59 protein-coding genes and 1 pseudogene (2 of these 60 running past the window's edge) are annotated in these 54,348 nt (G+C 64.5%); 31 read left to right on the top strand and 29 right to left on the bottom strand.

The window, feature by feature from the left end:
- Together ahcY and AC4GYS_RS08650 are read right to left on the bottom strand one after the other, a co-directional pair.
- A protein-coding gene (gene ahcY / locus AC4GYS_RS08655; protein ID WP_491108683.1) for an adenosylhomocysteinase crosses the window boundary here: on the bottom strand, positions 1-326 show its beginning. It extends 1,081 nt beyond the left edge of the window; only the first 326 of its 1,407 coding nucleotides appear in the window; it begins with the start codon at positions 324-326; its stop codon lies beyond the left edge, outside the window.
- 107 nt (positions 327-433) lie between these two features.
- On the bottom strand, positions 434-1,006 hold the full coding sequence (locus AC4GYS_RS08650; protein WP_491108682.1) for a YqgE/AlgH family protein: 573 nt from the start codon (positions 1,004-1,006) through the stop codon (positions 434-436).
- A 116-nt stretch (positions 1,007-1,122) separates the two neighbouring features.
- Between AC4GYS_RS08650 and AC4GYS_RS08645 the strand changes: the two genes are divergently transcribed.
- The 3 genes from AC4GYS_RS08645 to AC4GYS_RS08635 all read left to right on the top strand — a co-directional run bounded on the left by AC4GYS_RS08645 (position 1,123) and on the right by AC4GYS_RS08635 (position 3,405).
- Positions 1,123-1,605, top strand: a complete 483-nt coding sequence (locus tag AC4GYS_RS08645; RefSeq protein WP_491108681.1) for a peroxiredoxin — start codon at positions 1,123-1,125, stop codon at positions 1,603-1,605.
- 121 nt (positions 1,606-1,726) lie between these two features.
- Positions 1,727-2,254, top strand: a complete 528-nt coding sequence (locus tag AC4GYS_RS08640) for a hypothetical protein (RefSeq protein WP_491108680.1) — start codon at positions 1,727-1,729, stop codon at positions 2,252-2,254.
- Between the two features lie 74 nt (positions 2,255-2,328).
- On the top strand, positions 2,329-3,405 hold the full coding sequence (locus tag AC4GYS_RS08635) for an SDR family oxidoreductase (protein WP_491108679.1): 1,077 nt from the start codon (positions 2,329-2,331) through the stop codon (positions 3,403-3,405).
- Between the two features lie 134 nt (positions 3,406-3,539).
- Here the strand turns inward: AC4GYS_RS08635 and AC4GYS_RS08630 are convergent, their stop codons facing one another.
- The 4 genes from AC4GYS_RS08630 to AC4GYS_RS08615 all read right to left on the bottom strand — a co-directional run bounded on the left by AC4GYS_RS08630 (position 3,540) and on the right by AC4GYS_RS08615 (position 7,876).
- The gene (locus AC4GYS_RS08630) at positions 3,540-5,429 is read right to left on the bottom strand and encodes a M2 family metallopeptidase (RefSeq protein ID WP_491108678.1); all 1,890 of its coding nucleotides are present in this window, start codon (positions 5,427-5,429) and stop codon (positions 3,540-3,542) included.
- A 65-nt stretch (positions 5,430-5,494) separates the two neighbouring features.
- Entirely contained in the window at positions 5,495-6,250 is a 756-nt protein-coding gene (locus AC4GYS_RS08625) for an alpha/beta fold hydrolase (protein WP_491108677.1), read from the bottom strand.
- Positions 6,251-6,386: 136 nt separating this feature from the next.
- The gene (locus AC4GYS_RS08620) at positions 6,387-6,848 is read right to left on the bottom strand and encodes a GFA family protein (protein WP_491108676.1); all 462 of its coding nucleotides are present in this window, start codon (positions 6,846-6,848) and stop codon (positions 6,387-6,389) included.
- Positions 6,848-7,876 (bottom strand): aspartate-semialdehyde dehydrogenase, encoded by a 1,029-nt coding sequence (locus tag AC4GYS_RS08615; RefSeq protein WP_491108675.1) that lies wholly within the window; start codon positions 7,874-7,876, stop codon positions 6,848-6,850. The genes AC4GYS_RS08620 and AC4GYS_RS08615 overlap by 1 nt, the downstream gene beginning before the upstream one ends.
- Positions 7,877-7,971: 95 nt before the next feature.
- Between AC4GYS_RS08615 and AC4GYS_RS08610 the strand changes: the two genes are divergently transcribed.
- Entirely contained in the window at positions 7,972-10,197 is a 2,226-nt protein-coding gene (locus tag AC4GYS_RS08610) for a M20/M25/M40 family metallo-hydrolase (protein WP_491108674.1), read from the top strand.
- Positions 10,198-10,261: 64 nt separating this feature from the next.
- Here AC4GYS_RS08610 and rplS read toward each other — a convergent pair whose 3' ends face one another.
- From rplS to AC4GYS_RS08595, 3 genes are read right to left on the bottom strand one after another with little or no spacing between them, the layout of a single operon-like run.
- Entirely contained in the window at positions 10,262-10,687 is a 426-nt protein-coding gene (rplS, locus tag AC4GYS_RS08605) for a 50S ribosomal protein L19 (RefSeq protein WP_491108673.1), read from the bottom strand.
- Positions 10,684-11,421, bottom strand: a complete 738-nt coding sequence (trmD, locus tag AC4GYS_RS08600) for a tRNA (guanosine(37)-N1)-methyltransferase TrmD (RefSeq protein WP_491108672.1) — start codon at positions 11,419-11,421, stop codon at positions 10,684-10,686. The genes rplS and trmD overlap by 4 nt, the downstream gene beginning before the upstream one ends.
- The gene (locus AC4GYS_RS08595; RefSeq protein ID WP_491108671.1) at positions 11,418-11,762 is read right to left on the bottom strand and encodes a hypothetical protein; all 345 of its coding nucleotides are present in this window, start codon (positions 11,760-11,762) and stop codon (positions 11,418-11,420) included. Before AC4GYS_RS08595 ends, trmD begins: the two co-directional genes overlap by 4 nt.
- 58 nt (positions 11,763-11,820) lie before the next feature.
- On the opposite strand from AC4GYS_RS08595, the gene AC4GYS_RS08590 reads away from it, so the two are divergent.
- Positions 11,821-12,795, top strand: coding sequence for an NAD(P)/FAD-dependent oxidoreductase (locus tag AC4GYS_RS08590; RefSeq protein ID WP_491108670.1), 975 nt, complete (start codon positions 11,821-11,823; stop codon positions 12,793-12,795).
- Here the strand turns inward: AC4GYS_RS08590 and AC4GYS_RS08585 are convergent.
- The 4 genes and pseudogenes from AC4GYS_RS08585 to ffh all read right to left on the bottom strand — a co-directional run bounded on the left by AC4GYS_RS08585 (position 12,792) and on the right by ffh (position 16,276).
- Positions 12,792-13,592, bottom strand: a complete 801-nt coding sequence (locus tag AC4GYS_RS08585) for a hypothetical protein (protein ID WP_491108669.1) — start codon at positions 13,590-13,592, stop codon at positions 12,792-12,794. The two genes, AC4GYS_RS08590 and AC4GYS_RS08585, sit on opposite strands and share 4 nt — an antisense overlap.
- A 12-nt stretch (positions 13,593-13,604) precedes the next feature.
- Positions 13,605-14,090 carry a ribosome maturation factor RimM gene (gene rimM, locus AC4GYS_RS08580; RefSeq protein WP_491108668.1) on the bottom strand — a complete coding sequence of 162 codons (486 nt, stop codon included), beginning with the start codon at positions 14,088-14,090 and terminating at the stop codon, positions 13,605-13,607.
- A gap of 230 nt (positions 14,091-14,320) precedes the next feature.
- A pseudogene (gene rpsP, locus AC4GYS_RS08575) lies at positions 14,321-14,773 on the bottom strand (30S ribosomal protein S16); the annotation flags it as partial.
- Between the two features lie 27 nt (positions 14,774-14,800).
- Positions 14,801-16,276 (bottom strand): signal recognition particle protein, encoded by a 1,476-nt coding sequence (gene ffh, locus AC4GYS_RS08570; RefSeq protein ID WP_491108667.1) that lies wholly within the window; start codon positions 16,274-16,276, stop codon positions 14,801-14,803.
- Between the two features lie 182 nt (positions 16,277-16,458).
- Here ffh and AC4GYS_RS08565 point away from each other — a divergent pair, with 182 nt between their 5' ends.
- On the top strand, positions 16,459-17,271 hold the full coding sequence (locus tag AC4GYS_RS08565; protein ID WP_491108666.1) for a universal stress protein: 813 nt from the start codon (positions 16,459-16,461) through the stop codon (positions 17,269-17,271).
- Here the strand turns inward: AC4GYS_RS08565 and AC4GYS_RS08560 are convergent.
- Positions 17,268-19,505 (bottom strand): putative bifunctional diguanylate cyclase/phosphodiesterase, encoded by a 2,238-nt coding sequence (locus AC4GYS_RS08560; protein ID WP_491108665.1) that lies wholly within the window; start codon positions 19,503-19,505, stop codon positions 17,268-17,270. The genes AC4GYS_RS08565 and AC4GYS_RS08560 overlap by 4 nt on opposite strands.
- A gap of 57 nt (positions 19,506-19,562) precedes the next feature.
- The gene (locus tag AC4GYS_RS08555) at positions 19,563-19,958 is read right to left on the bottom strand and encodes a hypothetical protein (RefSeq protein ID WP_491108664.1); all 396 of its coding nucleotides are present in this window, start codon (positions 19,956-19,958) and stop codon (positions 19,563-19,565) included.
- A gap of 81 nt (positions 19,959-20,039) precedes the next feature.
- Between AC4GYS_RS08555 and dapF the strand changes: the two genes are divergently transcribed.
- The 7 genes from dapF (at position 20,040) to AC4GYS_RS08520 (ending at position 26,469) form a co-directional block, all read left to right on the top strand.
- Positions 20,040-20,843: a diaminopimelate epimerase gene (gene dapF / locus AC4GYS_RS08550; protein ID WP_491108663.1), complete on the top strand. Its 804-nt coding sequence runs from the start codon at positions 20,040-20,042 to the stop codon at positions 20,841-20,843.
- Complete coding sequence (locus AC4GYS_RS08545) at positions 20,840-21,976, top strand: MiaB/RimO family radical SAM methylthiotransferase (protein WP_491108662.1); 1,137 nt, start codon at positions 20,840-20,842, stop codon at positions 21,974-21,976. Before dapF ends, AC4GYS_RS08545 begins: the two co-directional genes overlap by 4 nt.
- A complete protein-coding gene (gene ftsY, locus AC4GYS_RS08540; protein WP_491108661.1) occupies positions 21,973-22,890 on the top strand; it encodes a signal recognition particle-docking protein FtsY in 918 nt (305 codons plus the stop codon). The genes AC4GYS_RS08545 and ftsY overlap by 4 nt, the downstream gene beginning before the upstream one ends.
- A complete protein-coding gene (locus tag AC4GYS_RS08535; RefSeq protein ID WP_491108660.1) occupies positions 22,887-23,513 on the top strand; it encodes a septation protein A in 627 nt (208 codons plus the stop codon). Before ftsY ends, AC4GYS_RS08535 begins: the two co-directional genes overlap by 4 nt.
- The gene (locus AC4GYS_RS08530) at positions 23,510-24,454 is read left to right on the top strand and encodes an ABC transporter ATP-binding protein (RefSeq protein ID WP_491108659.1); all 945 of its coding nucleotides are present in this window, start codon (positions 23,510-23,512) and stop codon (positions 24,452-24,454) included. The genes AC4GYS_RS08535 and AC4GYS_RS08530 overlap by 4 nt, the downstream gene beginning before the upstream one ends.
- Before the next feature lie 142 nt (positions 24,455-24,596).
- On the top strand, positions 24,597-25,358 hold the full coding sequence (locus AC4GYS_RS08525; RefSeq protein ID WP_491108658.1) for an ABC transporter permease: 762 nt from the start codon (positions 24,597-24,599) through the stop codon (positions 25,356-25,358).
- A 4-nt stretch (positions 25,359-25,362) separates the two neighbouring features.
- On the top strand, positions 25,363-26,469 hold the full coding sequence (locus AC4GYS_RS08520; RefSeq protein ID WP_491108657.1) for a mechanosensitive ion channel family protein: 1,107 nt from the start codon (positions 25,363-25,365) through the stop codon (positions 26,467-26,469).
- Here AC4GYS_RS08520 and AC4GYS_RS08515 read toward each other — a convergent pair.
- Complete coding sequence (locus AC4GYS_RS08515; RefSeq protein ID WP_491109387.1) at positions 26,466-27,167, bottom strand: type 1 glutamine amidotransferase domain-containing protein; 702 nt, start codon at positions 27,165-27,167, stop codon at positions 26,466-26,468. The two genes, AC4GYS_RS08520 and AC4GYS_RS08515, sit on opposite strands and share 4 nt — an antisense overlap.
- Positions 27,168-27,306: 139 nt before the next feature.
- Between AC4GYS_RS08515 and AC4GYS_RS08510 the strand changes: the two genes are divergently transcribed.
- The 5 genes from AC4GYS_RS08510 (at position 27,307) to AC4GYS_RS08490 (ending at position 31,559) form a co-directional block, all read left to right on the top strand.
- The gene (locus AC4GYS_RS08510; RefSeq protein WP_491108656.1) at positions 27,307-27,762 is read left to right on the top strand and encodes a MaoC family dehydratase; all 456 of its coding nucleotides are present in this window, start codon (positions 27,307-27,309) and stop codon (positions 27,760-27,762) included.
- Between the two features lie 136 nt (positions 27,763-27,898).
- A complete protein-coding gene (locus tag AC4GYS_RS08505) occupies positions 27,899-29,086 on the top strand; it encodes an acetyl-CoA C-acyltransferase (protein ID WP_491108655.1) in 1,188 nt (395 codons plus the stop codon).
- Between the two features lie 173 nt (positions 29,087-29,259).
- A complete protein-coding gene (locus AC4GYS_RS08500; protein ID WP_491108654.1) occupies positions 29,260-29,859 on the top strand; it encodes a DUF4126 domain-containing protein in 600 nt (199 codons plus the stop codon).
- 27 nt (positions 29,860-29,886) lie between these two features.
- On the top strand, positions 29,887-30,138 hold the full coding sequence (locus AC4GYS_RS08495; protein ID WP_491108653.1) for a hypothetical protein: 252 nt from the start codon (positions 29,887-29,889) through the stop codon (positions 30,136-30,138).
- A complete protein-coding gene (locus AC4GYS_RS08490) occupies positions 30,135-31,559 on the top strand; it encodes an MFS transporter (protein WP_491108652.1) in 1,425 nt (474 codons plus the stop codon). The genes AC4GYS_RS08495 and AC4GYS_RS08490 overlap by 4 nt, the downstream gene beginning before the upstream one ends.
- 135 nt (positions 31,560-31,694) lie before the next feature.
- On the opposite strand, the gene AC4GYS_RS08485 is transcribed toward AC4GYS_RS08490, so the two are convergent.
- The gene (locus AC4GYS_RS08485) at positions 31,695-32,915 is read right to left on the bottom strand and encodes a polyhydroxyalkanoate depolymerase (protein WP_491108651.1); all 1,221 of its coding nucleotides are present in this window, start codon (positions 32,913-32,915) and stop codon (positions 31,695-31,697) included.
- Between the two features lie 126 nt (positions 32,916-33,041).
- Between AC4GYS_RS08485 and AC4GYS_RS08480 the strand changes: the two genes are divergently transcribed.
- Together AC4GYS_RS08480 and AC4GYS_RS08475 are read left to right on the top strand one after the other, a co-directional pair.
- Positions 33,042-34,829: an ABC transporter transmembrane domain-containing protein gene (locus AC4GYS_RS08480; protein WP_491108650.1), complete on the top strand. Its 1,788-nt coding sequence runs from the start codon at positions 33,042-33,044 to the stop codon at positions 34,827-34,829.
- Between the two features lie 59 nt (positions 34,830-34,888).
- On the top strand, positions 34,889-35,260 hold the full coding sequence (locus tag AC4GYS_RS08475) for a tRNA-binding protein (protein ID WP_491108649.1): 372 nt from the start codon (positions 34,889-34,891) through the stop codon (positions 35,258-35,260).
- Between the two features lie 94 nt (positions 35,261-35,354).
- Here the strand turns inward: AC4GYS_RS08475 and AC4GYS_RS08470 are convergent, their stop codons facing one another.
- From AC4GYS_RS08470 to AC4GYS_RS08445, 6 genes are all read right to left on the bottom strand, one after another.
- On the bottom strand, positions 35,355-35,780 hold the full coding sequence (locus AC4GYS_RS08470) for an ExbD/TolR family protein (RefSeq protein ID WP_491109386.1): 426 nt from the start codon (positions 35,778-35,780) through the stop codon (positions 35,355-35,357).
- 30 nt (positions 35,781-35,810) lie between these two features.
- Complete coding sequence (locus tag AC4GYS_RS08465) at positions 35,811-36,299, bottom strand: ExbD/TolR family protein (RefSeq protein ID WP_491108648.1); 489 nt, start codon at positions 36,297-36,299, stop codon at positions 35,811-35,813.
- Positions 36,300-36,371: 72 nt separating this feature from the next.
- The gene (locus tag AC4GYS_RS08460) at positions 36,372-37,229 is read right to left on the bottom strand and encodes a MotA/TolQ/ExbB proton channel family protein (RefSeq protein ID WP_491108647.1); all 858 of its coding nucleotides are present in this window, start codon (positions 37,227-37,229) and stop codon (positions 36,372-36,374) included.
- A gap of 50 nt (positions 37,230-37,279) precedes the next feature.
- Entirely contained in the window at positions 37,280-37,969 is a 690-nt protein-coding gene (locus AC4GYS_RS08455) for an energy transducer TonB (protein WP_491108646.1), read from the bottom strand.
- Positions 37,970-38,157: 188 nt separating this feature from the next.
- Positions 38,158-38,589 (bottom strand): dihydroneopterin aldolase, encoded by a 432-nt coding sequence (locus AC4GYS_RS08450; RefSeq protein WP_491108645.1) that lies wholly within the window; start codon positions 38,587-38,589, stop codon positions 38,158-38,160.
- A gap of 31 nt (positions 38,590-38,620) precedes the next feature.
- On the bottom strand, positions 38,621-39,340 hold the full coding sequence (locus AC4GYS_RS08445; RefSeq protein WP_491108644.1) for an SDR family oxidoreductase: 720 nt from the start codon (positions 39,338-39,340) through the stop codon (positions 38,621-38,623).
- Positions 39,341-39,393: 53 nt separating this feature from the next.
- Between AC4GYS_RS08445 and AC4GYS_RS08440 the strand changes: the two genes are divergently transcribed.
- Genes AC4GYS_RS08440 through AC4GYS_RS08430 form a run of 3 tightly spaced genes read left to right on the top strand, consistent with a single transcriptional unit; the run spans position 39,394 to position 41,701 of the window.
- Positions 39,394-39,951 carry a DUF1285 domain-containing protein gene (locus tag AC4GYS_RS08440; RefSeq protein ID WP_491108643.1) on the top strand — a complete coding sequence of 186 codons (558 nt, stop codon included), beginning with the start codon at positions 39,394-39,396 and terminating at the stop codon, positions 39,949-39,951.
- Complete coding sequence (locus AC4GYS_RS08435; protein ID WP_491108642.1) at positions 39,948-40,532, top strand: CoA pyrophosphatase; 585 nt, start codon at positions 39,948-39,950, stop codon at positions 40,530-40,532. Before AC4GYS_RS08440 ends, AC4GYS_RS08435 begins: the two co-directional genes overlap by 4 nt.
- Positions 40,523-41,701, top strand: a complete 1,179-nt coding sequence (locus tag AC4GYS_RS08430) for a CCA tRNA nucleotidyltransferase (protein ID WP_491108641.1) — start codon at positions 40,523-40,525, stop codon at positions 41,699-41,701. The genes AC4GYS_RS08435 and AC4GYS_RS08430 overlap by 10 nt, the downstream gene beginning before the upstream one ends.
- A 122-nt stretch (positions 41,702-41,823) precedes the next feature.
- Here AC4GYS_RS08430 and AC4GYS_RS08425 read toward each other — a convergent pair whose 3' ends face one another.
- Positions 41,824-42,570: a response regulator transcription factor gene (locus AC4GYS_RS08425; RefSeq protein WP_491108640.1), complete on the bottom strand. Its 747-nt coding sequence runs from the start codon at positions 42,568-42,570 to the stop codon at positions 41,824-41,826.
- 77 nt (positions 42,571-42,647) lie between these two features.
- On the opposite strand from AC4GYS_RS08425, the gene AC4GYS_RS08420 reads away from it, so the two are divergent.
- Both AC4GYS_RS08420 and AC4GYS_RS08415 read left to right on the top strand, forming a co-directional pair.
- Positions 42,648-43,475 (top strand): outer membrane protein, encoded by an 828-nt coding sequence (locus AC4GYS_RS08420; RefSeq protein ID WP_491108639.1) that lies wholly within the window; start codon positions 42,648-42,650, stop codon positions 43,473-43,475.
- A gap of 224 nt (positions 43,476-43,699) precedes the next feature.
- Positions 43,700-44,152, top strand: a complete 453-nt coding sequence (locus tag AC4GYS_RS08415) for a hypothetical protein (RefSeq protein ID WP_491108638.1) — start codon at positions 43,700-43,702, stop codon at positions 44,150-44,152.
- Between the two features lie 72 nt (positions 44,153-44,224).
- Here the strand turns inward: AC4GYS_RS08415 and AC4GYS_RS08410 are convergent, their stop codons facing one another.
- From AC4GYS_RS08410 to AC4GYS_RS08400, 3 genes are all read right to left on the bottom strand, one after another.
- A complete protein-coding gene (locus AC4GYS_RS08410) occupies positions 44,225-44,650 on the bottom strand; it encodes a DUF1801 domain-containing protein (protein WP_491108637.1) in 426 nt (141 codons plus the stop codon).
- 173 nt (positions 44,651-44,823) lie between these two features.
- Entirely contained in the window at positions 44,824-46,164 is a 1,341-nt protein-coding gene (locus AC4GYS_RS08405; RefSeq protein ID WP_491108636.1) for a L,D-transpeptidase family protein, read from the bottom strand.
- Between the two features lie 134 nt (positions 46,165-46,298).
- Complete coding sequence (locus tag AC4GYS_RS08400; protein WP_491108635.1) at positions 46,299-48,026, bottom strand: putative bifunctional diguanylate cyclase/phosphodiesterase; 1,728 nt, start codon at positions 48,024-48,026, stop codon at positions 46,299-46,301.
- Positions 48,027-48,123: 97 nt separating this feature from the next.
- Between AC4GYS_RS08400 and AC4GYS_RS08395 the strand changes: the two genes are divergently transcribed.
- The gene (locus AC4GYS_RS08395; protein WP_491108634.1) at positions 48,124-49,467 is read left to right on the top strand and encodes a L,D-transpeptidase family protein; all 1,344 of its coding nucleotides are present in this window, start codon (positions 48,124-48,126) and stop codon (positions 49,465-49,467) included.
- A gap of 112 nt (positions 49,468-49,579) precedes the next feature.
- Here AC4GYS_RS08395 and AC4GYS_RS08390 read toward each other — a convergent pair whose 3' ends face one another.
- Positions 49,580-49,873 carry a hypothetical protein gene (locus AC4GYS_RS08390; protein WP_491108633.1) on the bottom strand — a complete coding sequence of 98 codons (294 nt, stop codon included), beginning with the start codon at positions 49,871-49,873 and terminating at the stop codon, positions 49,580-49,582.
- Between the two features lie 68 nt (positions 49,874-49,941).
- Positions 49,942-50,148 carry a cold-shock protein gene (locus AC4GYS_RS08385; RefSeq protein WP_491108632.1) on the bottom strand — a complete coding sequence of 69 codons (207 nt, stop codon included), beginning with the start codon at positions 50,146-50,148 and terminating at the stop codon, positions 49,942-49,944.
- 230 nt (positions 50,149-50,378) lie between these two features.
- Here AC4GYS_RS08385 and AC4GYS_RS08380 point away from each other — a divergent pair, with 230 nt between their 5' ends.
- The 5 genes from AC4GYS_RS08380 to parC all read left to right on the top strand — a co-directional run.
- Positions 50,379-50,627: a hypothetical protein gene (locus AC4GYS_RS08380; protein ID WP_491108631.1), complete on the top strand. Its 249-nt coding sequence runs from the start codon at positions 50,379-50,381 to the stop codon at positions 50,625-50,627.
- Between the two features lie 65 nt (positions 50,628-50,692).
- Positions 50,693-51,148 carry a hypothetical protein gene (locus AC4GYS_RS08375; RefSeq protein WP_491108630.1) on the top strand — a complete coding sequence of 152 codons (456 nt, stop codon included), beginning with the start codon at positions 50,693-50,695 and terminating at the stop codon, positions 51,146-51,148.
- A complete protein-coding gene (locus AC4GYS_RS08370; RefSeq protein ID WP_491108629.1) occupies positions 51,129-51,626 on the top strand; it encodes an ImmA/IrrE family metallo-endopeptidase in 498 nt (165 codons plus the stop codon). The genes AC4GYS_RS08375 and AC4GYS_RS08370 overlap by 20 nt, the downstream gene beginning before the upstream one ends.
- A gap of 3 nt (positions 51,627-51,629) precedes the next feature.
- Complete coding sequence (locus tag AC4GYS_RS08365; RefSeq protein ID WP_491108628.1) at positions 51,630-52,673, top strand: beta family protein; 1,044 nt, start codon at positions 51,630-51,632, stop codon at positions 52,671-52,673.
- Between the two features lie 175 nt (positions 52,674-52,848).
- Positions 52,849-54,348, top strand: partial view of a DNA topoisomerase IV subunit A gene (parC, locus tag AC4GYS_RS08360; RefSeq protein WP_491108627.1) — the 5' portion only. It continues 723 nt past the right edge of the window; 1,500 of the gene's 2,223 nt are visible here — the first part of the coding sequence; its start codon is at positions 52,849-52,851; its stop codon lies off the right edge, out of view.

Below are 54,348 nucleotides of genomic sequence, written 5' to 3'. Positions count from 1 at the left end.
GTCTCGCCCTTGACCGCGAAGACCGGCACGCCCGTCTTGGCAATCGCCGCCGCAGCGTGGTCCTGGGTCGAGAAGATGTTGCAGCTGGCCCAGCGCACGTCGGCACCAAGCGCGGTGAGGGTTTCGATCAGAACAGCCGTCTGGATCGTCATGTGGAGCGAACCGGTGATCCGCGCACCCTTCAACGGCTTGGACTCGCCATATTCCTCGCGAAGCGCCATCAGGCCGGGCATCTCGGTTTCGGCGATTTCGATTTCCTTGCGGCCGAAATCGGCGAGGGACAGGTCCTTGACGAGGTAATCGCGCTCAAGCGTCTGGGTGGCCACGGTTAGATCTCCAAAACATGCCAATAGGGCCGCTAGCAACGAGCAGCGGCCGATCGCCCGCGCCCCTAGCGCAGCAGGTCATATAAAGAAAGCTTTATATGCTCTTGTCAGGCTGCGCCGGTCTCGCTGCTAAGCAGGCGGGGATCGACGCCTTCGCCCCGAAAGGCCGCTGCCCAGCGTTCATCCGTCGGTGTGTCCCACAACAGCGCGGGCTGACCATTGGCGGTGAACCAGCCGTGGCGGGTCATTTCGTCCTCCAGTTGCCCGCTGTCCCAGCCGGCATAGCCAAGCGAAATCAACCAGTGTCTCGGACCGCGCCCCTCCGCAATCGCACGCAGCACATCAATGGTCCCGGTCATTGCGCACAGCGGGCCGCCCTGCCCATTCACCTGCAGCGTATCCTCGCCCCCCCAGTCGGTTGAGTGCAGCACGAAACCGCGGCCCGGCTCGACCGGTCCGCCATGATGCACGGCACAATCCGGCGCCTCGCCCGGGTCGAGGTCAAGTTGCTTCAGCAGGGCGCGAAACTTGAGGCCGGCGCGCTTGTGGCCGATGCCGATTCCGACCGCGCCATTTTCGTCATGGACGCAGACTGCGATCACCGCTCGTTCAAACCTTGGGTCGGCCATTCCCGGCATTGCGAGCAACAACTTGCCGGACAGGAAACGCGGCTGGTCCATTCGCCATCTCATGCCGCCCCAAGGACTTTGCCGCAAGGGAACACGGGGTCCTTGTGACGACGTCGCGGCGCGCTTATCGCCCGGTCCGACAATCGTTCACCAAGGGAGTTCCAATCATGACCATCAAAGTCGGCGACAAGCTGCCGGAAGTTCCGTTGACCATCGCCACCAGCGAAGGGCCGCGGCCGACGACCACCACGGAATATTTCGGCGGCAAGAAGGTCGCGCTGTTTGCGGTGCCGGGCGCCTACACGCCGACCTGCTCGGCCAAGCACTTGCCCTCCTACGTCGAGAAGGCCGCGGACTTGAAGGGCAAGGGGGTCGATGAGATCGCCTGCACGTCCGTCAACGACGCCTTTGTGATGAGCGCCTGGAACACGGAACAGGGCAGCGAGGACATCACCATGCTGGCCGACGGCAACGGGCAATTGGCGCAAGCGCTTGGCCTGGAAATGGACGGCAGCAAGTTCGGCATGGGGTCGGTCCGCTCGCAGCGTTATTCCATGATCGTCAACGACGGCGTGGTCGAGCAATTGAACGTGGAAGCGCCGGGCGAATATCAGGCGTCCAGCGCCGAAACCATGCTGGGCCAATTGTAAGCGAACACTAGCACCGCCCCGTCGCGGCATCCGCTCTCCCTGGCGAGAGCGGATGCAACGACGGGCGTCGCTGGACGTTGGGCAGGTCAGCAAATCCTTGCGTCATTTAAGGAGCCTGACCGTGGCCAACACCCGCAACCCAAGTAATCGAAACGAAAACCAGAGCCGCGACCAGCGCGGCCGATTTGAAGGCAATCGCTTCGGAAGCATCGGACAAGCCGTCAAGGACCGTCCTTACACCACCGCCGCCGTTGCAACCGTCGCTGCCGCAGCCGGTGCCTTCTTCTTTTCGCGCCGCAACACCCACTCGGACACCGGGTCGTCCATGAAATGGGGTCAGCAGTCGGACGGTGAGTCGCAGCGAGGCGAGGCCGCAGGGGCATCGAGCAGCCCCAGCCTCAGCACCCAGGACAGCAGTCTGGAGACGAGCAGCACCAACCCGAGCAGCGCTGCGGGTATTGGGGCGGGCTCGGGCGGCAGCAGCCCGTCTGCTCTCAAGAGCGGCGCGTCGGACTCGGTCAGCGGTTCGAAGAGCCCGTCCAAGTCGAGCGACACAAGTCGCCAGACTTCGTCGGCCAAGGGCAACACCGGCCTCGACCAGACCGCCGAAGATCAAAGCAAGACCGGGGCGATCGCTTACGGAGCTTAAACCTTCCTCGAACGCTTGAACGGAAGGGGCGCTTCGGCGTCCCTTCTTTTTTGAGCGAGAGAGGAAAGCACGACATGGCTGCAACACTGAAGCTCCTTGGCGAACAGGTGATGGTGATCACGGGTGCGTCGAGCGGCATCGGTCTTGCCACGGCCCGCCGGGCGGCGGCGGCGGGTGCTAGGGTCGTTCTGGCGGCGCGCAACGCCGAGGCGCTCGACGAGGCGGTGGTCGGCATTCGCAACAAGGGTGGCGAGGCCACGGCGATCGACCTCGACGTCGCCGATGACGGTGCGGCGGACGAGCTTGCCGCAAAAGCGGTGGAGCGCTTCGGCCGGATCGATAGCTGGGTGAACGACGCGGCCGCGGCGATGTACGCCCGGTTGGAGCAGGTCACGCTGGAAGAACATCGCAGGGTCTTCGATGTCGGCTATTTCGGGCTGGTACAGGGCAGCATGGTCGCGGTCCGCAATCTGCGCCAAGGCGGCGGCGCATTGATCAATGTCGGGTCCGTCCTGTCCAACCGTGCCATCCCCTTGCAAGGTCCCTATTGCGCCATGAAGGCTGCGGTCATGCAGTTCACCGACGCGTTGCGAATGGAATTGGAGGATGAAGGCGCACCGATCTCGGTGACGCTGATCAAGCCGGCGGCGATCGACACGCCCTATCCGGAACATGCCCGCAACAAGCTGGATCGGCCCGCCCGGCTGCCCCAGCCGCTGTATCATGTCGAGCTGGTCGCCAAGGCCATCTGTTTCGCCGCCGCCCACCGCCGGCGCCAGTTGATCGTCGGCGGCGGGGGCCTGGCATTGACCACCCTGGCCCCGTCCCTGCCGCGACTGGCGGACAAGGGAATGCAGCTCATCGGCGACGAGGTCATGCAGACAACCGATGTACCGCCCGCACCGGGTACCAGCGACAATCTGTTCGAGCCGCGGGTCGATGGCCGAACGGAAAGCAACCAGGACCCGTTCAAGCGCCGCACGTCGCTCTATCTCGAGGCGCAGATGCACCCGCTTGCGGCAGGCGCGATCGTGGGCGGGGTTGCTGCGGCGATCGGCGGTGCGGCCTGGGCACTTGGTCAGCGGGGTCGGAAGGACATCGGAGCGCGCGATGCCGAGCGGCGGATCAGAGCCGCTGGGATGACAGCCTAAGGTAAGCGAGGCCGTCACGGGGATGAACCCCGTGACGTCAGTCCTGTCCGCTTTCACGGCAGGCTGGCCGGCCTTTCGGCTCTCTCCACCAAGCAGACCTGCTGCGCAGTTCCCGCTTGGGTCGGGCCTTCAGCCTACCACCCGCATTGCTTGCCGCGGTTCTGCTGTTCCAGCCACCGCTGCAGCGGCGCGAAATATTCCAGCATGGGCCTGCCGGACATCTCGCGGGTGCCGGTGAAGGCCTGAAGCGCGTCGGGCCACGGCTTCGATGCGCCCATCTCCAGCATGGCGTTCAAACGCTGACCCACTTCCTTGTTGCCGTAGAAGGAGCAGCGATGCAGCGGACCCTTCCAGCCGGCCATGTCGCAGGCCGCCTTGTAGAACTGGAACTGCAGGATTCGGGCGAGGAAGTAGCGGGCGTAAGGCGTGTTGCCCGGGATGTGGAACTTCGCACCGGGATCGAAATCCGCTTCGGACCGCTGGCCCGGCGGCGTGATCCCCTGATACTGCAGCCGCAGCTGGTTCCACCCAGCCTCGTAGCCGGTCGACGGGATCGAGCCGTCAAACACGCCCCACCGCCACTTGTCGACCATCAGGCCGAACGGCAAAAACGCCACCTTGTCCATGGCCTGACGCAGCAATAGCCCGGTGTCCTTCGAAGCGTCCGGCACCTTGTTGCGGTCAAGCAGTCCGATCTGCACGAGATAATCGGGCGTGACCGACAGCGCGACAAAATCACCGATCGCTTCATGGAAGCCGTCGTTCGCGCCGTTGAGGAACAAATAGGGCTGCTGGTTATAGGCCCGCTGATAATAGTTGTGGCCAAGCTCGTGATGGATCGTCACGAAGTCATCGGCATTGACCTTGGTGCACATCTTGATGCGCAGGTCGTCCTTGTTGTCGATGTCCCAGGCCGAAGCGTGGCACACCACTTCCCGGCCTTCCGGACGGACGATCTGGGATCGTTGCCAAAAGGTTTCGGGAAGCGGCTGAAGACCAAGCGAGGTATAAAAGCGCTCGCCGATCCGAACCATCTCGGTCGGGGTGGTCTTCTTCGCGACCAGCAGCTCGGTCAGGTCATAGCCGATGTCTCCGGCCCCGCGCGGCGCGACGACGTCGTAGATGTTGCCCCATTCCTGCGCCCACATGTTGCCGAGCAGATCGGCGCGGATCGGGCCGTTGGCGGGCTGGATCGCATTGCCGTACTTCTGGTTGAGCTTGGTCCGGGTGTAGCAATGGAGCTGGTCGTAAAGCGGCTTCACCTCGCCCCACAGCCGGTCGTACATGGCCGAGAATTCCTGCGGGCTCATGTCGTAGTTGGAACGCCACATGGCGCCAGTGTCGGCATAGCCGAGTTCCTTGGCGCCGGCGTTGGCGATCTCCACCATGCGGGTGTAGTCCTGCCGCATCGGGCGGCCGACATTGTTGTGCCAGCTGGTCCAGACCTCCTGCAGCTGCGCCGGATTGCGCAGCTCGCCCATCTGTTCCTCGGCAACGTCGCCCGTGATCTCCTTGCCGTTGAGCGTCGCGCGGCCCTTGCCATAGGTCGACTGGAGACGCGTGGTGATGGTGTTGAGTTCGGCCGCGGCGCCATCCGTGGTCGGGGCCGCCAGCACCAGCGCGCCGCGCAGGATGTTGAGTTTGCGCGCGGTATCGGGATCAAGGCCGGGTACCGCTGCGTAACGCGCCGCTTCCTTGGCGTAGCGCACGCCTTTCTCGGTGCCGATGGTTCCAAAATAGGCAGCGAGCGCGTCGGTGTCGTCGTTGATGTAGGTGGCGTTCACCCAAGCCGCGCGACCACCGATGACGCTGAGGTCAAACAGGTCCTTCTCCACCGCGGCGACGAACTGGCGCGCTCCCTCCGGAGTGGACGGATAGCTGCCCGCGGGCGGCGCGTCGGTCGTGCCCGGCGCATCATTGCCAGCGGTGGCGGTCGAAGCGCCGGCATCCATTTGCGACGCTGGGACAGTGGCGCAGCCGGCAAGGGCAAGGGCGGCGAGCGAAACGGAAGCAGCGAATTTCATGGGCGTTGATAACCTCATACAAGAGTGTTCGCGTGGCAGCGGACTGCGCCACCGCCAATGCAGCGTCAAGAGGCGAGAAAGCGGACGAGTTCGTCCCCGAAAGCAGGTTCGGCCACCGAACTCATGTGCGTACCGGGCACCTGCTGATAGTGCGCGCTGGGAAGCGCCTCGGCGAGGCGCGGCGCCGAGCCGTTGTCATTGTCATCCTTACCGCAAAGCACCAGCGTCGGCATGGTGAAGGCCGCCAGCCATTCCGGCGTTGCATCCTCGAACGTTCCCAGCAGCAGGCGGGCCGCGTCGCGATCAACCTTCATGGTCTTCATGAACTGGATCGCCATCCAGTGCCGATCGCCCCGGCTCGCGCTGTCATAGAGGTCGAGCGCCTCGAGGAAGAAGTCCTTGCGCTTCAGCCACCCGCCCAGGCCCTCGAGGCCCATGCCGGCAAGCACCGCGTTTGCAGGCGCGAGCCCCTCGCCTACCCCTTGCACGGTGGTCCGCGCACCTAGCGAGAAGCCGCCCAAGTCGAAGTCGTCGAGCCTCAGCTGCGCGACCAGCTCCGCTAGGTCGCGCCCCAGGATGCCGCGCGGATAACTGGCCGGGTCATGGGGCTTGCCGGACAGGCCGTGCGCGCGAAGATCTGGCATGATCACCCGCCGGCCCGCGTCCGCGAGTTTGCCCGCATGGCCGAACTTGATCCAGTTCATCTGCGCGTCGGAGAACAGGCCATGAAGGAGGACGATGGGACGCCCCTGCCCCGTCTCCCGCCACACAAGGTCGACGCCGTCAGAGGCAGTCCAATGATGGATGGAGACGTCACTCATCGGTTTTCAACTTGGACAATTTGGACACCACGTCCCCCAAGGGTTCGCCTTCTCCAGTCGAGATCGAGGCCAGGGCAGACAGTGCTCAAGGTCGTTCGCATGTCCGGGCGATGGCAGCGCAAGCCTTACTTTGCAATCAGCCTGCCGGCGGTTCCGCCCCTGCGTTGCGCCACCGATCCTGCAGTGCCTGATATTCGTCGCTGCGCGTTTCCGGCAGTCCTTCGGTGTTGAGCCAAGCGCGGTGCATGCTTTCCGCGCCGAAGTGGCTTTGCGGCGTGAAAATGGACGGATCGTCGAAGGCCGCGACGGTCAAGTCCATCTTGTCGGTGCCATCGACGTAACGAAAGCCAAGACTGGTGCCGCATGCGGAGCAGAACGGCCGCTGCGCGATCGGCGAACTATGGAACCAGTCCGGCTCCCGGTTCCAGCTGACGTCATCCTGTCGAACCCCCACCATCGCCAGACTAACATTCCCACTCGCGCGCTGGCACATCCGGCAATGGCAGAGATAGGCGTGGGGCTGCTGCGGCAGGATCACCTGGAAGCGGACCCGGCCACACGCGCACCCTCCGCCAACACCTGCCCCAGCTACCGTCACTACGCCGCCTTCTTGAGGTGTCGGCGGCCGAGCAGTTCGGCGATCTGCACGGCATTGAGCGCGGCACCCTTGCGGAGGTTGTCGCTGACTACCCAGAAATTCAGGCCGTTCTCCACCGTCGGATCCTCCCGCACTCGGGAGACGAACGTCGCGTAATCGCCGACGCATTCGACCGGGGTGACGTAGCCCCCATCCTCGCGCTTATCGACCAGCATGATTCCGGGCGCCTCGCGCAGGATGGCCTGGGCTTCCTCCGCGCCGATCTCGCGCTCGAACTCGACATTCACGCTTTCCGAATGGCCGACGAACACCGGGACCCGGACGCAGGTGGCGGTAACCTTGATCTTCGGATCGAGGATTTTCTTGGTTTCGACCACCATCTTCCATTCTTCCTTCGTCGAGCCGTCGTCGAGGAAGCTGTCGATGTGTGGAATGACGTTGAAGGCGATCTGCTTGGTGAACTTTGCCGGGGCAGTGCCGTCGCCGACGAAGATGTTGCGGCTTTGCTCGAATAGCTCATCCATACCGGCTTTTCCGGCCCCGGAAACGGATTGGTAAGTGGAAACCACGACCCGCTTGATCCCAGCCGCATCGTGCAGCGGCTTCAGGGCGACGACCATTTGCGCGGTGGAGCAATTGGGATTGGCGATGATGTTCTTGGCCCGATAGCCGGCGATGGCATCCGCGTTCACCTCCGGCACGATCAAGGGCACGTCGGGGTCCATGCGATAGAGCGACGAATTGTCGATCACGGTGCAGCCCGCTTGTGCGGCCCGGGGCACGTGTAGCCTGCTTCCCTCCGAGCCGATCGCGAACAACGCCATGTCCCAGCCTTCGAAGTCGAAATGCTCGAGGTTCTTGACCTTGAGCGTCTCGCCCGAATCTCCGAAATCGATGATGTCCCCGGTCGATCGCGCGCTGGCGACCGCGGCGACTTCGTCGAGCGGAAACTGCCGCTCGGCTAGGATGTTGAGCATCTCGCGCCCGACATTGCCCGTCGCTCCGACGACGGCGACCCGGTAACCCATCAATCCATACTCCTGAGGTGCTGGCAGGCGCCCTATCACGGGACCGCCGTCCGCGATATGGCTCCGGCGACGGTCAGCACAAGGCGGGGGCGAGGATGGGGCAGCGGGCGTGGTGGCTGGTGGCGATCGTCGCGGGGTTGCTGCTGGCGATGGGCGTCACCCATCGGTTGACGACCCCGCCGGAGGTACGCGCCGGCAATGCGCCTGGTCAGTTCGACGCCGGGCGGGCCCAGGCGCGGCTGGCTCGGGTGCTTGCCGATCAACTGCCGCACCCGGCAGATACCGCGGCGGGCGACGGGGTGCGCGACCGGCTGGTAGCCGAGCTACGCGCGATCGGGCTGCAGCCGCGGGTAGACGACCGCTTTGCCTGTAACGAATTGATGAAGCAGCGCGGCACGTCGTGCGCGCGCGTGCGAAACGTGCTGGTGACGCTGGGGCCGGCGAACGGACGCCACCTGCTGATCAACTCCCACTACGACAGCGTGCCGGTCGGCCCTGGCGCATCGGACGCGGGCCTGGGCGTCGCGACCATGCTGGAGGTGGCGGCGCTCTTGCGGGATGCGCCGCTGGCCCGGCCGGTAACCCTGCTGTTCAACGAGGGCGAGGAGCTCGGCCTGGTGGGTGCACGAGCCTTCCTTGACGGCGATCCGCTCGCTTCCCGGGTGGATAGCCTGATCAACCTCGAGGCGCGTGGCGTTCGCGGGCCGGTCAACATGTTCGAAACCAGCGTTCCGAACCCGGCGGCGGTGCGGGTGTTCGCGCGATCGGTCGACCATCCGGTCGCCAACAGCCTGGCGGTGAGCGCCTATCGGCAATTGCCCAATTACACGGACGTCAACACATTCGAGGACCGCGGCTGGCTGACGCTGAACCTGGCGCCGGTCGGCAACGAGACACGCTACCATTCGGCAGGCGACGACCTGACGGCGATGGACCTTCGCACCCTGCAACACATGGGCGACCAGACGCTGAACCTGGCCCGGTCGCTGGCGAGTGGACCAGCTCCCGCGACGGAAGCGGGCGAGTGGCTGTTCATGAGCGTACCGGGACTTAGCTTGTGGACGCTGCCCGTCTGGCTGGGCGCCGCTCTGCTGGGCGGCGGTGTGCTGATTACGGCGGTGGCCGTTTGGCGGCGGCGCGCGCTGCTCGGGCTGCCCCTGTTGCTGACGGCGATAGCACTTGGAACGGGCCTGGCCTGGCTTGGCCTCAGCCTCGTCGGAGGCCTGCGCGCCGGGCAGTTCTGGCGAGCCCATCCCGTCTGGACGGAATTGGCGGTTTATGGCGGCGTGATCGGTGTGGGGCTGCTGTTGTTCACGGCAGCCCGGCGGTTAGATGTTGCGCAGCTGCGCGTCGCTTTCTGGTCGGTGTTCGGCGCCGTGGGATTGACGGTGCTGGCGCTCGCACCGGGAGGGATCGTTTATTTCATCTTCCCGCTGCTGGTTATGACCCTCGGCGTGATGATCGGCCGCTGGTGGAAGGGCGGCGAGACGATCGCCGCAGTGATCGCGGCGCTGTTGCTGTTCCTGACGCTGGGCGCAATGCTGGGGCTGCTGGAGGAACTGCTCAATGGCGGGCCGATGTGGGCCTTTGCGCCGCTGGGGGCGCTGGTCCTGCTGCCCTGGCTGATCGAAGCACGTCCGTTGCTGGCGGACGGGGGACGGAAGATGGCCACCATCCTGGCCGCTGTCCTCATTCTCGGCGGTTGGGTAATCGCGGCGACTGTGCCGGCCTACTCGGCCGATCGGCAGCAGCAGTGGACGCTGCAATATGTTGTTGACGAGCGCTCGCCGCAGCCAATCTGGTCCATCGTCAACGACCGCAAGCCGCTGCCGGCCGTATTCGAGCGGTTTGGGCGATGGGAACAGCAGCTGGTGCCAGCCCTGGGCCGGCGGCTTCGCTGGGTGGCTCCGGCGCGGCCGGAGGCGGGTCTGGTGCAGCCGCGAGTGACATTGGCCGGCACGGCGCCCGTGCCGGGCGGGCGGCTCGTGAGAGTGCGATTGCAGCCCAACGGCGCGGACAACCTGACCATGATTGCCGACCCCGGTGCGCCCGTGGTCGCCGCCGGAACACCACGGCGGCTCCGCCGCTTCGACCCTAGCGCGACCGGACCGATCGCCAGCCTGTCCTGTACCGGGCGGAGCTGTGACGGCGCGGTCATGGAGGTGCAGTTGCGCGGCAACGCTCCGCTGGAGCTCATGTTGGTGGGGACCCGCTGGAGCCTGCCGGCGAGTGCGAGGCCGCTTGCCGCAGCCCGGCCGGCCAACGCGCGCCCGCAATATCTTCCGGACGCCACCGTCCTGGTGAACCGCCTGCGGCTCTGAGCCGAAACGAAAAAAGGGCCGCACCTTGCGGCACGGCCCTCTTTCGAACTGCGGTTCGTAAAGCTCAGGCTTCGGCAGCCTCGCTCTGCGGGGCGGCGGCCGGAGCCTCGGCCTTCGCCTCGTTGCGACGGGGATCGCGCCGCTCGGCGATACGGGCCGACTTACCGGTGCGGCCGCGCAGATAGTAGAGCTTGGCACGGCGAACGGCGCCGCGACGGACAACATCAATCGAATCCACGATCGGCGAGTAGAGCGGGAAGACGCGCTCGACACCCTCGCCAAAGCTGATCTTGCGGACGGTGAAGTTGCTGTTGATGCCCTTGTTGGCGCGGGCGATGCAGACACCCTCGAAATTCTGGACGCGGCTGCGGTCGCCTTCGACGACCTTCACGCCTACGCGCAGCGTGTCGCCGGGGCGGAATTCGGGAATCGCGCGGGTCTGGGTCAGGGCCTCGATCTGCTCGCGCTCGATGGTCTCAATCAGATTCACTTGTCTGTACCTTCGTTTCGTTGCCGCGCGCCAGAGGGCGGTGCCTGCGATGCGCCCCCATGGCGCTCGATCAGGTCCGGCCGCCTTAGCCGTGTGTCCTTGATTGCCTGGGCATGTCGCCACGCGGCAATCTTCGCATGATCCCCCGATCGCAGCACTTCGGGGATCGTGCGTCCTTCCCAGATGACGGGTCGGGTATAATGCGGATATTCGAGCAGCCCCTGTTCGAAGCTCTCTTCCTCACCGCTGGAGGCCGCGCCCATTACTCCGGGAAGCAGCCGAACGCAAGCGTCGAGCAAGACCATCGCGCCCAATTCCCCACCCGAGAGGATATAGTCGCCGATGCTGACCGGCTCGACCGGACGCGCGTCGAAGATCCGCTCGTCAAAGCCTTCGAAACGGCCGCAAAGAATGATTGCGCCCTCCCCCACCGCAAGATCGCGCACGCGCCGTTGGGTCAATGGCGCGCCACGCGGGCTCATCGCCAACATCGGCCGGCCATCCGTCACGCTGTCGATCGCAGCGGCGAGCACGTCGGGCTTCAACACCATGCCTGCCCCGCCCCCGGCGGGCGTATCGTCCACGCTGCGGTGCTTGTCCAAGGCGAAGTCCCGGATGTTACGGGTTTCGAGCGACCATCTGCCCTCGTCCAATGCCCGCCCGGCCAGGCTGACGCCAAGCGGTCCGGGAAACATTTCGGGGTAGAGCGTCAGGACGGACGCGCGGAACGTCACGCCTTTGAATCCGCGGTCAGACGATCGACCAGCCAGCCCGTGAGCAGGCCGACCACGAGGCTGACGGCGGCAAATTGGGCGGCCCCCGTGAATACTGCCGCCCGGATGAGGTCTCCCCAGCCGTCGCGCGCATCGGTGCCCAGCACGACGACGGTGGCGGCGGTACTGGCCAGAATGAGCCCCGGCGCCACCAGCGCGGCGAAGAAACGGCGACGGGTGGCGGACCAATCCGGCTTTCGGTGACCGAGCAAAAACAGGCTTCCGACTGTCAGCAGCAGCGTGAAGAACACCAAGGCGATCCAGGCTTCCCACCGGATGACGAGATAGATCGTGTCGTGCATCTTGCCCGTTTAGGGCAGCACAGGCGGAACCGCCAAGCGCCCCGCTCATTGCGCTGGCATGGCCACAAACGCACCATATGATTGCCTGATCATCGGCGGCGGTCCGGCAGGACTGACCGCAGCCATCTATCTCGCCCGGTTTCACCTCGACATCCATGTGGTGGACGGAGGGGACAGCCGGGCGGCATGGATTCCGTGCAGCCACAATCACGCCGGCTATCCTGACGGCATCAACGGCAAGGAATTGCTTCGCCTGATGCGAGAACAGGCGCAGAAGTACGGTGCCAAGATCGAGGACGGTCGCGTGACCCGGCTCGACAAGGACGAGGATGGGCTGTTCACCGCCGAATGGGGCGGCGGACCCCACCGGGCCAAAACGGTTCTGCTTGCCACAGGCCTGACAAACCGCCGTCCGCCAATGGATCCTGAATTACACGACGACGCCATGGCCCGCGGCCTTATCCGCTATTGCCCGATCTGCGACGGTTACGAGGTCACGGACAAGAAGGTCGGGGTGATCGGCTCCGGCAAGGGCGGGGTCGGCGAGGCGATCTTTCTGCGCAGCTACACCGCCGACGTGACGCTGATCGCCCCTGATCGGGCGATGGAGATCAGCGGCGACGAGCGCGCCCGGCTGGATGCAGCGGGGGTCAAGATCGTCGATGGCCCCGCCGAGGCGGTCGGCGTCACGGGTGAGTGCATCACGGTGGACACGGCCGAAGGGCTGCTCACCTTCGACAGCATCTACCCGGCGCTCGGCTCCGACACCCACACCACGCTGGGCGAGATGGTCGGCGCCAAGGTGGCGGAGGATGGCTGCTTCCTGTGCGATGAAAAGATGCGGACGTCTGTCGAAGGGCTCTACGCCGCCGGCGACGTGGTCCATGGCCTCGACCAGATCAGCCACGCCATGGGCGAAGGCGGCCAGGCTGCCACCACCATCCGCAACGATCTGGCGGCCAGGTCGCCGATGCTGCGCGAACCGTGCCTCACCGAGACGCAGCTTGAGACCGCGGAGGTTGGAGAAGGTTAGGCCCCGGGCTGCAGCGCCGAAGCGAAACCGTCGGGATCGGGCACGCCGGCGAGAACCTGCTCCTCCACTCTAGCCTTGTGCACCCGGACAGTCAGGTGGACCTCGCCGCGGTCGCGCGTGCGTTCCGCCACCACCGCGTCTTCGACCGCGCCGATCTCGATCTCGTGTGCGATCCGCCCGTCCAAGGCGCGCTGCCACAGAACGCGCCGGTCAGTCACGACCATCGTACCAAAGATTGAATGCAGCCAGCGATTGTCCTTGAACAGCACCGACCAGAGAGGCCAAACGGCAAGCGGGCCGAGGGCCAGCAGGAACCCTCCACTTACGGCAAACTGGAAGAGCGCACCTTGCGTGCCACCCACTCGCGACGGCACTCCCGACACGACCCAGTTCAGAGCGAGAATAAGGGGAAGCGGAGTAGGCGCAATCATTGCCGCGACGATCGCGTGCTCCCGCCGCAAGCTGCGCCAGCCCAACCGCCCTGACCACTGCGTGACTTCCCCAGGTTGCAACCCCGGCGAAGCTTCGGCAGGCCTTGATGGTTGCGCAAGGTGCCCGCGAACCGCTGCTACACCGCTCCGTCCGAGCAGCAGGAGGAGCGATGCGCCGATGATCCCGAAGCCCCAGCGGGCCTGTTCCCAGGGGACGGGCAAGCGCTGTCCCCACATCCGCACGGTCGCGTTGCCAGTGGGTCGGAAGGCCGCCTCCAGGAATAGCAATGCCATGGCTGCGCCGATCGCCAGAAGCAGGAGGTAGACGGCGAGGGCCAGTGGATTGCGATAACTCTGGCTGGACACGTGGAAAGTGGCTCAGGCGAGGAATTCAGGATCGACGGTGACCCTGCCGTCGATCAGGTCTGCGATGCCTGGTTTGAACGGCACTAGCGCCCGCTTGCCGTCGGGCTTCTCGATCTCGATAAGATCGCCGGCCCCGAAGTTCTCCACCGCCGACACGGTACCGAGCGGCCGCCCCTCCCCATCGACGCACGGCAGGCCGATCAGGTCGGCGTGATAATATTCGCCCTCGTCCAGCGGCGGCAGGCTATCGCGAGCGACCTCCACCAGCGAACCGCGAAGGGCCTCGGCCGCTTCTCGCGTCGTGACCCCGGCTAGGCGGGCGATCGCAACCTTGCCGCCCTCCCTGGCCCATTGCAGCTGCATTTCCCGGCCGCCGACGAAGACGGTCTTGTGCCCAGCGAGGTTGGCCGCACTGTCCGTGAAGAGCTTGAGGCGCAGCTCGCCCCGGATGCCGTGGGCACCCGCGACGGCGGCGAGGGCGATGCGGGGTTCAGTCAAAGCAACACCGTGGATCGACGATGCCCGACACGACCGGGAGAGGGCGTTGGCCCTTCACCGCTCGCGCCGAGCAAGGTCGACAAACGATCTTAACCTTCAGCCTTCTCAGCACCTTCGGCCGGAGCCGCATCGTCGGCGCCTTCGGCGGGTTCCGGCTGGGTCGGAGCCGAAGCTTCCTCGGCTGGAGCTTCCTCTGCGGCACCTTCGGCCGGCTTGGGCTGGGTCGGAGCGCTTTCTTCGGCAGTCTCGGCAGGAGCCGCTTCTTCGGCGACCGGAGCAGCGGCTTCCTCGGCGACCGGAGCAGCAGCGGCTTCGGCCTTGGCGGCGGCAGCGGCCTCGGCAGCCTCGGCCTGCTTGGTCGCACGCTCCTCGGCGCGCTCCTTCGCCTTCTCGCCCGGTTCACCCTTCTTGGGGTTGGAACGAGCGGCGCGTTCCTTGATGCCGGCGGCGTCGAGGAAGCGCGCAACGCGGTCCGACGGCTGCGCACCAACGCTCAGCCAGTGCGAGATACGATCGTTGTCGAGCTTCACGCGCTCGGGCGAATCCTTCGCGAGAAGCGGATTGTAGGTGCCGACCTTTTCGATGAAGCGGCCGTCGCGGGCGTTGCGCGAGTCGGCAACGACGATGCGATAATAGGGGCGCTTCTTGGAGCCACCACGGGCGAGACGAATTGCAACTGCCATATCTAAAGTCCTTCTTGTAAGTCGTTGTTACTTTTTACCAAACTTATCGAAACCAGGCGGCAGGCCGAACGGCTGATTGCCGCTGCCAAGACCCGGGAGGCCAGGCATCCCGCCTGGGCCGCCAGCGCCACCGGGGCCCAGCAGACCGCCCATGGCGCCTTCCATGCCGCCCTTACCGAACATCGCCGCAAGCTTGCCAAAGCCACCCATCTTCTTGAGCCGCTTCATCGCGGTCTCCATTTCCTGGTGCATCTTCAACAGCTTGTTCACTTCCTGCACCGACCGACCGCTGCCCTTGGCGATCCGGATCTTGCGCTTGGCGTTGATCAACTGAGGGGCGGCACGCTCCTTGGCGGTCATGGACGACAGCATGGCTTCCAGGTGAACAAGGGCCTTGCCATCCTGCGCCTTTTCCATCGCGCCCTTCATGCCCTTGATACCGGGCAACATGCCGGCAAGGGCACCCAGACCGCCCATGCGCTTCATCTGGTCGAGCTGCATGCGGAGGTCGTCGAGGTCGAACTTGCCCTTGGCCATCTTGGCCGCGAGCTTCTCGGCGTCTTCGACTTTGATCGTCTCGGCGGCGCGCTCGACCAGGCTGACGACATCGCCCATGCCAAGGATCCGGCCCGCAACCCGGCTCGGGTGGAACGGCTCGATCGCGTCCAAGCCCTCGCCGGTGCCGGCAAACTTGATCGGCTTGCCGGTGACCGCGCGCATCGACAGCGCCGCGCCGCCGCGCGCATCGCCGTCCATCCGGGTCAGAATGACGCCGGTCAGGTCGACCTCGCCCGCGAAACCCTTGGCGACGTTGACGGCGTCCTGACCGGTCAGGCTGTCGACCACCAGTAGCGTCTCGGCCGGCTTCGAAGCGGTCGAGACTGCCTTCATCTCGCTCATCAGGGCGTCGTCGACGTGGAGGCGTCCTGCCGTATCGAGCAGCACCACGTCGTAGCCCTGGAGCCTGGCCGACTGCAGCGCGCGGGCGGCGATCTCGACCGGCGGCTGGCCCGGCACGATCGGCAGCGTATCGACGCCCGCCTGCCGCCCAAGCACCGCCAGCTGCTCCTGCGCGGCCGGGCGGGCGACGTCGAGCGACGCCATCAGGACCTTCTTGCGCTCTTTCTCCGTCAGTCGCTTGGCGAGCTTGGCGGTCGTGGTTGTCTTGCCTGAGCCCTGCAGGCCGACCATCATGATCACCGCCGGCGGCGCCACCGCGACATTCAGGTCCGCGCCATCACCGCCCAGCATCTCGATCAGCGCGTCGTTGACGATCTTCACGACCTGCTGGCCCGGGGTGACCGAGCGCAGCACTTCCTGGCCGACCGCCTGTTCCGTCACCTTGTCCACGAAATCGCGGGCGACCGGTAACGCGACGTCGGCCTCGAGCAATGCTACCCGCACCTCGCGCATCGCCGAGCGCACGTCCGCCTCGTCCAGCGCACCACGGCCGCGAAGCTTGTCGAAGACGCCGCCGAGGCGGTCGCTGAGGGACTCGAACATTCAAACGCTCCTGCGATGATCCACCGCGATGTGGGGTGCCTGGCCCGCAACGCAAACGACGCCGGCGGGTGAACACTCACCGGCCAGCGGACCCCGAAGGGCGAACATCGATGTCTTGCCGAAAACGACGGTTGGGCGCTTAGTGCAGCGACCTGCCAAGGTCAAGGAAGAGGGTCCACGCCATGAAGAACATCCTCCTTCACGTTTCCGACGAGCAAACGCTGGACCAGCGGCTGGAATCCGCTTTGGCGGCAGCCAGGCTTCATGGGGCGCATCTGCGCTGTTTGCAGGTGACGCCGATCGAATCCTTCGTGGCGATGGACGGACTCGGCGGCGTGTTCGTGATGAACGACCTGCTAAGCGCCGTCGCAGATCGGGAGAGCAGCCTGCGTGACCGGGTCGAGACCGAGCTTGCCCGGGAAGATGTCAGCTGGGACTTTCAGCATGCCACGGGATCGGTCGCGCACACCATCGCCAGTCATGCGGCGCTGGCCGATCTGGTGGTGAGCGGGCGCCAGGTTAACGATTCCGGTGAGCAGGTCGGCGATGGGACGCTGGCCGACATTGTTGAGGTAAACCGGACGCCCGTGCTGGTGCCGGCATGTTCCGGGGCGCTGTTCGATCCCGCGGCGACCGTGCTGGTCGGCTGGGACCGCAGTTTCGAGGCCGCGGCCACGATCAAATCGACCTTGCCCCTGCTGCGCCGAGCAGCCGGAGTGCATGTGGCGACGGTGGTCGAGGAAGGTGAGCGGGACAATTTCCCTGGCACGGCCGTGCTGGAATATCTGTCCCGTCACGGGGTTCATGCCGAGCTGCACGAGGTCGAGCACCGCCGCAACGTCGCCGAGGCGCTGGTCGGCCTGGCGAAGTCCGTCGAGGCAGCAACGATCGTGATCGGCGCCTACCACCACAGCCGGATCGGAGAATATTGGTTCGGCGGCGTCACCCGGACGCTGCTGCGCCAGTGTGACCTTCATCTCGTGATGGGGCGTTAGTCCGCCTGCCCCAACCGTTGCGGCGTGGCGTCGATCCGGCGCGGCATGGCGAAGAAGTGCCCCTGCAGCTGGTTGCAGCCGACGACCCGTAACAGGTCCGCCTGCTCGCGGGTTTCGACCCCCTCGGCGGCGATGGTGAGGCCCAGCGCCTGTCCCATGTTGACGATCGCGGCGATGATTGCCCGCGCATCGCTCGATTCGGTGATGTCGGCGACGAAGCTACGGTCGATCTTGATCTTGTCGACGGTGAAGCGCCGCAGATAGCCGAGCGAGGAATAGCCGGTACCGAAATCGTCCAGCGCCAGACGGAAGCCGGCCTTGCGCAGTTTGGCGAGCGAACCGCGGATAGCCGGACTATCGTCGAGCAGCACCTGCTCGGTGATTTCCAGTTCGATGGTGCGCGGCGCAACACCATAACGGCGGCACGAGGCGAGCAGGCGGCCCGCGAACCCGTCGTCCCGCAGCTGGACCGGCGACAGATTGAGCGCAGTGAACGTGCCCGGGCCACGGCTGCCGATGGTGGCCAGAGCTTCCTGTACGATCCACTCGCCGATCGGAGCGATCAGCCCGGTTTCCTCCGCAACCGGAATGATCTCGCTGGGACTGAGCGTGCCCAGCGATGGATGGTCCCAGCGCAACAGCAGCTCCTGCCCGACCTCGCGGCCCGCGGTATCGACGAGGGGCTGCGCCCACAGAGCGAACTGGCTGTCACGGATTGCGCGGCGCAACTCTGCTTCCAGATTGGAGCGTCGAATCGTGTGGGCGTCCATGTCGCGAGCGAACAGCCGGGCGATGCCCCGGCCTTCCCCCTTGGCGCAATACAGCGCCACGTCCGCGCGCCGCATCAGTTCGGTTCCGCTCAAGGCGGGGTCGCTGGTGTGCGCCGCGCCGATGCTGGCGCCACCGAACACTTGCGTGCTCATCAGATCGAATGGGCGGCGGAACAGTGCGAGCACAGCTTCGGCGTTGGTCAGCGCGCGGGCCGCGGAGCAATCGGGAAGAACGATCGCGAATTCATCGCCACCAAGTCGCCCGATGGTGCCGCGGCTGCGGAATTCCTCTGCCAACCGGTCGGCGAACTGCTGGATCAGCTGATCGCCTGCCAGGTGCCCGAGCGTGTCGTTCACCTGCTTGAAACGATCAAGGTCGATCAGCAGCAACGCGGCCCCCTCTCCCCCCACGCGGATCGCCTTTGCCAAACGGTCGCCCAGCACGGTTCGGTTCGGCAGGCCGGTCAGCGAATCCTGGAAAGCCAGCGTCCGCGCACGAAGCTCCAGCCGAGCGCGTTCACGCAAGGTTTCACGAAGACGGACAAGCAGCCTGGTCATCAGCAGTGCGATGATCAGCAGCGCGGCAAGCTGAACCGGCAACAGGGTGCGGATCGTGCGTGAACCGGGGAGTTCGGGGGTCCAGATCAGATAGCCGAGCGCCGATCCGGAACTGCCCCGGATTTCGATCGCATATTCGCCCTCCTTGGTAGAGCGGGTGGCCGAAAAGCGGGGTCGCTCGATCAGGTGCTTGGCCTGCAGTTCAGCCATGAACTGGGCATCAAGATACCGGATGCTAAGGAGGATCGGCCAGCTGGAACGCTTACCGACATAGCCCGGCGTGGACGGCCGCATCTGCATGGCGCTGATGGCTGCGGGGCGTCCTTCGATAAGCCCCAATCGGGTGAGGTGATAGGAACGCCCGGTGGTCCGCACCTGGCTGTCGCTAGGGAGCGGCACGCCAGGCAGCCGGTCGTGCGCTTCAACGGCGACAGCACCGCCGGTGCGCAGAGCGGCGACGAACGGCCCCAGGTCGCCCTTCATCCGATCATACAGACTTTCGCCGACACGCTGGCCGTTCGCCACCACATGGATTGGCTTGCCGTCGGCGCTGAGAATGACGCCGCGATCATGACCGAAGATTCGATATAGCCAGCCGCTGACGTTCTGAAGCAGCCATTCGTCGTTGCGCCGGGGCCGAAGCACCGCTGCGACCGACTCGTCCCATACGGCGACGGTTTCCTGCTGGAGAGCAAGCTCGTCCAGCGCCACCGCCATTGCGTGGCGAGCGACCCGTTCCTGCCGCTCGACCGAGACCGCGTTGCTGCCGCGGGTGGCATACACGAGGCTGCCGACCATCATGACCGCCACCGCGAGCAGCACAGCGAAGGTCGTGTGCAGCGCCTGGCGCGACAGGCGCCGCACGCTGGCGGTTTCTTGGAGGCTGGCGGACAGGCTGCCGTACATCGACCCTGCTAAGGGTCAGACCCGTTAACAAATCGTAGATAGTCGGCAATGAAACACTTATTTTGGAGAGGGGCGCCCCCGTCCCGGACGACCGCCGGGCGTGCCGCCACCACCGCCACGCGGACCCCGCCCGGGGCCTCCGGGACCACGACCCTGCGGGCGCGGAGGACGGGGGCCGCGCGAGCCACGATCCACCACTTCTCCATGCCGCGGCGGCGACCTGACCGGCGCCGCATCGCGCGGCGCGACGGCATAGCCTTCTTTCAGCAGCGCGGTGAATGCCGTTCGCGTGCTTGCCGCGATCGCGTCCTGCAATTCCTTCGGCAGGTCGGCGAAGGTCACATTGTTGTGAATCGCCTGGACGTCGCGCAGCAGATTGTTCGGCAGCCCCTTGGAGCCCGCCTTCAGCGCCGCAATGGCGTCCAGCACGGCGGAGAAGATCACGGACTGCATGACGTCTTGGGCGGCTCTGGGCATTGCGGTTCAACTCTCGCGCGGTGGACTTGGGTTCATAGCGCCCCTAGGTGAGCCGCGATGCTGCGGCAATTCCATAAGATGCACGGGCTGGGGAATGACTTCGTTATTCTCGACGCGAGAGAGCAAGCGCTCGACGTCGTACCTTCCCTCGCCAAGGCGCTGTCCGATCGTCGAACCGGCATTGGCTGCGACCAGCTGATCCTGCTGGAACCGAGCATGATTGCAGACGTGAAGATGCGGATCTGGAACCACGACGGCGGCGAAGTCCAGAGCTGCGGCAACGCGTCGCGCTGCGTGGTCGCGCTGACCGGCGCCAAGACGCTGGAGACCGGCGGCGGAATTGTTCACGGCTCGACGCTCGACGGCGCAGTCGAAGTGTCGCTCGGTCAGCCGAAGTTTGCCTGGAACGAGGTGCCAATCAATTATCCAATGGACACGGATGCCGTCCCGATGGGCTGGGGGCCGCTCGAGAAGCCGATGGCATTGAGCGTCGGCAACCCGCACCTCGTCTTCTTTGTCGCGGATGTCGATGCCATCGACCTCGTGCGGGTGGGGCCGAGCATCGAGCATGACCCCGCTTTCCCCGAGCGCATCAACGTCAATGTGGCCGAGGTTCGCGAAGGCGCGATCAAATTGCGCACCTGGGAACGGGGCGCGGGGCTGACGCTCGCCTGCGGAACCGGAGCGTGCGCAACGGCGGTGGCGGCGATCAAGTCCAGACGGGTGCAGTCGCCAGTGAAGGTCACCATGCCCGGCGGCTCGTTGACTGTGGCATGGGAGCCGGGCGGTGAAGTCCGCATGATCGGGGCGGCGACTTATGTCTTCAGGGGCGAGATCGATCTCGGGGCGCTTGGCGCATGAGCGTTGAGACGATCACCCTCGGCTGCCGCCTCAACTTCGCGGAAAGCGAGGCAATGAAGGCCGGCGCTCCCGACGGGGCAGTCATCATCAATTCCTGCGCGGTCACCAACGAGGCGGTGCGCCAGACCCGTCAGGCGATCCGTCGCACCCGGCGAGAACGGCCGGATGCACGGATCATCGCCACCGGCTGCGCTGTCCAACTCGAGCCCGCACTGTTCCGGTCGATGCCGGAAGTGGACGAAATCCGCACCCGCGACTTCGCCCGCCCTCTGGTCGCCGCCGGTTTTCGCCAGCGCGTGCGCAGCTTCGTCGCGGTGCAGACCGGTTGCGATCACCGGTGTACATTTTGCACCATCTGGCAGGCACGTGGGCCGAGCGTGACCCTGCCTTACCCCGCAGTTCGCGATGCCGTTGCGCGGGAGCTGGACGCCGGTGCCGCCGAAATCGTGCTGACGGGGGTGGACATCACGGATGTGGACGGCGGGCTCGGGCGACTGTGCGAGCGGCTGCTTGACGACTTGCCGAACCTTCTGCGTCTGCGCCTGTCGAGCCTCGACAGCGTCGAAATTGACGACGCCCTGCTCGCCCTGATTGCCGGGGAGCCGCGGCTGATGCCACACTTCCACCTGTCGCTGCAGCATGGCGACGACCTGATCCTGAAGCGCATGAAGCGCCGGCACTCTCGGGCCGACGCAGTGCGGCTGGTCGAGCGAATCAAGGCGGTGCGCCCGAATGCGACCATCGGTGCCGACCTGATCGCTGGCTTTCCCACCGAGGGCGAGGAAGCCGCGCTGAACACGATCAAGGTGCTGGACGACTGCCACATCGTCGCCGCCCACATTTTCCCCTTCTCGCCCCGCCCGAACACGCCAGCCGCCCGCATGCCGCAGCTCCCGCGCGAGCTAGTCAAAGCCCGCGCCGCCCGCCTCCGCGACGCCGCCGCTCAGCGGCGTTCGGCCTGGCTCGATAGCCTGGTCGGGACGACCCTGTCCGTGCTGGTCGAGAATAGCGAAAAGGGCCACAGCGACTGCTTCGCACCGGTTCTCATCCCCGGTTCCACCCGCGGCCAGACCGGCCCCGCCCGCATCACTGGCCGCAGCGCCGATCACCTGATTGGGACGTTTGTTCAATGAGTTGGCTTGAGAAGCTGACCGGCGGTTTCAAGAAGACAGCCGACCGGCTTGGCGAAAACATCAGCGGCCTCGCGACCAAAGCCGCACTCGACACGTCCACGCTGGACGACATCGAGGAAGCGCTGATTGCGTCCGACCTCGGGCCGGAAGCTTCGCGGCGCATCCGCGACGCCATCGCCGCGCGCCGCTTCGAACAACTCGACGAGCGTGGGCTGCGCACGATCCTGGCGGAAGAGATCGAGAAGATCCTCGCGCCCGTCGCCAAGCCGCTCGACGTGTGGGGCTTTCCCCGTCCGCATGTCATCCTGGTGATCGGCGTCAATGGGTCAGGCAAAACGACGACGATCGGCAAGCTGGGCCACCTGCTGCAGGAGCAGGACTATGGCGTGATGCTCGCCGCCGGCGACACCTTCCGTGCCGCGGCAATTGAGCAGCTTCGCATCTGGGGTCAGCGCATCAACGCTCCCGTGATCACCGGCAAGGAAGGCGGCGACGCAGCCGGGATCGTGTTCGACGGGGTCAAGCAGGCCACCAACACCGGTATCGACTGCCTGATCGTGGACACCGCTGGGCGCCTGCAGAACAAGACCCATCTCATGGATGAACTGTCCAAGGTGCGGCGCGTGCTCGGTCGCCTGAATCCGGAGGCGCCGCACGACGTGGTGCTGGTGCTCGACGCCACCACCGGGCAGAACGCGCTTAATCAGATCGAAGTGTTCCGGGATCTGGCGGGAGTGACGGGACTGGTGATGACGAAACTGGATGGCACGGCGCGGGGCGGCGTGCTGGTCGCGGCGGCAGAGAAATTTGGATTGCCAATTCATGCCATCGGCGTCGGTGAAGGCGTCAACGACCTGCGCCCGTTCGACCCCCGCGCCGTGGCCCGGGCCATCGCCGGACTGGGCCCCGAATGAGCAGCAGCGCCCCAACTAAGGAACCGGCCGGCGGGTCGCGCCTGCTGATCGACCTGGGACCCTTGCTGGTCTTCTTCCTGGTCAACTTCTTTGCACCGGTGGACCCGCTCGGCCGGATCTTCGTCGCCACCGGGGCCTTCATGGTCGCGATGGTTGCGGCGATGATCTATTCGGCGATCAAGTTTCGCCACGTCTCACCCTTGCTGTGGTTCAGCGGGGTCATGGTGGTGGTCCTGGGCGGCCTGACCATCTGGCTGCACAATGAAACCTTCATCAAGGTCAAGCCGACAATCTATTATCTGCTGGTTGCGGGGCTGCTGGGCTTTGGCCTGTGGGCCGGCAAGCCGCTGCTCAAGATGGTGCTCGGCTCCGCCTACCCGGGCCTCACCGACGCGGGGTGGGCGAAACTGACCCGGAACTGGGCGCTGTTTTTCCTCGGCATGGCGGCGCTCAACGAAGCCGTGTGGCGCAACTCTTCGACCGACTTCTGGGTCGGATTCAAGTTGTGGGGGGCCATTCCCCTCACCTTTCTGTTCGCGGCGGCCAACGTTCCGATGCTGTTGAAGCATGGCCTTAATTCCGAGGAGAGGCCCGAGCCGGTCGAGCCGGGGCCGATCGAATGAGCGCGCCGATCCTTTCGATCCGGGGACTGCGCAAGGCCTACGCCAGCGGCACCGAGGCACTGAAAGCGGTCGATCTCGACATCAATCGCGGCGAGATCTTCGCGCTCCTCGGGCCCAATGGGGCGGGTAAGACGACGCTGATCTCCATCGTCTGCGGCCTCGTCACCGCAACCGCGGGCGAGGTGCTGGTCGACGGCAGACAGTGGCAGCGCAATTATCGCGAGGTGCGCCGCCGCATCGGCCTGGTGCCACAGGAGCTTACGACCGACGCGTTCGAGCCGGTCATCTCCACCGTCAGCTTTTCCCGCGAATTGTTCGGCCGTCCGCGCGATCCGGGCAAGATCGAGGAGATCCTGCGCACCCTCACCCTGTGGGACAAGCGCAAGACGATCATGAAGGAACTGTCCGGCGGCATGAAGCGCCGGGTCATGATCGCCAAAGCGCTGGCCCACGATCCGGACATCCTGTTCCTCGACGAACCTACGGCCGGGGTCGATGTCGAACTGCGCAAGGACATGTGGAACATGGTCCGCCGCCTGCGCGAAAAGGGCGTCACGATCATCCTGACCACCCATTATATCGAAGAAGCCGAAGAGATGGCTGACCGCGTGGGAGTCATCGCCAAGGGCGAGCTGATCCTGGTCGAGGACAAGACCGCGCTCATGCAGAAGCTCGGCCGCAAGGAGCTGCATCTTCAGCTCGTCGAGCCGCTCGCCGCCATCCCTCCTGCCGTGGCCCCGTGGAACCCGCGGTTGAGCGCGGACGGAGCGACCCTGACCTATGAGTTCGATGCCAAGTCGGATCGCACCGGCATTCCGTCACTGCTTTCCGCCCTTCGCGACGAGGCTATTGCCTTCAAGGACCTCGACACCAGGCAGTCGAGCCTGGAGGACATCTTCGTGGATCTGGTCCACAACGGCCGGAAGGAGGCGGCGGAGTGATTGCTCTGCGTGCGCGAACAACCGCTCGTCCTGAGCGTAGCATAGCGAAGTCGAAGGGCGTCGGCACGCCTGGACGCCCTTCGACTACGCGCTCACGCGCTCCGCTCAGGACGAGCGGTATCCTCTCCGAGAAGGCAAACCCATGAACCTGCGCGGCATATGGGCGATCTATCGCTTTGAAATGCACCGCTTCCGCCGGACGTTGTGGACCGGCCTCGCCGTGCCGGTGATCACGACCAGCCTGTATTTCATCGTTTTCGGCTCTGCCATCGGCAGTCGCATGACGGAGATCGGCGGCGTCCCCTATGGCGCGTTCATCGTGCCCGGTCTGATGATGCTGAGCCTGTTCACGGAAAGCATCTTCAACGCCAGCTTCGGCATCCACATGCCGCGTTTCACCGGGACCATCTACGAGATCCTGTCCGCCCCGATGAGTGCGTTCGAGACGGTGCTGGGCTATGTCGGCGCGGCCGCGACCAAGGCGATGATCGTCGCGCTGGTCATCCTTGCTACCGCTCACCTGTTCGTTCCGGTGCAGATTTTGCATCCGGCGTTGATGCTTGCCTATCTGTTCCTGGTGGCAGTCACCTTCTGCATGTTCGGCTTCATCGTGGGCATCTGGGCCAAGGGGTTCGAGCAGCTGCAGGTCATCCCCCTGCTGGTGGTCACGCCGCTGACCTTTCTGGGCGGCAGCTTCTACTCGATCGACATGCTGCCCGAACCGTGGCGCACGATCACGCTGTTCAATCCGGTAGTCTACCTCATCAACGGCTTCCGCTGGACCTTCTTCGGAACGGCCGACGTGTCGTTCGGCTTGGCATTGGGAGCCACGGTGGCATTTGCCGCCGCCTGCCTGCTCGGCATCTGGTGGATCTTTCGCACCGGCTACCGCCTGAAAGCTTGATCGTATGACCGGCAAGTTCCAGCGCTTCACCGATTGGCTGGCGCTCAATCTCGATGCTCTCGCTCTTGGCGCCGCGGTTGCGGTCGGCCTCGTCGGCCTGATGCTGCTGCTCCGGCGGCTGGGCACCTCCATCAGCGCGAACGATCCAGGCTGCATGACGTGGAAAGGCGTGATCGGCCGCGTCCTCAGCAAGACCAGCGTCCTCTTCATGGCCGCCGCGGCGCTGGAGATCGTCGTCAGCTATGCCGAGCCGCCCGCCCGCATCGGACGTCTGTTCGATATCCTCTTCACCATCGCTTTTGCGCTGCAGGGCGCAGTCTGGGGTCGCGAACTGATCCTGGGGATCGTCGGCCAGCGCGTCGGCGAGCGCCCGGGCGAGACGACGCTCGGCAATGCCATGGGCGTCATTCGGGTGCTTGTCAGCGTCGCGCTGTTTGGCATCGCGATTGTCGTCATCCTGGACAATCTCGGCATCAACGTCACCGCGCTGGTGGCGGGCCTTGGCATCGGCGGCATCGCCATCGGCCTTGCCGCGCAGGGCATCTTCTCCGACTTGTTCGCCGCGCTCGCCATCCTGTTCGACCGCCCGTTCCGGCGTGGCGACACCATCCGTTACGACACCACCACCGGCACGGTGGAGAAGATCGGCCTCAAGACCACCCGCATGCGGTCGCTGACCGGCGAGATGGTAATCATGGCCAACACCAAGCTGCTGGAGCGCGAAATCCGCAATCTCGCCGCCGGCGACGACCGGCAGGAGACGCTGCGCTTCGGCCTCACCTATCAAACCTCGCCGGCGAAGCTGAAGCAAGTCGAGGACCTCGCCCGTTCTGCCGTAAAGTCCCAGCCCGGCTGCTCCCTTGTGCGCTGCGTGCTGGTCGCGATGGGCGCCTCAAGCCTCGACCACGAATTGCTGTTCCGCCACGAGGGGCTCGACGCGGACGCCCTGTTTCATAAGCGCGCAGCGATCATCGTCGCTTTGCTCGAAAGCTTCGCCGAGCAAGGCATCGAGTTCGCCTATCCGACGCAGACGACCTTCACCGCTGCGCCGGATGGAACGCTGGTGATGCCCTATGCCGCTCCTGCCGAAGCGGCCCGAAGCACCAACTAGGCGTCGGCCGCCGCGGGCGCGCGCGTCAGCACTTTCAACAGCGCTTCGGCGGCGGGCTCGCTCGAAGCCGGATTCTGCCCAGTGATCAGCAATCCGTCCTGCTGGACATAGGGCTTAAATGCGGCGGCGGAGGAGAAGTCGGCGCCGCGTTCGCGCAACGTATCCTCGAGGAGGAAGGGAACGACCTCCGTGAGCCCGACCGCATCCTCTTCTTCGTTGGTGAAGCCCGTCACCCGCTTGCCGGCGACGAGCGGCTTTCCATCTTCCGCCAGAACATTCTTGAGAACTGCCGGGGCGTGGCAGACGAGAGCAACGGGTTTTCCGGCGGCGATGGTCTGTTCGATCAGGCGACGGCTGTCGGCATCTTCCGCGAGGTCCCACAGCGGCCCGTGCCCACCCGGGTAGAAAACAGCATCGAATTTATCGAAATCGACGGAGCTGAGAACTTCGGTCCGGGCAAGCTGCTGCTGAGCTTCCTCGTCGTTCTTGAAGCGGCGGGTGGCCGCCGTCTGCGCATCCGGCTCGTCGCTTTTCGGGTCCAGCGGCGGCTGACCGCCCTGCGGACTTGCCAGCGTGATCGCGTGACCCGCATCCTTGAGCACGTAATAGGGCGCTGCAAACTCTTCCAACCAGAAACCGGTCTTGTTGCCGGTATCGCCAAGCTTGTCGTGGCTCGTCAGGACCATCAGCAGGTTCATCATTATCTCCAACTCTGCCCCGCCCCGTCACAAGCTAGTGACTCATTGATCGTTTTCCATGACAGGACCTGGAAGAGCTTGCGTCACGTCACCTTCGCAACCCGCTTGCCGCGGCGTATTCAGTCGCTAGAGACAACTCATGCCCATCGCTTCCCTCGACGACATTCGCGGCAAGGTCGGCACCGAAATCGGCGTCTCCGATTGGATCACCGTCGACCAGCCGCGCATCAACGCCTTTGCCGACGCGACCGAGGACCATCAGTTCATTCACATCGACGAAGCCGCGGCCAAGCAGACGCCGTTCGGCGGCACCATCGCGCACGGCTTTCTTTCCCTTTCGCTCTTGAGCCGAATGGCCGCCGACGTGATGCTCGCTCCCGACACGCTGAAGATGGGCGTCAACTACGGTTTCGACCGGGTCCGCTTCCTTGCGCCGGTGAAGGCCGGCAAGCGTGTGCGCGGCCGGTTCATCCTCGACAGCGCGGACGAGAAAGCGCCCGGCCAGCTGCTCACTCGCCATACCGTTACCGTTGAAATCGAAGGCGAGGACAAGCCCGCGCTCACGGCGCAATGGCTTGGCCTGCTGTTCATCTAGAAGCTGGAGAAAACCGCCTCCCTGAGCTTGTCGAAGGGCTGCCCTTCCCCTAGCTGCCGGGAAGAAAGAACGGGGCTTCGACAGGCTCAGCCCGAACGGGTTTGGGGCGCGAGGCTCAAGCAAACGGAGCTTCATCATGGTCACCGCCGCCCGCGACGCCGTTATCGTCTCCACCGCCCGCACGCCGATCGGCCGCGCCTACAAGGGCGCGTTCAACGCGACGCCGTCCCCCACCCTCACCGCCCATGCCATCCGCGCCGCGGTCGAGCGGGCGAAGATCGACCCGCAGGAGATCGAGGACTGCATTATCGGCGCCGCCCTCCAGCAGGGCGTGCAGACCACCATCGGCCGCACCGCCGCCCTCCGCGCGGGCCTTGGCGTTGGTGTTGCCGGCATGTCGATCGACCGCCAGTGCGCGTCGGGCCTGATGGCCATCGCCACCGCCGCCAAGCAGGTCATTGTCGACCGCATGGACGTCTGCGTCGCCGGCGGTGTCGAAAGCATTTCGCTCGTCCAGACGCCGGAAATGCGGCTTGGATCCGATCCTGAACTTCTGTCCATGCACAATGCGGTCTACATGCCGATGATCCAGACCGCCGAGGTCGTCGGCAAGCGCTACTCGGTCAGCCGCGAGCGCTGCGACGAATATGCCCTCCGCTCGCAGCAGCGCACCGCCGCCGCTCAAGCCGATGGCAAGTTCGATGACGAGATCGTCGAAGTGACGGCCCGCATGGCCGTCAAGGACAAGGAAACAGGCGAAACCTCCATGAAGGATGTCACGCTGGCCAAGGACGAGGGCAATCGTCCCGAGACCACGCTGGAAGGCCTGTCCTCGCTGCAGCCGGTGATGGGCGGCGACAACATCATCACGGCGGGCAATGCGTCCCAGCTGTCGGACGGCGCGTCGGCCTGCGTCGTGATGGACGCGGGCTATGCCGAGAAGAAGGGCCTGGAGCCGCTTGGCCGCTATCTCGGCATGGCGGTTGCCGGCACCGAGCCCGACGAAATGGGCATCGGCCCGGTCTTCGCGGTGCCAAAGCTGTTGAACCGCTTCGGCCTGAAGGTCGAGGACATCGGCCTGTGGGAGTTGAACGAAGCCTTTGCCGTGCAGGTGCTCTATTGCCAGGACAAGCTCGGCATTCCCGATGAGCTCCTCAACGTCAATGGCGGCGCCATCTCGATCGGCCACCCCTACGGCATGAGCGGCGCGCGCCTGACCGGCCACGCCCTGCTCGAAGGCAAGCGGCGCGGGGCGCAGTACGTTGTCGTCACCATGTGCGTCGGCGGCGGCATGGGCGCGGCGGGGCTGTTCGAGGTTCTGTAGCCGCCGCGCGTAGCGAAGCCGGCGCGTAAGCGTCGCCTGAGCAGCGCGAGAGACGCGGAAGGCCGGCGAGCCGCGCGAAGCGACAGGACTGACGTCATGAGATTTCCTCCCATGACGGCCTCGCCGGTGCACGACGGTTGCACAGTAGGACTCGCTCTGACACGCTCCGACCCATGACCGGTGTCGAAATCCTTGCCCTTGCCGCCTCGACCAGCCTGCTTGCGGGATGGCGGCTCTACCTCGTGGCCTTCGTCACCGGCGTCGCCATGCGCTGGGGTTGGATTGATCTGCCGGACAAGCTGGCGGCGCTCGACGTGCTCGCCAACCCGTGGGTCATCGTGCTTGCCGGCGCGGCGGCGGTGTTCGAGTTCTTCGCCGACAAGATCGCCTTCATCGACAGCCTGTGGGACGGCATCCACAGCGTCATCCGACCGCTTGGCGGCGCACTGCTGGCCCTGGCGATCGTCGATGCGGGAGATCCCGTCTGGCAGGTAGCAAGTTTTCTGCTTGGTGGGGGTGCGGCGCTGGTCAGTTCCGCTGGCAAGGCTGGTGCCCGGACGCTGGTCAATGCCAGCCCCGAGCCCTTCAGCAATATCGCGGTCTCGGCAACGGAAGACGTGGCCACCGTGGGACTGCTCGCACTGGCCATCGCCAACCCGATCGCCGCCGCGCTGATCGCGTTGATCCTGGTCTTGCTCTCCGTCTGGCTGGTCATGGCCGCCCGGCGGACGCTGCGTAGCGTGCTGGCCCGGGTGAACCGAACGCCGGCTTAGCCGTTGCCTGTCCAAACGGAGGTGACGATGGCCGAAGGCGGTAAGACCAATCTGGTGGAGCGGATCGCACGCGTTTTGTGCGGCGCGGAGCATAGCAGCAATGCGGACGGCTCCGAAGCTTCGGCCGGCGAACATGTGAACCAGCATTGGCCCCAGCACCGCAACCAGGCGCTGGCCGTGCTGCACGCCATCCGGGAGCCCGACCAGGCCGGTGTAGCGGCCGGTGATCCGCAGGTCTGGCAGCGCATGGTGGAGGCGTCGATCGCCAAGGCCGAGTGACAGAACGAAGCGCCGCCGGTCACAGGGCCAACGCCCGATGGACGCTGGCGGCGTGTGTTCTGGCGTCCAGCCTGAGCTTTGTCGAAGGATCGGTCCTCAACGTTGCGCTGCCGGCGATCCGCGACAGCTTTGCAGCCGGCGCGCAGGATGTGCAGTGGGTGGTCAACACCTACCTGCTGCCCTTGTCGGCCCTGCTGCTACTTGGTGGTGCGCTCGGCGACCGATATGGCCGGCGTAGGCTGCTCCTGATCGGCACGTCATTATTCGCCGGCGCGTCCCTGGTTTGCGCGCTGGCGCCCGGCCTCGAGTGGCTCCTCCTGGGGCGCGGAGTGCAAGGCGTCGGCGCGGCTCTGCTGCTTCCGAACAGCCTGGCCTTGCTCAACGCCGCATTCGAGGGGGAAGAGCGGGGCCGCGCGGTCGGCATTTGGGCGGCGGCCGGGGCAGCATCGGCCGCGGTGGCGCCGCTGATCGGCGGCTGGCTGGTCGACAATGTCGGATGGCCTTCCATATTCTATATCAATTTGCCTCTGGCCGGTGGCGCCATCGCGCTCACGTGGTTGTTCGTCGCTGAAAGCCGCAACGAGGACGCGGGCCGGACGGATTATCCAGGCGCCTTGCTGGCGACGGCCGGGCTCGCCGGTGTGACCTATGGTCTGACGCTGTGGTCGATCGATCTCAGCTTCTCGCCACTGGCGATTGCGGCCTTGCTGGCAGGTTGCTTCGGTCTTGCCGCTTTTCTCTGGACCGAGGCGCGCCGCGGCGATCAGGCGATGATGCCGCTCGCCATGTTCGGCAACCGATGCTTCGTCGGCCTGACCGCCCTCACGTTCCTGCTTTATGGAGCGTTCGGGGCGGCAATGCTGCTGATCCCCTATGTGCTGATCGAGGCCGCTGGCTATTCGCCGGTGGAAGCTGGCCTCGCCCTTCTGCCGCTGCCGATCCTGATCGCCGCTGCGTCGCCGATGATGGGTCGGCTGGCGAGCCGTATGGGTGGCCGGCTGCCTTTGACCATAGGGCCGATGGTGGTTGCAGCCGGAATGTTGCTGGGGCTGCGCATGGGCGTCGGGACAAGCTACTGGGTCGCCGCCTTTCCGGCCATCAGCGTCATGGCGCTGGGCATGGCGCTGGCGGTTGCTCCACTGACTTCAACCGTATTGGAGTCGGTGGACCAACGGCATACCGGCACCGCCTCCGGGCTGAACAGTGCGGTCGCGCGCACCGGTGGACTGATCGCGACCGCGATGCTCGGCGCAGTGCTGGCCCGGGAGGGGGCGGCACTGATGGGCGGATTCCACTCGGCCTTGATCGCGGGTGCGGTGGTCAGCATCGCCGCCGGCTTGAACGCCTGGTTTACGGTGCCACGACGACAAACGGCCGCCCAGGGCGAACCCCGGACAGCCGTTCCATTGTCGAGCCGGTAAAGCGGCTAACGCTTAGGCAAGAACCTCCGCGGAGGCGACGCTCACCAGCTTGGGACAATGAGACATCAGACCACCTCCTTTCAGTTGTTGAACACTGAGGCGGTAGATGGTTTCTTCCGACCCGAATTCAAGCGCTTAGCTGTTTGCCGCAATCCATTTTTCGACGACTGGAGCGATCCGCTCGCGCCACTTGCGGCCGTTGAAGATGCCGTAGTGGCCAACGTCCCTAGCGAGCAGATACTGCTTCTTCGCGTCAGGCAGCCGCTCGGCCAGCGTCAGTGCCGACCGGGTTTGGCCTACGCCCGAGATATCGTCGCGCTCCCCTTCGATCGCCAGCAGGGCGGTCTTGGTGATCGCACGAGGATCCACCTTGCGTCCGCGATGCGTGAACTCTCCCTTGGGCAGCGCATGCCTCTGGAACACCAGATCGACCGTTTGCAGGTAGAACTCCGCCGTCATGTCGCACACGGCGCGGTATTCGTCGTAGAAATCGCGGGTCGCGTCGGCACTCTCATCGTCCCCGACGACCAGATGCTTGAACATCTCCCAGTGGCTGATGAGGTGGCTGCCGAGGTTCATCGTCATGAAGCCGGCCAGCTGCAGGAAACCGGGGTACACCTTCCGGCCGCCACCGGGATAGATGCCCGGGACGGTCGCAATGACGTTCTTCTGGAACCAGGCATGGGGGCGCTGAGTGGCGAGCGTGTTCACCGCGGTTGGCGCTTCGCGCGTGTCGATCGGCCCGCCCATCATCGTCAGGGTTCGCGGCGTACACGGGTGGTTGTCCGCGTTCATCAGTGCGACGGCGGCATAGGCCGGCACCGACGGCTGGCAGACGGCCAGCATGTGCGCACCCGTACCGATCGCCTCGGAGAACTCGATCAGATAATCAATGTAGTCGTCAAGATCGAAGCTTCCGTCCGACAAGGGGACCATCTTGGCATCGCGCCAATCGGTGATGAACACGTCGTGGCCCGGCAGCATCCGTTCGACCGTGCCGCGCAACAAGGTGGCGTAATGGCCGGACATCGGAGCGACGATCAGCAGTTTAGGCTGCCCTTCCGGACCGCCTTCCTTGCGGAAATGCTTGAGCTGGCCGAATGGCTTGCGCAGCAGAACCTCTTCGTGGACGGGCAGCAGCTTGCCTTTGACGGTAACGTCGAACAGCTCGAAGTTCGGCTTGCCGCGGGGTGCCGCGGCGTGGGCAAACACATCCAGGCTGGCAGCAACGATCGGACTCATGCCCTGATAGCGTAGCGGATTGGATGCACTGTTTAGCCAGCTGGCGCCGAGCCCGGCGAGTTGGCTCGCCCCGGCCAGCCACGACCGCTGCACTTCATACGCGTCGTAAAGCATCAACCCTCATTCGAAAAACAGTTCCACTGGACAACCGGTGTGGGGGCGAAAGGGTCCGGCGGCAAGAACTATCCTTGCCTCAACCGGCGGGATGACGGACCACGTGCACCCTGCTAACCGCTGCTCATGGCCAGCACGGCAAGCGACGACGACGACAAGGGCAAGCGGAACCTCGGCAACCTGAAGCTGGTGTGGGCCGCAGCGGCAAGATATCCAGGGCGGATCGCGGCTGCGCTATTCTTCCTAGCGATGTCCTCGGCTGCTACCCTGGCCATTCCCTACGGCTTCAAGCAGGTGATCGACCGGGGCTTCGGCAGCGGATCGATGAGTTCGGACGCGGTAACGGGCGCGTTCCAGCTGCTGCTGCTTACTGTGATGGTGCTGGCGGTCGCGACAGGCTTCCGCTTCTACTTCGTCTCATGGCTGGGCGAGCGGACCGTTGCCGATCTGCGACAACGGGTGCAGCGCAACCTGCTCACCCTGCCGCCGCGCTTTTTCGAAGAAAATCGCCCGTCGGAGATTGCTTCGCGTCTGACGGCCGACACCGCGGTCTTGGAGCAGGTGGTGGGTTCATCGGCCTCCTTTGCGCTGCGTAACGTGGTCACGGGCATTGGCGGCGTCATCTACCTTTTCGCGCTATCGCCGAAGCTTGCGGGAATGCTGCTGGTCGGCATTCCGCTTCTGTTCGGGCCGATCATCCTGTTCGGGCGCAAGATCCGCAATCTTTCGCGCGCCAGCCAGGACCGGATTGCGGATGTGGGCACGAACGTGTCGGAAGTCCTGGGCGCGATGAAGATCGTGCAAGCGTTCGGACAGGAAGGGCGCGAGGAGCAGCGCTTCAGCGACACGGTCGAGCGGGCCTTCCTGACAGCCCGCACGCGCATGCGACTGCGCGCAATCATGACCGTGACGCTGATCGCATTGATGTTCGGCGCCATCGTCATGGTGATCTGGGAAGGCGCCCGCGACGTGGCGGTTGGCCGGATGACGGGCGGAGAAATCGCCGCTTTCGTCTTCACCGGCGTGCTGGTCGGTGGGGCCTTTGGCGCCCTTTCGGAAGTTTACGGCGACCTGCTGCGCGGATCGGGCGCGGCCGGACGTATTGCCGAACTCATCGCCGCCAAGGCCGAGATCAAGGCACCGGCGCAGCCCAAGGCACTGCCTGAGCCGGCCCAGGGGTCGCTGACCTTCGAAGGGGTCGAGTTTCGCTATCCCACGCGCCCGGAGGAAAAGGCGGTCCATGATTTGTCGCTCCACGTCGCGCCCGGGGAGACGATCGCGGTCGTCGGGCCCTCGGGAGCGGGGAAGTCGACGTTGTTCCAGCTGGCTCTGCGTTTCTACGATCCCCAGGCCGGACGCGTCCTCATCGATGGCGTCGACCTGAGGGATGCAGATCCGGCGGCGGTGCGCGCACGGATTGCGCTGGTGCCTCAGGAAACGGTGATCTTCGCGGCTTCGGCTCGGGACAACCTGCGTTACGGACGCTGGGATGCCACTGCCGAAGAGATCGAGGACGCGGCGCGGGCCGCGAACGCCCATGAATTCCTGCGATTGATGCCCGATGGCTACGACACCTACCTGGGTGAGGGCGGTGCCCGGCTGTCCGGTGGTCAGCGGCAGCGCATCGCAATCGCCCGCGCCTTGTTGCGCGATGCACCGCTGCTGTTGCTAGATGAAGCAACGAGCGCGCTGGATGCGGAAAGCGAGGCGGCCGTGCAGCAGGCGCTGGAGCGGTTGATGACGACCCGGACCACGGTGGTGATCGCCCATCGCCTGGCCACCGTTCGCGCTGCCGACCGGATCATTGTGATGGAGGATGGACGCATCGTGGAGCAAGGCACTCATGCCGAGTTGGCCGCTAACGGCGGTCTCTATGCGCGCCTGGCGCGCTTGCAGTTCGATGTCGCGGCCTGACCTCCACAGCGTGCCGTCGCCCGACCGGAATTGCATTCAGCATCTCGGAAACTGAAAATATGCATGTAACCCACGCCGCCGGTGCCCCACCCGCAACGACAATCGATTTTGCTCAGTTTCTGGCGGTCGATATCCGCGTCGGGCGCATTCTCGAAGCCACGCGTTTTGCGGAGGCTCGCAAGCCCGCTTACAAGCTACAAATCGACTTCGGCCCGGTCATCGGTCGCAAGCGTTCGTCGGTGCAGATTACCGAGCGTTATCAGGTGGAAGACTTACCCGGACGCTTGGTTGCGGCAGTGGTCAACTTCCCGCCCCGGCAGATCGGACCGTTCATGAGCGAGGTGCTCACACTCGGTTTCCCAGACGAGAACGGTGCTGTGGTGCTTGTCGCTCCGGATCAGGATGTCCCGCTGGGAGGCCGCTTGTTCTAATCCGTTGATCGACCGTCTGCCCGACAAAAAAGAGGGGCGGCTCTCCGAAGAGAGCCGCCCCAGTTGTTTCGGGATAGTGAGCCCCGAATGAAGGTCAGAAGTTGCCGTATTGCTCGTTACCGACGAAGCCCATCTTGTCGACGCGCGCCTGCTTGGTAACGACCAGAACCTCATCCACCAGCTGGTAGCGGGCGTCGGGCTCTGGCTGCAGGTGCAGTTCCGGCGTCGGATTCATCTGCTGCGTCTGATCCAGGAACTGGCGCAACTGCACAAGATTCACAGGAGCACCATTCCAGAGGACGGCACCGGCCTGGGTGACGACGATCTTGTTCTTGACCGGATCGATCGGCGGCGGAGTCTGGTTCTGCTGCTGCTGCGGCAGGTCCAGCTTCACCGCGTGCGTCTGCAGCGGAATCGTGATGATGAACATGATGAGCAGCACCAGCATGACGTCGATGAGCGGAGTCATGTTGAGCTCCATCATCGGTTCGCCTTCGCTGTTATTACTCGTAGTCTGCATCGCCATGGCGGCGGTCCTTTCCTGACGTGCTTACAGGCGGGCGACGGTCGAGCCGGCGGGCGGCTCCGACACGAAGCCCACGCGGGCGAAGCCGGCGCGCTGCATGGTGAAGATGGTTCCCCCGATGCAACGGTACGGCGTGTTGATGTCGCCGCGGATATGCGCCTCGGGCATGGTCTCGTCCGTCAGGTTTTCAGGTCCACCGGCTGCGGCAACCGCGTCCTCCAGCTTCTTGACCGAGCGATCGAGCAGTTCCTCGGAGTTTACCCGCTGGAGGCCCCAATAAACCTCGCATGTGCCGTCGGCAGCCGCGCGGACCGTCAGGTCGACGTTTTCCGGCTTGGTTTCACGGACTTCCGAAAGTGTCTGCGGCAGCTGAATGGGAACCGTTTCCACCACCACCGGAATGGCGATCAGGAAGATGATCAGAAGAACCAACATCACGTCCACGAGCGGCGTGGTGTTGATATCCGACATAGGGACGTCTTCGCCGTCTTCCTTGCCTACGTTCATTGCCATCGGAGTCTGGCTTCCTTGTACTTGAGGCCTGGACCGGCGGCGCCCCGCCGCCGGTCCATCTTCCAGTCCCTGTTAGCGGCGGTCGACCGTGGTCGTGCCGGTGCCGCCAGCCTGCTGACCCGTCGAGGTCTGGCCGGCGGTGAGCGGCTGGGTACCGGCCGGGGTCGGCGCGGCGCCGGTGCGGGTCTGCGCACCGCGAGCAACCGAGGACGAACCCGCGGCAGCAGCGCCGGGAGCGCCCATGGTCGGCTTCACGCGGCCTTCCGACATGATGTAGCCGTGCAGGTCGTTGGTGAAGGCTGCGAGATCCTCCATGATCGACTTGTTGCGGCGGATCAGCCAGTTGTAGGCGAGCACGGCCGGAACCGCGACGACCAGGCCAAGAGCGGTCATGATCAGCGCTTCACCGACCGGACCGGCGACGGTGGAGATCGACGCCTGACCCGAAGCGCCGATCTTGATCAGCGCGCGGTAGATGCCAACCACCGTACCGAACAGACCGATGAACGGCGCGGTCGAACCGACGGTCGCGAGGAAGGCCAGGCCTTCGCCGAGACGGGCGCCGATACCGCCCTGCGAACGGGCGAGCGAGTTGGCCATCCAGTCGTGCTGGTCGATCGGGTTGGTGAGCTTGCCATGCTGGTCCTGGGCAACGAGCGCGTCGTCCACGATCGCACGGTAAGCGCTCTTCTGATCGAGCTTGCCGGCTGCGTCACGCAGGTTGGGCGAGTTCCAGAAGCCGGCGCGGACCTTGCGGCCCTGGCTGATGATCTTCTGCTGTTCGAACAGCTTGGTGAAGAGAATGTAGAAGGAGAAGACCGACATCGCCACCAGGATGATGAAGGTCGCCCAAGAGATGACGCCGCCCTCGTTCAGGGCCTGCAACAGACCATAAGGGTTTTCGCCGGCGGCGGGTGCTGGAGCTGCCATAGTGTTCGTCTTTCCTCGTTAGAGCTGGTGCTTGTTCGTGTGGTTGAGGATCAATCTTCCGGAAGAACCCAGCGAATACGCGCGGAGGTCGTGTCGGAAATGGGTGAGCCGTTCTGGTCCTTGGCGGGCGTGAAACGAGCGCGTGCCCGCAAGATCCGGCAAGTCGCATTGTCGAGTGAGGACGATCCGCTGGATCCGCTGACTTCGCAGCCGCTGACCCGACCGTTAGGACCGATGGTCAAACGGACGGCCGTGGTGCCCTGCTGCTCGTTACGGATCGCATCCTGCGGATAGTCGTCCGTCGAGAACAGACCAGGGAGCGAGCCCTGCGCACGCGCTGCCTGGCTCACCCTCGGAGGGGGCGGCGGCGGAGGCGCAGGCGGGGCCGGCGGTGCGGGCGGCAGCGGATTGGCGCGGGGCGTGATCGGTGCGATCGGCGGAGCGACATCAACCGTTGAAACCGGCGGCGGCGGCGTGTTGGTCCGCACCAGCGGCGGCGGCGAAACCACCGGCGGAGGTGGCGTTTCCGGCACGTTTTCCGGCGGGGGCGGCGGTTCTTCCTCGGGGGGCGGCGGTTCGTCCTCGACGTCGAAGGTCTTCAGATCCTCCGCAGCCTTCTTGACCACGTTATAGGCGAGACCCGTAATCAGAGCGTACCCCAGCAAAACGTGCAGGAGCGCGACCACCACGATGGCGACCGTCCGATTGGAACTCATTTGCCTGCGATTGGCGTAAGACATCCTGCCGCGTTTCTCCTTAAGCGGGCGTTCGACCCTGCCTCGCCTTAGCGACACCCACGGGCGCCGCTCTAGTGAGGAAGGTTCGCCGACGTATCAACATATCATCGGCTGTCGGCGCGCTTCCTTAATGTGGCCTCAATGGTGGTGCAATGATATTGTTCCAGCCCCGCAAGCATCGATTGTTAAGCTTAGCCGGGACCAACTCCTGTGAACGAGGCAATCTCTACACCGACGCCGCGAGCGTTGGGGTAGACGTCGGGCTTGCAACTGCTCACCCGGACCGCCCGTACTCCGCCCCGCGCAGCAATCCAACCGTAGATTTCCGCCACTAGCGTTTCCTGCAGATTGTAGCGGCGGGCAGCGGCGATGCGCTCAACCTCCAGGCGGAGATGGTCGTAATTCCACGCGTTTGCCGCCTCGTCATCGGCCGGCGTCGATGTGTCCTCAAGCCAGACCTCGACGCTGATCAACAGCCGCTGCGGACTACCGACCTCGAAGTCGTGGAAACCGATATCGGTCATGACTTCGAGCGAATCGAGGTGAATGCGGGTGGAGCGGATGGCAAGCGAGTCGGGGACGAGCCCATCCAGCCGGGGAGTGAAAGGAAGAATGTCGCTCAACAGTCCGTCTCTTGATGGCGTGAGCCCCGTGTCAAAGGCTCATATACTGGACGTCGCGTGACAGGTTCATGAACCGTTGCCCGCCGTCGACGGTGAGCACCTCGCCCGTGACCGCGGGAGAGTCCAGCAAAAACCGCAGGGCGGTGACCACGTCTTCCGGCATGACACCGCGCGACAGCGGATTGTATGCATGGGCGCGGGCGAAATTCTCGGCCGACTGCCCTGGCGACTGAAGCATCAGCGCTGGGGCGATGCCATTCACCCGGATGCGCTGTTCTGCCAGCCGTCGCGCCGAAAGTTCGGTCAGCGCCGCAAGCCCAGCCTTAGAAAGCGTATAGCTTAGATAGTCCGGGTTGGGTGCCGCCAACTTCGCATCGAGAATATTGACGATCAGCCGGTCGCCCTCTCCCGCCCGCTGCGCGAAGGCCGCTGTCAGCAGTGCCGGCGCCTGGACATTCACGGCCATGTGGCGTGTGAACTCGTCTGCCGAAAATTCCAGCAGGTCGTCCGGCGCAAAGCGGGCGGCGTTGTTGACGAGCAGGCTCGGGGCGGTCGGGCAAACCGCCATGATGCGTTGGGCGCAATCCGGCTGCGCGAGGTCCGCGACGGCACGCACGGCCCCGGGCGGCACGTCGTCCCCGTCCCCATGCACGTGCGCAACGACCTGCCAGCCGTCTTTCAAAAGCGCTTCGGCGATCAGGCGGCCGACCCGCTTCCCGGCACCGGTGACAATGGCAAGCTGTTGGCTCATGGCGTCAATTCCTGCCTTGCAGGAAGGCGCCGCGCAATGACAGAGAAGCCAGCATGCCTGAAAGCCGTCCGCCGATCAGCCTGTTCGAACAAAGCCTGGCGGAGGTCGCACAAGCGCTGGCGGACAGGAAGTTGCCGCCTGTCGACGAATGGGATCCGCCCAATTGCGGGATATCGGATATCCGGATCGCGCGTGACGGTCACTGGTATCACCAAGGGCGGCCGATCGACCGCCCGGCAATGGTTCGTCTGTTTGCGACAGTCTTGCGGCGTGAGACGGACGGCAGTCATGCACTGGTGACCCCGGCTGAAAGGCTGTCCGTTGAGGTCGAGCTGGCGGCTTTCGTTGCAACGGCGGTCAGAAGCGAAGGCGCGGGCCAGGACCGGCAGGTGGCTTTTTCCCTTAACAGCGGCGATGTCGTTTTTCTGGGAGCCGACCACCCGCTGCGAATGGGGCCGGACAATATTCCACTGCTCGAAGTCCGTAGCGGATTGCAGGCGAGCCTTGCTCGGCCGGTGTACTATGAGCTGGCAGAGATCGCGCTTGAGGAGAGCGCCGATTGTCCGGGCATTTGGGGTGGCGGGCACTTCTTTCCGCTGACCCCAGAATGACTCTTCTCGATCGGTTGCGGGCCGCGCTCGATCGCCCGCCGCCCCCCACCCTTCTGCCCGGCGATCTCATAGAAGGGACGTCCGGGGAGTCGAAGCCGGCGGCGGTGCTGGTTGCAATCACGCGCCGAGCCGAGCCCGGTGTGCTCCTCACTGTCAGGCGCGAGCATCTTCGAACACATGCCGGCCAGGTGGCCTTTCCGGGTGGCCGGATCGATCCCGAGGACCCTGACGAGATCGCCGCCGCCCTGAGGGAAGCGAACGAAGAGATCGGGCTGAAGCCAGGCCAGGTGAACGTGTGGGGACCGGCAGATTCCTATCGAACAGTGACCGGCTACTCCGTGACGCCGGTGCTGGGTGACGTCGCCCCAGACCTGCCTCTTTGTCCACATGAACACGAAGTGGCCGACTGGTTTGAGGCACCCCTTGCCTTCCTTCTGGATCCCGCCAATCAGCGCGCCATCGAGGCCGAGTATCAGGGAAAGATGCGGACCTACTACCAAATCGACTGGAACGGTCGGCCCATCTGGGGAGCGAGTGCTGCGATGCTGGTCAATCTGACCCGGCGGCTCATGTGGAGATAGGTCGGCTACAGGCGCTGGCCGAGCGCGCGGGCGTCGGCGCGCTGCTGCAAGGGCTGGGCGGCGGCACTGCGCGGTTCGTGGGCGGCGCGGTTCGCGACAGCCTGCTTGGGCTGGACGTGCAGGATCTGGATCTTGCGACGACCCATACTCCCTATGAAGTGATGCGGCGCTGCGGCGCGGCCGGTATCCGGACCGTACCCACGGGCATCGAACACGGCACTGTCACTGCCCTGCTCGAAGGCCATAAGGTCGAAATCACGACCTTGCGGTCAGACGTCAGCACCGATGGCCGCCGTGCCGCGGTGGCATTCACGGACAATTGGCAGGCGGATGCGGCGAGGCGCGATTTCACCTTCAACGCACTCTACTGGGACCCGGAAGCGTCCCGCCTCGACGACTGGTTCGGTGGACAGGCCGACCTTTCGGAAGGTCGTGTGCGCTTTATCGGCGAACCGCTGCAGCGGATCGCTGAAGACCATCTGCGCATCCTCCGCTTCTTCCGCTTTCACGCTCGTTTCGGACGGGACGAGCCCGACGAACTTGCTCTCCACGCCTGCCAGGCGCGGGCCAACGATCTCATGGCGCTATCCCGCGAACGGATCGCAGACGAGCTGCTCAAACTGCTGGCTCTGCCCGGGCCGTTGCCGGCCGTTCGGGTGATGATCGAACATGGGATCCTTCGCTCGGTTTTGCCGGAGATTGCTGCTGCCGCACTGCCCAGGCTGGCCGGACTGCTTGCCGCCGAGCGAGCAGCCAATGTGGCCCCGTCCGGGTTACGGCGTCTGGCGGCGCTGCTACCACCAGATCCAGGGACGGCGGAAAAGATCGCTATCCGGCTGAAGCTGTCCAACAAGGCTCGCAAGCGACTGTCGGTAGCTGCTTCCCAAGACCTTGGCGGCGACCCACGGGCCCTGGCCTACTGGATCGGGCGCGAAGGGGCGGTCGACCGACTGCTGCTTGCCGGGCGCGCCGGCGATGCCCGCGCGCTCGGCGACTGGGTTGTCCCGAAGCTGCCCTTCGGTGGAGGCGAGCTGATCCGGCAGGGCCTTGAGCCTGGCCCGGGAGTCGCGCGCATCCTCCAGCTGATCGAACGCCGCTGGGTGGAGGAAGGCTTCCCGCAAGAAAAGCGCCTCGCCCAACTGGTGGACGAGGCGCTATCAGCCCGCTGAGCAGGGATTAGCGGGCTGGATACGACCGGGGGCTTAGGCCGGCCGCGGGGAACGCGATCGTGAAGGTGGGATAGCCCTTTCCAACGTCTGCACGAAGCTGGACTTTGGACGGTAATCCCCCGCTACAGGCCAGCTTCCACCGCGAGGCGAATAAGGTCGGCGGACGTCGGGACGCCCAGCCGTTCCATCAACAATGCCCGGTGCATCTTCACGGTTTTCTCGCTGATCCCGAGTTCCCAGGCGATCTGTTTGTTCAGCAGGCCTTTGGCGATCAGCTCCAAGACTTGATGCTGTCGCGGCGGCAGCCCTTTGACGGCAAGCACGGCCTTTTCCCGGCGACCCGTGAACGCCGCGGAACTGTCGCCGGTCAGCTCGACCTGGCTGCCAAGGAACCACTGCAGGTCGCCATCGTCATCAAAGACCGGCGTGACCAGCACTGCGTTGCGAAAGGGACTGCCGTCTTTCTTGTAGTTGAGGATGTCGACCAGAACCGGCTGCCGGGCGCGAACGCCCTGTCGAATGCGCTCGGTGACCCAGGGCTCGGTCCCTGCTCCGGCAAGGAAGCGGCAATTGCGGCCGAGGATCTGATCTTCGGAATAGCCGGTCAGCGCGCAAAACGCTTCGTTGACAACCTCCAACGGGTTATCCGGTTTGCGCGGATTGCTGATTACGCTCGCGACCGGGCTGAACCCGATGGATTCCACAAGCTGATCGTCTGTTCGCTCGTCCAGCACGCTTACCTTTCTTCCCCGTAGCCAACTTCTATCAGAACTGCACGCGACCTGCGAGAGCATGGCAACGGAGCCATTTTTGACGGCTGAACCCGCAAACTGTGTCTCCTGCGCAACGATTTTGGGTATCTCGGCCACTGCGGCTTCTAGACGGACAATCCGGTCCTGTTCTACAAGCCGGTCGCGCTCTTCATTTCAACGCAAAAGGGGAAAGCATGCGCAAATACCTACTGGCGGCCGCTGCGGCGACCGCGATCGCGACGCCCGCCGCGGCTCGTGACAATTCGCCTTACGTCGGCATCGAAGCCGGCGGCATGATCGTCGAGGACATGGATGTGTCCTTCGATTTCGACGGTGAGCCGACCCTCAAGGACGTGCTGACGATCGATCACAACATCGGCTACGACGTCGACCTGGTTGGTGGCTACGACTTCGGCATGATCCGTGGTGAGCTGGAGCTTGGCTACAAGCGGGCCAGCCACGACGAATATCGTGGCGACGTGATCGGCGACATCATCGAGGCCGACGGCCGTAGCAGCTCGCTGTCCCTGATGGGCAATGCCCTGCTCGACTTCGGCGCCGACGACAGCCTGAACGGCTACATCGGCGGTGGTGTCGGTATCGCTCGCACCAAGATCAAGTACGACGACGGCTTTGGCAGCGACAGCTTCAGTGACACGGGCTTTGCCTGGCAGCTGATCGCCGGCGTGCGCCTGCCGGTGAGCGACCAGATCGACCTCGGTCTGAAGTACAAGTTCTTCAACGCCAAGGTCGACGACGACTTTGCCGGCAGCGAAGACTTCGACATCGCTTCGGGCGAGATCGGCACCCGCTTCCGCAGCCACTCGCTGCTGCTCAGCCTGATCTACAACTTCGCGGCCCCGCCGCCCCCGCCCCCGCCGCCGCCCCCGCCGCCGCCTCCGCCGCCGCCTGCACCGGCGACGCAGACCTGCCCGGACGGTTCGGTGATCCTGGCGACCGACAGCTGCCCGCTGCCGCCGCCGCCCCCGCCTCCGCCGCCCCCGGCGCCGGAGCGTGGCTAAGCGCTAAAGTTCAAGACGGAGCCTGGTTCGCCGGGCTCCGGATTGAAGCAAAGAGGCCACGGGATTCGTCCCGTGGCCTTTTTGTTTACCGGCAGCGGGAAATCTCGAGGCTTAGGGTTGCGACTTGCCGGGGTCCGGCCGATGCTCAACCGCGTGCCCTTAAAACCCTCGGCCACCCGTCTGCTCGGCGCAAATCCTACCGACTGTTTCTTCGGAGGTCCGGCATGTTGCTTCTTTCCATCCTCGCGCAACTGGTCGACCCCGGGTCGGGTCCCGGCACACCTTGGCCACCACCGGCGCCCGAAAGAACGGAGCCGCCGCCCGAGTATGCCGCCGATTGCCGCTTGATCGACGCGACCGGACGCGTCGCTCGGCTCCGGATCGAGGTGCAGAATCTTCCTCAGCCCAATGGACGGGTGGTGTCTGCCGATCCGGCGCTCGCATATCTTCGGCAATCGAATCCGGTCATGAGTCGTGTCAGCACCCCGGACGGCTTGGGGGGCTGGGATATGACCGACACCCTGACATTTCAGCGAACCTCCAAGGGCGACGTCGGTGTCCGTCTCGAGATCCGCAATCGAGAGCCGTCTGCCAGCGTCGCGCTCACCTCGACTGCGAAGGGAGGCTGGGGCAGAACCTATGAGGCGGGCATGTGCGGCGTCCGGCTGAAGGACTGATCCCCGTTTGACGACGCGAGGAGGTGCGCGGAGACATCCAAGATCCGGATTTGCGTTCCAATCCGAACTTGCTCAGCATGCCTTATTCTGACCGGCGCTGTCAGTCGCCTGGAAGGACCGGCGAATGATCTCTTCAAGAACCGTTAGGTCGACGTCAGCCAGCTTGCCCAGATAGAGGCAGGCCTTTGAGCTTTTGTGCTTGCCCAGCGAGCGAAGCAGCGCCTCATACTCGGAAAAACCGCCGACGTAGAGAACCAGATTGGCAGAGCGCGGCGAATAGGCAACGCGCGGCGCATCGCCCTCATGGCCGCTGGCATAGCGGTAATGATAGCTGCCGAAACCGATGATCGAAGACCCCCACATCGTTGCCGGTTCGGCGGTAATATCCTCCATCATTGACCGGAGCGCTTTGCCGTCCGCCTGGCGCCGCGGATGCTCGATGCCGTCAAGGAACGCATCGACGCTTACGCCGGTCGGCTTCGTTTTCGTTTCGGCCATCCATTCCTCCATCGATAGGCAGGAAGGCTGCAGATTATCAGACTGGCGCTGCTTGGCGACCTCTCAGCCGGGCCCGCGCTGCAATCGGGCATACGGCAAAATCCCGCGACAGATCGCAGGAAAACGGCGCCGGAGGACCTCCCCGACGCCGCAATACTTCTCGTCACAACGGCTTAGATGCCGCCGCGCGACACCGCCGTCGAGGCAGCAGCCTGCCGGTCGGGCCGCCCATCCCAACCATATAGGTCGGACAGGTAGGTGACCTTGCCATCGGCGCTGGCCTGGGCGGTGAGGTAGGTCACATAGACCGGCACGCCTTGCGGCAGCTTCACATGCAACTCTGGCTGCGACGATGGCGGTGTCGGTTCCGCATTCATCAGCCAGCGGCCCAGGCGCTTGGCATCTTCCAGACGGATGCAGCCATTCGACAGGGCCCGGTTGGTCTGCCGCATATACTCCTTCTGCGGCGTGTCATGGAGGTAGATATCTTCCGAATTGCGAAAGTTGAACTTGTAGTTGCCCATCGAATTGGTGGCACCCGGAAGCTGGCGAAGGCGAATGTCCTTGCGCCCCGCGATCACGGCGGCCCAGTCGACGCTCGATGCGGGCAGCACCTGCGCATTTTCGGTCCAGTCGCTCATCACCTCGAAGCCCTGGCCTTTCAGATATGCATCGCCCTGCTTCGCTGCCTTCGGTCCAATCCGTTCCCGAATAAGGTTTCCGGGAACGTTCCAGTAGGGATTGAAGGTCGTGTAATAGATCATGCTGGCGATCAGCGGCGTCGGCTGCTCGGCTTTGCCGACCACCACCTTCATGCTGTCCACCGGTTGCCCGTTCTCAAACATCGTCAATCGCGCAGAGGCGACGTCCACGAGAATATAGCGGCCACCGGACGGAAGGACCCGGGCCCGCTCCATATTCGACAGCAGCCGCTTGTCGGGCGCGACACCGGGCGTAGCCTGCATTGCAGCCCAGGCGGCGTCGCGGAGCTGGCCGTAGGTCGCGTTCGGGGTCGAAGTCCGCTGCATATAGTGCACCAGGCTTGGCGAGGCACTGGCGGTCAGGAGGATCTGGTCGGGACGGCTGCCCTGCGGCGCCATGTGCGGATAGCCGAACAACATGCCGGCTGGCGCCTTCTTGATCATCTGGACATAGGCGACCCACGCTTTGCTCGCGATCAGCTCCGCCAGCTGCACGTCGGCAGGGGAGCCTGATGCCGAACGAGCGATCGCGGCTTCGACCGAGGACGCAAGAGCGCCGCCATTGGCCAACCCCTCCGCCTCGGCTCGGCGAAGCATGGCCGGCAGCGCACTCAGAGCCGCCTTACTGTCCGCGTTACGAAACCAGATCGGGGCATTGCCGTGATTGAAATAATAGGCCTCGACGGGATCGCTGGGCGCGATCCGGGGGGCTGCCGGGACCGGCGCAGGCGCAACCGGCCGCTTTTTGGCCTCGGCAGCTGCCGGCATCGCCAGCGTACTCAGCAGGGTTGCGGCAAGGAAAAGTTTCTTCACGTGCTTATCACCCCGTTATGCAGGACTGTTGAAGCGTTTATCTAGGGAAACGCCCCTGTCCGGCAAGTGAACCGGGACTCGATCCGGCCTTTGGCGACAACGCGTGGCCGATGGGACACGTTATGAGTGCCGTTTCAAGGGACCGGCGACCGGGATCGCCAGAATGCCAGCGCTTCGTCTGCGGCAAGCGGACGGGCAAAATGAAATCCTTGTCCGGCAGCACAGCCAAGCGCGGCCAACGCCCTTGCCAGTTCCGCGGATTCGATCCCCTCGGCGGTGGTCGACATTCCCAACGCTTCGGCCAAGCCGAGCACAGCACGGACGATGGCGACGCTATCCGGATCGACCATCATGCCTGAAACAAAGCTCCGGTCGATCTTGAGAACGTCGATCGGCAAGCGCTGCAAATAGGCCAGGCTGGAATAGCCGGTGCCGAAATCGTCCATCGCGACGGTCGTGTCGAGGCTCTTGAGCGCATCGAAAACCCGGGTGGCGCGGGCCGGGTCCTGAACGATGGACGTTTCCGTCAGCTCCAGGCTGAGCCGCTCGCCGCCGATCCCGCTGGTGCGAAGCGCATCCTCGACGATCCCGGCGATGTCATCACGGGCGACCTGAATGGCGGACAGATTCACGCCGACATAAAGCGGCAGGCGCTGGCCGGCCTGTTCGTCCCAACGCGCAAGGGTGGTCGAAGCCTGATGCATGGCCCAGCGCCCGAGCGACAGGATCAGCCCACTTTCCTCGGCGACGGGGATGAATTCGGTCGGACTGATCTCCCCCCGGTCCGGGTGGTTCCAGCGGGCCAGTGCCTCAAAGCCCGCCACTTCGCCCGACTGGAGGTCGATGAGCGGTTGATAGGCCATTTCCAACTGGTCGCGGTCGATCGCGCGACGAAGTTCGGTCTCGATCGAAAAGCGGCGGCGCGCGGCGCTGGCCTCGCTTGGTTCATAGACCTGCGGGCGACCAGCGAGCTTGGCCTGTTTGAGGGCGAACTGCGCATTGCGGAACAGTTCTTCCGGATCGTGACCTGGCTGCATGATGGCAATACCGACGGCGCACTCGACCCGGATTTCCAGTTCGGACAGCCGAAACGGCGCGCTCAAGGCATCGCGGATGCGATCGGCGGCGCTTGTCGCGTCTGCCGGCCCCCGCCGCAGTGAAACGATGATCCCAAATTCATTACCGCCGGTTCGCGCCAATCGATCGCCGGCGCGCAACGCCGAGATCAGCCGGCGAGCAAAGGTAATAAGCAACTCGTCCCCAACGAGGCTGCCCATGCTTTCGTTGATGCGCGAAAACCGGCTGAGATCGACCACCAGCACGGCGTGGCCGACGGCTTGCTCATTCGTCTCCTGCCCTGCCGCCTCGATCATCTCGGTAAAAGCCAGTCGGTTGGGCAGTCCCGTCAGGCTGTCGCGCAGCATCTCCGCCCGCAAGTTGCGCTCGGCCCGAATCTCGACGGTCCGGTCGATCACCGTCAGCAGCGCCCGGGCCTCTTCCCTGCTGACGGAGGGGAGCGAGGCGACCTTGAGCCGGTAATGGCGCTCGTCCAGGCCCTTGCCGTCGCGAAAGTCCAGATCCTCGCCACCAGTCCCGTCGAACCAGGCCTGGAGGTGCTCGTAGAGCTTGCCGCTGCGCAGGCACAACTCGGTTACCCGATCGAAGCTGGGCACCGTGGACCGCTCGATCGTCTGATCCATCAGGCGGTTGCGGGCGCACAGCGAGAGCTTCCCCGACATGTCCCTTGCGACCACCGCCGCGGCGATGGGCAGGGCGGCGAGCAGCGCGCTGTCCTCGCCTGCCGGACGCAAGGACACAAAAGCCCCATGCGTGGGGCCGTCGCGCTGGGCAGCAGATGCCATGTGCTGCCTTTGGAGCACGCCGGTTAATTCTCTGTTGCGGTCGCAGCGTTATTCGGAACGGCCCGGTTCGGAGTCCGTTCAGGCGACAGTTGGATAGATGACGAGTATGACCCGCACCACCTTTCCCCTGCTTGCGCTCGCAGCCATTCTTGCGTCGCCTGGCCTTGCCGGCGTGCAGGGGCAGAGCGACGACCCTTACTCGCTGCCTGCAGGCGGTGAGCAAGGGCTCGACATGGCCGTGGTCGACGCCGAGGCCGTGCCGCAGGAACCCGAGCAGGCGGACGAGCGACTGTTCGAGATGGACGAAAGCTGGGGCGGCAGTGCCCCGGTCGACCTGTTGCGGCCGGTACACCCGCTCTACACCGAGCTGCGCCGGGCCATGGTTCGCTATCAGATGGACTGGGGCCGCCTGCCCCGCGTGCTGATTGCCGAAAAAGGTCCGCCGCTCGCTCCTGGCACCAATGATCCGCGGGCGCGGCAATTGCGCGAGCGGCTCGGGCTGCCCGCCCTCGATCCTTTGAGCCCCTCCTCCTCACCGTACGATTTCATGCTCGAGGAGCGGGTGAAGGAGTTTCAGGTGGCCCATGGCCTGCCGGTGGACGGCAAGGCGGGGCCGGCGACGATCGCGGCGCTCAACCGGGGGCCGCGCCACTACGAAAGCCTGATCGCGATCAATCTGGAGCGCGCCCGTCGCCTGCCCGCCCCAGGAACGCCGAACAGCCGGAAGTACATCCTGGTCGATGCGGCGGGTTCACGGTTGTGGATGTTCGAGAACGGGCAACCGGTCGACAGCATGAAGGTCGTGGTTGGGACCGCCCAATCGCCGACCCCGATGATGGCGGCGCTGATGCGCTACGTGAACGTGAACCCCTACTGGAACCTGCCGCCCGACCTCGTCGCCAAGCTGGTCGCCCCCAATGTCATAAAATATGGCGTCGGGTTCCTGGCCGACAAGCGCTACGAAGTGCTCGACAGCTGGGAGGACGATGCGAAGGTCCTGGACCCGGCCAAGGTCGATTGGCCCGCGGTCGCCTCCGGCAAGACGGAACTTCGCGTGCGTCAGCTGCCGGGGGGGTCGAATTTCATGGGCGAGATCAAGTTCATGTTGCCCAACCATTACGGCATCTACTTGCACGACACGCCGGCCAAGGACCTGATGAAGAAGGAGGACCGGCACCTCAGCAACGGCTGCGTGCGGCTGGAGGATGCGCGCCGGCTGGCGACCTGGCTGTTCGGCGAAATGCCGCGCGCGCAGTCGCAGGATGCGGAGCAGCGGGTCGACCTGAAGGAGCCGGTGCCGGTTTACATCACCTACCTCACCGCAGGGATCACGCCGGAGGGCCGCCTGGCCTTTGCGCCGGATCGGTACGGCCGGGACACCCGCTTGCTGGCGCGGTTCGATCCGCTGGCCCCGCGGCCGGCGTCGGCGGGGGGCCGCTAAGGCCTTCGCGCACATGAAAATGGCGGACCCGGCCGGGCCCGCCACAAGATACTAGCCGAGGATCTCGAGCGCGGCCGCGTAAGCGACCGGGTCTCGGCGCCGGGCAAGGCGCTCAGGGCGCGGGCGGCGGATCGGCGGGGGCGCGGTGCGCGCCAAAGGGTTCATCTGGATTGTCTGATTCATCGTCATTCTTTGATTGGAGAGTATCGGCCAGCTGAGCCGCCGCGGCGACCCGCGTAGCCTCGTGGGCATTGCGGAAGTCCTGTGTGCGGCGCAGCCGGTTGGCCATGCCGTCCCAGGCGTCCGCCGCGCTCAGGCAGCGTTCCCGCACATTGGCGAGGTCGGCACCGTCCGCATCGCGGCGGGCCTCTGCGGCACGTTCAAGATAGAATTCGAGCGTCGGCATGAACGAAACTCCTGACTTGTAGGGAGGCGCCGTCCCCGCAGGATCGCGAGGGACGGCGCGTCACCGGGTCAGGCGCTCTGCAGATTGACCGCGCTGGTCCGTCCGCGACGATCGTTTTCCAGCTCGTAAGTCACGCGCTGGTCGCGATCGAGAGTGCGCATGCCGGCGGCTTCAACGGCCGAGATATGGACGAAGGCGTCGCCGCTGCCGTCTTCCGGCTGAATGAAGCCATAGCCCTTGTCGGCGTTGAAGAATTTGACGGTTCCGGTGATCATGGAAATGTTCCTTTTCGTTGGCGAGGCCGCCAATCGGCCTCTCGTAGCTAGGAGAGGCGAAGAGAAGGAACGAGGAGCCGCAAAGCGCCAAAGACCGTCGGTTGCGACTGATAGCGAAGACCAAGGTGGGCGCTTTTCATCGATTTTGCAAGGGTGGGACTTGCGCCAAAGCTAATCCACAGCTTTGCGGCGGATGGAGAGCGGCTCTATGTTCCCGCTTTGTTCGTGCGATGCTATTGGGCGGCGCGATGGCGGCGCGCGTTCCCACTTTCTTCCTGGTGTGCGATTATTTGCGGCACGGATTCGACGTGGCGATCCGCTGCAACGCCTGCAACCGCAAGCGCGCAATCACCGCCGAGCAGGCCTGCGCCATCTTCGGCTATGCCGAAAAGATCATGAAGGCCCAGCGGCGGCTGCGCTGCGCCAAGTGCGAGGGGCGCGGCGGGAGAATGACGCCTATTCCGCGGATGCGGGGGTGAGTTCGAGATTGTTAGTCCCAATCCTGATTTGACTTGACGTGCGCCGGAGAACATACACGGAACTGATGTCACAAACGGGTACCGACAACACCTCGCCTCCGAATGGAGATCGTAGAGGCGCCAGTCTCAGGTTTCTCCGCAGATTCATTGTCGTCACATTCTTCGGTCTGCTGGCCTTGGCTACAATCGTTTTGAGCCAACTGATGGTCCAAAGTGCGCCGCCGCGCATCGACTACACCGATCTACTTATGATCGTACTTACAGTCCTTTCGATAATGCTGACGATACTAGGTTTGGGCTTAGCGGTTTTGGGTGTCATCGGCTGGGCTACATTTGAAGCCAAACTTCGGGATCATTCCTTCTCGTATTTTGCTGCTGAGCTCGGCAAGGATGGCCGCCTAAGAAGAGAGTTGGAGGCATTGATCATTGAGACAAGTCTTCGTGGAGTTGAGAGCATAGACGCCAACGCCGCAAAGGGAGCAAATCGACAGGGCGAAGGTGATGGCGAGTATGTCGATTAGCGCTTTCGCTCACCGCTTCTCGGAACAAGAACTCGCGACTTTGCAGAGGTTCACGGCCGACATACCAGTAAAGGTTGGAGCACTTGCTCGCGAACTCGGGCTCAAGGTGGTGGTGTCCACCTTGCCGCTCAATATCTCAGGAATGTTGAAACCCGACGAAAGCGGCGAGGGTTTCGTCATCAAGATTAACCGATATGAACCTAAGCAACGCCAGCGCTTCACCATCGCTCATGAGATCGCGCACTACCTTCTGCACCGCGACTTAATCGCGAAGGGTGTTGTTGACTCAGCTTTGTACCGATCCAAGTTGTCATCCAGACTTGAAGCTGAGGCAAATCGACTTGCAGCGGACATACTGATGCCTCGTGATGCAATCGCGAGAGAGACAAAAGCTGCACCGTCACATGTTGACGTAGATCAATATCTGGCGCAAAAGTTCGACGTTTCGCTGCCGGCGATGGACATACGCACGGGCTGATCAATGCTAGCTGCCATAACTTACGCTCCGCTTCTCAGAACGAAGGTCGCGGAGGTGACAGCTTATCGAAACTTGTCTTCGGGTGTGAAAGACTCAGTTTTCCCAACGTTCTTAGCTCGCCCATGGCCTCATGCGGCTAATCTGGACCTGACTATTCAGCGGGTGTTGGAGGCCACAGATGGCCGCCCTTTTGCCCTTGGGCTTGATCGCACCAGGTTGCACGACGACAACCCAAGAGCTGCCCAAGCGCAGTTCAGAAATCTCTTCGAAAGCAACAACGGCTTCCGTGCATATTATGACTGGATTGCTGAGATACCGGCAGCAGTACCCGTTCTTCAGCGTTCTTCGGACGGTGCCAACCTGCTTTTACAGCTTGGCCGGGCTGAGGCGCTAGATCGAGGCTTGATTGTTCATCAAACCCAAGAGAACTTCCTTCCTGTTCTAAACATAGCCGGCTCGGTGCCTCCGCTGCCACATGACACTGTCTTTTTTGTAGATGCGGGCTGGTCGCGCAATTACGAGCTGCTTGAGGCTTGGACGGTGCAAACCGTGGAGCGAATTACGACTGCGATACCGGACGCCGAAGTTGTAGTCGCGGCGAGTTCATTCCCAGCCGGGTTCTCGACCATCGTCGGGGCTGGTAATCGATCTTCACTGGAACGGAGACTGTTCGGAGCCATTCGCCAGAGGTTTAATAGAGCGAACCTGACCTATGGCGATTGGGGCAGCACAAGGTTAGACCAAAGCGGCGGCGGCGGAACCATACCGCCGCGCGTAGATCTTGCTCTTCCAAATGGATGGGCGATCTTTCGTGCTGGAGATGGTGCGGGACTTACATACGCCGAGATGGCCGAAGCTGCGAGATCGAGCACTGCCTTCACCATGGTACCAGAATGTTATGGAAAGGAACTGGTAAGGGCTACCCCGGGCCCTGACGGCATTACTGGGACGGAAAAGAACACTCGGGCGCGGATAAACATGCATCTCACGATTCAGTCCGGCGCTGCCGCAACCCTCGATACGGATGATGTGGAATACGAAGACTGAGGGAGTGCGCTACGTTTCTGGGCAAACAGTGACAGGGTTAAGGATCGCCTGCTAACCCTCCCCCCATGCCCACCGCAGACGACTCCTCCTCCACCACCACCCTTGCCCTGGCGGTCTCTTCGAACCGACTTCGGCTGTCGCTTCGCTCGGCCTCCCCTCAGGATGAGCGGGTCTGATGACTGAGCAGGCTCAGGAGATTGAGGTTCCGTTCGACGCCGCGCTGTCGGAGCGCTATCTCGTCTATGCCCTCTCCACGATCACGGCGCGCTCGCTGCCCGACGTTCGGGACGGCCTGAAGCCGGTCCACCGCCGCCTCCTCTGGGCGATGCGGCTCCTTCGGCTCGATCCGGCGGGGGCTTACAAGAAGTCGGCGCGCGTGGTCGGCGACGTGATCGGCAAATATCATCCCCACGGCGACCAGTCGGTCTATGACGCGATGGTGCGGCTCGCGCAGTCCTTTGCGCTGCGGTATCCGCTGGTCGACGGCCAGGGGAACTTCGGCAACATCGACGGGGATAACGCCGCCGCCTACCGCTACACCGAGGCGCGGCTGACCCCGGTGGCGACGCAGCTGATGTCCGGGCTCGACGAGGGCACGGTCGGCTTCAGGCCCACCTATAATGGCGAGGACGAGGAGCCGGAGGTGTTTCCGGGCCTGTTTCCCAACCTGCTCGCCAACGGGGCGAGTGGCATCGCGGTGGGAATGGCGACCTCCATCCCGCCGCACAATGTGACCGAGCTGCTCGACGCGGCGGCGCACCTGATCGACAATCCGGCGGCCGAAACGCGTGAGCTGCTCGACTTCGTGTCCGGTCCCGACTTCCCGACCGGCGGCGTTCTGGTGGACTCGAAGGAGGCGATCGCCCTCGCCTACGAAACCGGTCGGGGCGGCTTCCGGCTGCGCGCGACGGTCACGGTGGAAAAGGAAAAGGGCGGCGGCTGGCACCTGCTGGTCAGCGAGATTCCGTACGGCGTGCAGAAGGGCAAGCTGATCGAGCAGATCGCCGAGCTCATTGCCAACAAGAAGCTGCCGATCCTGGCCGACGTTCGCGACGAGAGCGACGAACAGGTGCGCGTGGTGCTGGAACCGCGCAGCCGAACGGTCGATCCGCAGCTGCTGCTCGAAACGCTCTATCGCCTGACCGAGCTGGAGGTGCGCTTCCCGCTCAATCTGAACGTGCTGGACGCGACGCGGACGCCGGGGGTGATGAGCCTGAAGCAGGTCCTCGCCGCCTGGCTCAAGTTCCAGATCGAAGTGATGCTGAACCGCTCACGCACGCGGATCGGCAAGATCGATGACCGGCTGGAACTGCTCGACGGCTTCCTGGTCGCCTTCCTCAACCTCGACCGGGTGATCGCAATCATCCGCTACGAGGACGAGCCCAAGGCGATGCTGATCGCCGAATTCGCGCTGACCGACCGGCAGGCCGAGGCGATCCTCAACATGCGGCTGCGATCTCTACGCAAGCTGGAGGAGATGGAGATCGGCAAGGAGCGGACCGCGCTGGCGAAGGAGCGGGACGACCTCACCAGGCTGATCGAAAGCCCGGCGCGGCAGCGGACCCGGCTGAAGAAGGACCTTGCCGCCGTCAAGGACAAGTTCGGCGACGCTCGGCGGACGCGGATCGAGGAAGGGCCGAGCGGCCGGGCGGAGATCGACTGGTCGGCGATGATC

This window comes from Sphingomonas sp. SP1 (assembly GCF_058313395.1).
Note: the sequence above shows the minus strand (reverse complement) of the source record. Positions and strands in the feature narration are given on the sequence as shown.

Bases quoted from the DNA above. Each gene is read 5' to 3' on its own strand.
- AC4GYS_RS08650 (WP_491108682.1), bottom strand. From the start codon at position 1,006: ATGGACCAGCCGCGTTTCCTGTCCGGCAAGTTGTTGCTCGCAATGCCG.
- AC4GYS_RS08645 (WP_491108681.1), top strand. From the start codon at position 1,123: ATGACCATCAAAGTCGGCGACAAGCTGCCGGAAGTTCCGTTGACCATC.
- AC4GYS_RS08635 (WP_491108679.1), top strand. From the start codon at position 2,329: ATGGCTGCAACACTGAAGCTCCTTGGCGAACAGGTGATGGTGATCACG.
- AC4GYS_RS08630 (WP_491108678.1), bottom strand. From the start codon at position 5,429: ATGAAATTCGCTGCTTCCGTTTCGCTCGCCGCCCTTGCCCTTGCCGGC.
- AC4GYS_RS08625 (WP_491108677.1), bottom strand. From the start codon at position 6,250: ATGAGTGACGTCTCCATCCATCATTGGACTGCCTCTGACGGCGTCGAC.
- AC4GYS_RS08615 (WP_491108675.1), bottom strand. From the start codon at position 7,876: ATGGGTTACCGGGTCGCCGTCGTCGGAGCGACGGGCAATGTCGGGCGC.
- AC4GYS_RS08610 (WP_491108674.1), top strand. From the start codon at position 7,972: ATGGGGCAGCGGGCGTGGTGGCTGGTGGCGATCGTCGCGGGGTTGCTG.
- AC4GYS_RS08595 (WP_491108671.1), bottom strand. From the start codon at position 11,762: ATGCACGACACGATCTATCTCGTCATCCGGTGGGAAGCCTGGATCGCC.
- AC4GYS_RS08590 (WP_491108670.1), top strand. From the start codon at position 11,821: ATGGCCACAAACGCACCATATGATTGCCTGATCATCGGCGGCGGTCCG.
- ffh (WP_491108667.1), bottom strand. From the start codon at position 16,276: ATGTTCGAGTCCCTCAGCGACCGCCTCGGCGGCGTCTTCGACAAGCTT.
- AC4GYS_RS08565 (WP_491108666.1), top strand. From the start codon at position 16,459: ATGAAGAACATCCTCCTTCACGTTTCCGACGAGCAAACGCTGGACCAG.
- AC4GYS_RS08560 (WP_491108665.1), bottom strand. From the start codon at position 19,505: ATGTACGGCAGCCTGTCCGCCAGCCTCCAAGAAACCGCCAGCGTGCGG.
- AC4GYS_RS08555 (WP_491108664.1), bottom strand. From the start codon at position 19,958: ATGCAGTCCGTGATCTTCTCCGCCGTGCTGGACGCCATTGCGGCGCTG.
- dapF (WP_491108663.1), top strand. From the start codon at position 20,040: ATGCTGCGGCAATTCCATAAGATGCACGGGCTGGGGAATGACTTCGTT.
- AC4GYS_RS08545 (WP_491108662.1), top strand. From the start codon at position 20,840: ATGAGCGTTGAGACGATCACCCTCGGCTGCCGCCTCAACTTCGCGGAA.
- ftsY (WP_491108661.1), top strand. From the start codon at position 21,973: ATGAGTTGGCTTGAGAAGCTGACCGGCGGTTTCAAGAAGACAGCCGAC.
- AC4GYS_RS08535 (WP_491108660.1), top strand. From the start codon at position 22,887: ATGAGCAGCAGCGCCCCAACTAAGGAACCGGCCGGCGGGTCGCGCCTG.
- AC4GYS_RS08530 (WP_491108659.1), top strand. From the start codon at position 23,510: ATGAGCGCGCCGATCCTTTCGATCCGGGGACTGCGCAAGGCCTACGCC.
- AC4GYS_RS08525 (WP_491108658.1), top strand. From the start codon at position 24,597: ATGAACCTGCGCGGCATATGGGCGATCTATCGCTTTGAAATGCACCGC.
- AC4GYS_RS08520 (WP_491108657.1), top strand. From the start codon at position 25,363: ATGACCGGCAAGTTCCAGCGCTTCACCGATTGGCTGGCGCTCAATCTC.
- AC4GYS_RS08515 (WP_491109387.1), bottom strand. From the start codon at position 27,167: ATGAACCTGCTGATGGTCCTGACGAGCCACGACAAGCTTGGCGATACC.
- AC4GYS_RS08510 (WP_491108656.1), top strand. From the start codon at position 27,307: ATGCCCATCGCTTCCCTCGACGACATTCGCGGCAAGGTCGGCACCGAA.
- AC4GYS_RS08505 (WP_491108655.1), top strand. From the start codon at position 27,899: ATGGTCACCGCCGCCCGCGACGCCGTTATCGTCTCCACCGCCCGCACG.
- AC4GYS_RS08500 (WP_491108654.1), top strand. From the start codon at position 29,260: ATGACCGGTGTCGAAATCCTTGCCCTTGCCGCCTCGACCAGCCTGCTT.
- AC4GYS_RS08495 (WP_491108653.1), top strand. From the start codon at position 29,887: ATGGCCGAAGGCGGTAAGACCAATCTGGTGGAGCGGATCGCACGCGTT.
- AC4GYS_RS08485 (WP_491108651.1), bottom strand. From the start codon at position 32,915: ATGCTTTACGACGCGTATGAAGTGCAGCGGTCGTGGCTGGCCGGGGCG.
- AC4GYS_RS08480 (WP_491108650.1), top strand. From the start codon at position 33,042: ATGGCCAGCACGGCAAGCGACGACGACGACAAGGGCAAGCGGAACCTC.
- AC4GYS_RS08475 (WP_491108649.1), top strand. From the start codon at position 34,889: ATGCATGTAACCCACGCCGCCGGTGCCCCACCCGCAACGACAATCGAT.
- AC4GYS_RS08470 (WP_491109386.1), bottom strand. From the start codon at position 35,780: ATGCAGACTACGAGTAATAACAGCGAAGGCGAACCGATGATGGAGCTC.
- AC4GYS_RS08465 (WP_491108648.1), bottom strand. From the start codon at position 36,299: ATGGCAATGAACGTAGGCAAGGAAGACGGCGAAGACGTCCCTATGTCG.
- AC4GYS_RS08460 (WP_491108647.1), bottom strand. From the start codon at position 37,229: ATGGCAGCTCCAGCACCCGCCGCCGGCGAAAACCCTTATGGTCTGTTG.
- AC4GYS_RS08455 (WP_491108646.1), bottom strand. From the start codon at position 37,969: ATGTCTTACGCCAATCGCAGGCAAATGAGTTCCAATCGGACGGTCGCC.
- AC4GYS_RS08445 (WP_491108644.1), bottom strand. From the start codon at position 39,340: ATGAGCCAACAGCTTGCCATTGTCACCGGTGCCGGGAAGCGGGTCGGC.
- AC4GYS_RS08440 (WP_491108643.1), top strand. From the start codon at position 39,394: ATGCCTGAAAGCCGTCCGCCGATCAGCCTGTTCGAACAAAGCCTGGCG.
- AC4GYS_RS08435 (WP_491108642.1), top strand. From the start codon at position 39,948: ATGACTCTTCTCGATCGGTTGCGGGCCGCGCTCGATCGCCCGCCGCCC.
- AC4GYS_RS08420 (WP_491108639.1), top strand. From the start codon at position 42,648: ATGCGCAAATACCTACTGGCGGCCGCTGCGGCGACCGCGATCGCGACG.
- AC4GYS_RS08415 (WP_491108638.1), top strand. From the start codon at position 43,700: ATGTTGCTTCTTTCCATCCTCGCGCAACTGGTCGACCCCGGGTCGGGT.
- AC4GYS_RS08410 (WP_491108637.1), bottom strand. From the start codon at position 44,650: ATGGCCGAAACGAAAACGAAGCCGACCGGCGTAAGCGTCGATGCGTTC.
- AC4GYS_RS08400 (WP_491108635.1), bottom strand. From the start codon at position 48,026: ATGGCATCTGCTGCCCAGCGCGACGGCCCCACGCATGGGGCTTTTGTG.
- AC4GYS_RS08395 (WP_491108634.1), top strand. From the start codon at position 48,124: ATGACGAGTATGACCCGCACCACCTTTCCCCTGCTTGCGCTCGCAGCC.
- AC4GYS_RS08390 (WP_491108633.1), bottom strand. From the start codon at position 49,873: ATGCCGACGCTCGAATTCTATCTTGAACGTGCCGCAGAGGCCCGCCGC.
- AC4GYS_RS08385 (WP_491108632.1), bottom strand. From the start codon at position 50,148: ATGATCACCGGAACCGTCAAATTCTTCAACGCCGACAAGGGCTATGGC.
- AC4GYS_RS08380 (WP_491108631.1), top strand. From the start codon at position 50,379: ATGCTATTGGGCGGCGCGATGGCGGCGCGCGTTCCCACTTTCTTCCTG.
- AC4GYS_RS08375 (WP_491108630.1), top strand. From the start codon at position 50,693: ATGTCACAAACGGGTACCGACAACACCTCGCCTCCGAATGGAGATCGT.
- AC4GYS_RS08370 (WP_491108629.1), top strand. From the start codon at position 51,129: ATGGCGAGTATGTCGATTAGCGCTTTCGCTCACCGCTTCTCGGAACAA.
- AC4GYS_RS08365 (WP_491108628.1), top strand. From the start codon at position 51,630: ATGCTAGCTGCCATAACTTACGCTCCGCTTCTCAGAACGAAGGTCGCG.